Raw genomic sequence first — 56555 nt, 5'->3', positions numbered from 1 at the left:
TTCAGGCTCACGTGGAGGTTGTGCTTGTGGGCCAGGTACACCAGCTGCTCGATGCGGTCGGTGGCTTGCGGGTCCAGGGCACGTACCTGCTCGGGCGTGATGGGCTTGCTGCGGTCGAACTTGACGTAGGAAGGATACGCCATCGGCAGCCGAATGAAGTCGAAGCCCCAATCGGCGATCCACTTCAGTTGCTCTTCCGAAGTACCTCCACGGTTCTGGGTGGGATCGGGCGAGAAGAAGTCCAGCAGGTTGAAGCCCTTCCAGCGCGGCAGCGGATTTTTCAAAGGAGCGGCGGGGCGGGGTACTTGGGCCGCCAAAGTACCTCCCGGCAGGTACCCACCGGCCAGCGTGGCCGCCGCCAAGGTACCTGCTTGTACTAAAAAGGCCCGGCGTGCGGGGTACTTTTCTTCCTCCATGAGTCTCTTCTTTTTATAAAGAGAAACCCGATCAGGGGTACTTTCTACTGCTGTTCGAGGTACCTGACCGTAGAATTTGGCAACGTGCTGGGGCATCTTCTACTCAGTAAAGTACCTTTTATGGCCTCGAATACCGCTTTAATGCAAGGTATATTTTTTACATAATTTCTCTTGGAAGTAGCCCACGAAGGGCGCTCCGTTTCACTATACCGCGGACTTTCCCAAAAAAGGGTCCGTGACCAAAAGAAAAGACCATGAAAAAGCTAGTGATTGTATTTTCGGTGGTCGCCGTCATGAGCTCTTGCCAGCACAGCGCCCGGCAGGAAGCCCGGCTCGAAGCCGCCACCGCCGACTCGTTGGCCCGCGAGGCCGAGATTCAACAAGCCAAGCAGGCGACCATCGACTCCATGCGCATCGCGCAGCTGGAGGAAGAACTGGCGGCCAAGGAACGCGAAGAAGCCAACCGCGCCAACCAACCCGCCACCGTGGTGGTGCAGCAGCGGAAGGGCATGAATAATACCGCCAAAGGCGCGCTGATCGGCGCGGGGGTAGGGGCCGCTACCGGTGCCCTGGTCTCTAAAAAACGCGGACAGGGTGCCCTGATCGGCGGGGCCGTCGGGGCCGGTGGCGGGGCCGCGACCGGTGCCGTGATCGACAACCGCAAAAAGCGAAGAAATTAAGAATAACAAAGGTACCTAGTTTCATCGCTTAGGCTTGTACCAAAAAAGAAGGTCAACGTGTCAGAAGTGCCTGGCAAACGTTGACCTTCCTTTTTATATACCCCACCTGTGCACAAGGTACTTGCGCCACATCCTACTTCCGCCCGTACTTCTTCACCAGGTCATTTCGCAGGTTGTTAAAAACATAGTCGTGTTCCTGGCGGATGCCGAGCTTTTCCAGCGGCTCCCAGTAAAAGCGGGGAGCAAGTACCGAGGTGTAGGTGATGATGCGCGTCAAGGTACAACCTTGGTCGCCCGCCGGGTCGAAGTAGTAAATCGCCTCCTTGAAGCCCAGCCATTTTCGGCCGATTAAGTTGTAATCAATTACATCCATCTTTAATACTTTTCCTTTTTCAAGCGCCGTAATTCGCTCGGTGATCGTACCTCCGCCAAAATCCGCATTGCTCAGCGCGCCCCCGTCGAAGTAGCAAATCCGAAGGCCGCCTACTTCTTCCTTTTCCAGCACGCATTGGGTGGGCACGGGTAAGTCAAAAAGCATGAGGAAGGGCTTCTCGGCATCCAGCGTATCCACGGACTTGATGGCCTCGTACACCGCTTCGGGCGTATACTCAAAAAGTTGCTCGGTTTTTACCTCTATCACTACCTCCTGATTTTTGGTAAGAAAATGCTCGACCGGCGAGGCAACCAAAAAAGGAACCAGCGGCAGAAGCAACAGGGGTACTTTATTCGTCTCCCTGATTTTTCGGTAGCGCCGGGCCAGATGAGCCAGTACATAGCCCAGAAAGATCAGCGGAACGATGATGGGTAGCGTCATCACGATACACAGCAAGCCCGAAAGCCCCGGAATGTACATGCCCACCAGGAAAATGACGGTGGCCAGGAGCGCGCCCAGGAGCGTATATTTTCGATTGGGCATAGCCCCAATCGAAACACCCAGCACAATGGGTAGCAGGATAAACAGCACCCAACCGTAGCTCGCCAGGCCCAGAAACAGAAAAGCAATCCCCGTACCGAGGAAAATGAAGGTGAGAAGGATAGCGAGCCGAAAACTTCGGTCTTTCAGGAGGTGCTTCATGATCGGGCGCGGTTGGTTCTAAAGAAGGTCGTTTTACTCCCTAAGGTACTTTTGGAAGTAAAACGACCTTCTCTAAAAACTACTCATTTAGCGCAGCCTTTCATCAAAAAGCTTCAGGATGCGCTTGTATTCGTCGGTCCAGGAGGAGGCTTCCACAAAGCCGTGGTCTTCCATGGGGTAAGCGGCCAGCTCCCAGTTATCTTTCCCGAGCTCGATGAAGCGCTGCGAAAGCCGTACTACATCCTGAAAATGCACGTTGACGTCCACCATACCGTGGCACATCAGCAGGTGTCCCTTCAGGCCGTTGGCGTGGTAGAGCGGCGAGCTGCGGCGGTAGGCCAGGCTATCGGCCTGGGGCTCGTTGAGGATGTTGGCCGTGTAGGGATGGTTGTAAGCGGCCCAGTCCGTAACGGGCCGCAGCGCCGCCCCCGCCGCAAACACGCCGGGCGTGGTGAACATCCCCATGAGGGTAATGAAGCCGCCGTAGGAGCCGCCATACACGCCGATTTTGTTGGGCTTGATGCCGTACTTACTCACCAGCCACTTGGCCCCGTCTACGTTGTCGGTGAGGTCTTTGCCGCCCATGTGCCGGTAGATGCCCGTGCGCCAGTCGCGCCCGTAGCCCGCGCTGGCGCGGTAGTCGAGGTCCAGGACGGTGTAGCCCTGGTCGGCGAGGAGGTGGTGAAACATGTACTCGCGGAAGTACTGGCTCCACCACTTGTGGGCGTTTTGCAGGTACCCCGCGCCGTGCACAAAGATTACCGCCCGGCCGTTGGCCTTGCGGGGCTCGTACACGCGGGCATACACGTCGGCGCCGTCGGAGGCTTTGAAGGTCACGACCTTGGCCTCGCGCCAGGCGTACGACCGGAATTCTTCGGTGGTCGACTGCGTAATCACCTTGGACTCCGCGGCGGGTTTGTTTTCCTGCACAAAAAGCTCCCAGGGCGTGTTGCTGTTGGAGTAGCGCACGGCCAGCCGCGACTCGTCCGGCGAGAGCACCACGTCGTGCGCGCCTACGGCTTGGGTGAGCCGCTCACGCGCGCCGCCCGTAACGGCCATGCGGTAAAAATGCTGCTCGCCGGGATGTACCTCGTTGGTCGTGAGGTAGAAGTTCTTTTTATCACGGGAAAGCTGCACGCCCAGTACCTCGAATTTCCCCTGGGTAAGCTGGGTTTTCTTCCCGCTTTTCACATCCAGCGTGTACAGGTGCGAGTAGCCGTCGGCTTCGCTCTGGAAGTAAATCGTCTGGTTATTGACCCAGCCGATTTCGCCCGCGCTCACGGCGTAGCTACCAATGCCCGGCCCACCGATCCAGGCTTCGTCGCGCTGCCGGTCCAGCGGGCGCAGCGTCAGGGAGTCGGGGTTCAGGGCCATGATCCAGCGGTCTTTGTTGTCCTGCGAGCGCACCACCACCATGGCACTCTGCCCATCTTCCGACCAGAACGGCCCCGAAATGATCACGTCCCGTACCTTGTTTTTCCAGGCCGAATCCTGCTTGGGGTAGTCTTTGAGGTAGTCGGGCTTGTCGCCGATGCCGGGGATGGTTTTGGTACTGAGCTGGCGCGTGGTATCCTTTTGAATATCATATACCCAAAACTCGTAGCTCGTCAGGGGTGCCCCTACCTTGGTGCGGGCCTGGATGTCTTCCGTAAAGCCCGACTCCGTGACGTAGTTGGGCACGATGGTACTTTTGGCTTTTTTATCGGGCTCGGCCAGGCGGTAGGTCACGAAGCGACCGTCGGGGCTCAGGCGGGCGCCGTTCACGCGCTTTTCACCCAGGTAGATTTCCTTGGGGCGCTTGGGTTTTTCGGCTTCGGCGATTTTCTTGCCCGCGTCCTTTTTCTCCTTGCGCTCTTTAAGTACCTCAAACAACGCCAACTGATCTTCCTTAAGCCACTTTTGGTCATCGCTGGGCTTGGAGTCTTCCTTCTTTTTACCGGCTTTAAAATCCGTCAGCTGCGTCACGAGGCCGGTGCTGAGGTGGATGCTGTAGAGGTTATTATCTTGGTCAAAAATAATACTCTGCTCGTCGCCGCTGAAGGCTGGGCTACCCTCCGTGCCCACGGTGTTGGTGAGCTGTCGTACCTGCTGCGTGCGGGTGTCGAGTAGGTACAGGTCGCCGTTTTGGGTGTAGGCTTTCAGGGTACGCATGCGGTTGTAGGTACCTTGCGCGGGGGGTAGTTGCCGTCGGGTGGCGAAGGGTACTTTGCTGATTTTCTGCTCGCTGAGCGAGTACTGGTACAGCGAGTCGGCGGGGGCTTTGTCGGGATTCCACTGAAAATAAATGGTTTTGGAATCTTCGCCCCACCACACGTTGCTGGGCGAGGTGCCGATCCACGTTTTCGGATCGCGCATGATTTTTTCCACCGTGAGGGGGCCTAGTTTTTGGGCCAGGGTACTTTGGGCCAGCCCAAGGAGCAGCAGCGTAGCGCTGAGGATGTTTTTCATACCAGGAGGGTTGATGAGGTACTTTTCACAAACCCGCAAGATAGGACATATCAGGCTATTTTTTCCAATAATAAAACGGCAACTTGCTCGATGGTTTGCTTGATGATGTCGTCGGGTTCGCCCTCAAAATACATCCGCCGCCCGAAGGGTTCGTCATGAATAAAGCCTTCGACGAACATGGTACCTACCGGCTTTTCGGGCGTTTCGCTGCCCCCGGGCGACGCCAGCCCCGTGACGGCCACAATAATATCGGCCGGAATCAGCTTTTTCAGGCTTTCGGCCAGGTACCTGGTCACTTCGGCCGACTCGGGCGTGCAGTCCTCAAGTACCTTTTTAGGTACCCCCAGCAGGCTTTCCTTCACGCTGGGATCGTAGCAGACAATGCTGCCGCGCACGGTCTTGCCGCAGTCGGGCACGCTGGTGAATTCGTAGATCAAGCGCCCTGTGGTGGCGCTCTCGGCAAAGGCAATCGACAGGTCGTGGTCGCGCAGGTAATGGGATAGCTTTACTACCGATTTGGTTGGCATAGCTCAGTGATTCTATTTTAGAAGTACCCTTGAAGAAACTCCAAGAACTCTTTACTCTTTTTCACTACACTATAAAAAGCTTGCCATCCGGGAAAGTACCCCGGCCGGTACCTATCCTTTTTTTTATTCGCTATCTTTGTGGCCTCTCTCTACCAACTATTTCATGCTCGAAAAAGTACTTCAAAACCTCCGGATCGCTTCCCTCAACGCCATGCAGCAAAGTACCCTCGACGCCCCCGCCGAGCGCGACCTGCTGCTGCTCTCTCCCACCGGCTCGGGCAAAACGCTGGCTTTTTTGCTGCCGGTACTGGAGCGGCTCCGGGCCGGGCAAAAAGGCGTGCAGGCGCTGGTGCTGGTCCCTTCGCGGGAGCTGGCGCTGCAAATCGAGCAGGTGTTTCGGCAGATGGGTACCGGCCATAAAGTCAATTGCTGCTACGGCGGCCACGCCGTCAAGACCGAGCTCCACAACCTCAGCGAGCCTCCCGCGCTGCTGATCGGTACGCCGGGCCGCGTGGCCTTCCACGTCCGCAAACGAACGTTTGATGCCACGACCATCGAAACGCTGGTCCTGGATGAATTTGACAAATCGCTGGAGCTGGGCTTTCAGACCGACATGGCCTTCATTGTGCGGGAGTTGACCCGGCTGCAAAAAAGAATCCTTACCTCCGCGACTAACCTGGCCGAGCTGCCGGACTTTACGGGACTCCGCAACCCGACGATGATCAACTACCTGACCGACGCCCCCAGCCGCCCCGACCTGCGCCTGAAGGCCGTCCGGGCCGAAAGTACCGAGAAAATCGAGGTACTTTTTTCGTTGTTGTGCAAAATAGGTACCCAAGCCACGCTGGTATTCTGCAACCACCGCGACGCCGTGGAGCGGATCAGCGAGCTGCTGCGCTACCACGGCCTGGAGCACGGGATTTTTCACGGCGGCCTGGAGCAGCCCGACCGCGAGCGGGCGCTGATGAAGTTTCGAAACGGCAGCCACCGCCTCCTCATCACCACCGACCTCGCCTCCCGCGGGCTGGATATTCCCGAAATTGAGAACGTGGTGCATTACCAACTACCTACCAGCCAGGAGGCCTTTGTGCACCGCAACGGCCGCACCGCCCGGATGCACGCTTCGGGCACGGCTTACCTCATCCTGACGACCGACGAGGAAGTACCCACTTACCTACCCGAAGTACCCGAGCTGGAGGTACTTCCCGACGAAGACATCCTTCCACCCGCTACCGACTGGGATACGCTGTACCTCTCGGCGGGCAAAAAAGACAAAGTCAATAAAGTAGATATTGTGGGGTTGCTGCTGCAAAAAGGCGGCCTCCAAAAAGACGAGCTGGGCCTCATTGAAGTACAGGACAACGCCTCCTTTGCGGCGGTGCGGCGCTCCCGGATCGAGGAGGTACTTCGCCGCGTCAAGAACGAAAAAATAAAGGGCCAGCGCATCAAGATTGACCTGGCCCGCTAGCATAACTTCTCTAACTACCTTTGTCCCATGAAACGATCCGACATCGACCCCATGCCCGCCTTCTTCGACCGGTACATCAACCTGGTGGAAGACGTGGAGCTGCTCGAAGGCCTAAGTACCTACGCGCCCGCGCAGGTATTTGCCGATACTGACGCCCTCACGGCGCTGGACGAGAAAATCTACGCGCCCGGCAAGTGGACCGTCAAGGATATTTTGCAGCACTGCATCGACAACGAGCGCATCATGACCTACCGCGCGCTGCGCTTTGCCCGCCACGACCAAACGCCCCTGCCGGGCTACGAGGAAGACTTCCTGGCCGCCCACGCCCGCGCCAACCGCCGTACTGTCGCCGACCTGCTCAGTGAGTTTACGGAAGTACGGACCGCCACGCTCTCGCTCTTCCGCAGCTTCGACGACGCCATGCTGCGCCAAAGCGGACAGTCGTTCAAGGGGAGTATTTCGGTGCTGGCGCTGGGTTTTGTGCTGGTAGGTCACCCGCTCCACCACCGTAACATCATCCGGGAGCGCTACTACCCGCTGCTGGCGTAGCCTAGGTACTTGTCTTAAACAATTTACGGTCAGGCGTTGTGGTGGCACTTGAAAACGGTATGCCGCCCTAACGCCAAACCGATCTTATAGACCATTTCTATAGTTGATTTTTAGTTCAGTCAGCCGTGTTATCAGTTTTTGGGCGTGTTGTTTTGCGTTCCTTTTTATGTCAATTTCTGTATAGCCCGCCGCCAATGAAGTGCCATAAAAGTAAATCGGATCAATGTAATTCATTTGTGTGTGGTATGCTGTCTGCTCTAACTGCTTACAGAATTCATACACCCGAAAATGCTGAAAGCCTAATGCAGTATAACTGCTTTCGGATGAACCAACCGTAAAACTCGGTACAAAATTCTTGTTTTTTAATTTGTCGCCTTTTGAGCCATAAGCAAATTGGTATTCAAAAACGACATCGAACCAATGTTTCAGAATGGCAGGCATACTATACCAATAAAAGGGATATTGAAAAACGATTGTCTGATGCCTTAACAAGGCCGCCTGCTCAGCTTTTGCGTTGATTTTGTAATCAGGATACAAGCCGTGAATATTCCTGATCTCCAGATCCAAACCGCTTTTTTTTAATTCTTCCACAATTGTCTTGTTGGCAAAAGACCTGTCAAAATTCGGGTGTGCTAAGATAATTAACGCCATCATTTCATTTTTTTACTAGTAGATTTTAAACTATAATTAGTTTAGTTGCAAAACTATTTTTAGCAGCCTAGATTTGCAATAACTATCAAAATGGATAGGCTTAAAAAAGTAGTAGCATGAAAACAGAATGCGTTGGTGACTACGTAAAGCTAAAGGGCAAAACGTACCCCTGCACCGTAAGCCTGACCATGGATTTGGTGGGCGGAAAGTGGAAAGCGGTTATCTTATATCACTTGAAAGACGAAGCCAAAAGATACAACGAACTTCGTAAAGAAATGCCGTCTGTTACCGAGATGACATTGAGCCTGCAGCTGAAGCAATTGGAGAAAGATGGGTTGGTGTCAAGGAAAGTACATGGCAAAAAACCTCCTATAAAAGTAGTGTATAGCTTAACTGATTTCGGAAAAAGTTTTGTTCCTGTCTTGGAAGCAATTACGCAATGGGGCAATAAGGTAGTTAGCGAAAAAGGAGAGTTTGTTAACGGTCAACTTCCCTGATTGGCGCACCTACCCGTTACGGTGATGGCAACCCCGAATGAAGTGAAAATTTACACCCGCACGATTTTTATAGCAAAAATAACTACCCAAATCCTTAGGGTACGTAACAAGCGGTGGGATTGTGGACACCTCGAATTAAAAGGGAAATCCTACGGGGTACTTTATAAATCGACTCCCCTAGCAATAATACGACCTGATACAACAAGTACCCCGCCCTTTCTTCGGGACGGGGTACTTGTTGGCATTTTATCTTTCTTTACAATACGAGATCAAAGTACCCTACTGCCCGCGCGAGAGCTGCTCCAGGAAGAGGTACCGGGGGCGGGTTGTATCGGTTTCGAGGCGGGTATTTACGTCAATGATCATGATGCCCGAAGCGTCTTTGCCTGGCTTGAGGGCAGGCCAGGCAGGTACCCCCAGGCCGTTCGGGTTGCCCGTTTTGACGAAGTTGAGGTATACCTGCTGAAAAATCGCCGACACCTTGTAGTCTTCGGGTTTCCAGTCGTACACGGTGTTGGTAGCGAGGTTGCCCATGGCGTATTCGATCTCGGCCGAGTGCACGGCTCCCAGCGGGGCGGGCGGACGGTTGGCTGCTGCCGCGGCATCTCCCCGGATCACGCCCCCGGCCAGGCCGGCCACGGCGTCGCCCATTTCGGCCCGCATGGCCGGGCGAGGGTGCGTGTAAAAGTACCGATACACCGGCTGGCCGCTGGTTTGGGCGTGAATATCGCCCCACTTCCAGCTGCTGAAGCCCGTGAAGCGGTCGCCCGCCAAGGCTGTACCCGAGCGAATTACCTCCTCACGGGTGGTAGCCGGGTAGAGTTTCAGAAGCGCTTCGGCGTTGGTACCGTACGCGGTTTGAAGCGCTTTACGGTAGTTTTCCGGAGTAGGTTCTTCTTTACCCAGGATGGAGCGGTAGTTGTTTTCTTCGGAGTTCCACCCGATCAGCAGGGGTACTTTGGCCTGCTCGCCCTTCGCAAAAATCTCGGCGGGCGGTTTGGGAAAAAAGTACCCGTCTACCACCGGGCTAAAGCGAGGTACCCCTTGCTTGGCGGTGGCCTCCAGAATTTCTTCGGCGGGTAGTTTGCGCAGATCGGCCAGCGACTTCGCGCCCAGCAGCGTGGCAAACTTCACCCCATTTTCTTCTCCCTGCGCCAGCGTAGAGGCCGGTAAAGTACCCAGCAGCGAACCACTGGACCCAATGGCCCCGGCCAGCAGCCCTTTGGCGAGCGGCGAAGCCATCTGCGCACTCACCGACACCGACCCGGCCGACTCCCCGGCTACGAAAATCTTAGCGGGATCACCGCCAAAGGCGGCGATATTATCCTTGACCCAGCGCAGGGCGGCCGTTTGGTCCATGAAGCCGTAGTTGCCTGACGCTTTGTTCGGCGACTCCTTCGTGAGCTCCGGGTGCGCCATGAAACCAAATACCGAGAGACGGTGGCTGAGCGTTACGGTGATGATGCCCTGCCGGGCCAGGCTCTCGCCGTCGTAGCGCGGCTCGGAGCCATCGCCGGCCATGAGCCCACCGCCGTAGATGTACACCAGCACGGGCAGTTTTTCGGTGCCGGTTTTGGCGGGCGTCCATACGTTCAGGTACAGGCAGTCTTCGCTCACGCCGTCGGAGCGGAAGTTCATGTCGCCGAAGATTGGGCGCTGCATGGGCCGCGGGCCAAACTTCTCGGCCTTGCGCACGCCCTGCCAGTTTTTGGGCGGTTGGGGGGCTTTCCAGCGGAGGTCGCCTACTGGCGGCTGCGCAAACGGAATGCCCTTAAACGCATACACGCCCGACTCATCCACGCCTTCCAGGGTACCTTGGGCCACTTTAGCGCGCGGCGCTTCGCCTTCTTTTTTGAGTTGGGCCAAAGCCATAAAAGAGGTACTTAGAAATGCTAAAACCAGGATTTTTCTCATAGGTTGTAAATTGTTTTGTCAACATCAAAAATAACAGACGAACTTTTACCTATAAGAGTACCTTGGGGGCCAGTTCTACTTTGAGTAGAGGTACTGGATGCAACTACCGGTCGCTGTGGCCCAGGCTGCGCGTGGGGGCAATGCGGTCGCGGAAGAGCTGTTTGATGGTTTTGGGCTCAGGGAACCCCCCTTCGCGCTTGCGGTCCCAGAGGACATCGGCTTCGCCGAGCGTAATGGTATAGCGGCCCGCTACCTCCGAGGGGCGCAGCGTAATGCCGTGCAGGTCGTCGGCAAAGGTAGTCAGGAGCTCTTGGGCCATCCAGGCTGCACGTAGCAGCCAGCCGCAGCGGGGGCAGTATTCAATGGTTAGCGTAGGTTTCATGGAGTTGGGCGCACTAATGGCGTAACGATGTTTCGGGTCTGCAAGGTAGAAAATTGCCATCAATTGCCAGGAAGAGGCCCCAAGAATTTTAGGGTACCTTTATTAGATTTACGCAGAAAGGTACTTTTGAAAACGATTCCCTCACCAACCATTCCCAACCATGAAACGTTTACTCCCCTTCCTGTTTTTACTCACCCTGACCCACTGCCAGCGCGTGGAGGTTGAAAATCGGGCGGCTCTCCAAGAAATTTATAAAAAATACCAAAACGGAGATATCAGCGAATGCCAGCATAATGGACAATTGGTTTATTCAGCAGGCATCAATGCCTACGACGCCGGGGGAGTTATTTACGATAAAAATGGCAACACTATAGCAGGTTGTAATTACGCCTGGGGATTCGTTGATCCTATATGCAGGGAACTAACAAACTGCGAGGTCATTTACCGCGTCAAGAACCACATCACCGGAGAGCCGCCGGTGAATAAGTACCGGCTGAAGTAATGCCTGAGGTACCTACCGACAAGCCGTGCCGGAAACATGCGTGAGGGTTATTTCGGGGTACCAAATATAAATGGCCAGGCAGATGCGCGGCTCTACGGCAGCGGGCGTGAAGTAAAGTTCCTGGCCGGGCTGGCGCAATGCCTCCGGTACCTGGGTGGTGATCTCGAGGTTGTCGGCCTCGCGCAGGTTTGGGAACAGGTCGTAGATTCGTTCTTTACCGCCCAGGATCAGGATTTTGTGTGGCCCGCCACAGGGCGAATCCGACGGCCCCAGGTACTTCGCCCGGACGCAGTCGGGCCCGAGATCTTTTTGGTTCTGGCAACCCAGCAAAGTACCCAGCAGCCCAAGTACCCAAACGATTTTTCGCATCCGTATTTTCTCCATAGTAGTCAGAAGACTCGCCGCGCGGGGGAAAGGTTGGAAGTGAGGCAAAAAATTGGCCGCCCCACTTCCCTTTTTGTATTACCTGGTCGGTTCTTTGACGAGCTCAGGCGATCAAGTACCTAAAGTACCTTCTGCCACTTTCACCGGTAGTTGGCTCAGGTACCCTTTCGGCGGTGTTACTGCCGGAAGCTCTTCATGATCCAGCCGCCGCCCACTACGTCGTCGCCTTCGTAGAAAACCGCCGCCTGGCCGGGCGCAATGCCGTTGACGGCGTCGTGGAAAAGGACCTTGATTTTATTCTCCTCTTCCTGAATGACCGTGGCCGGGGTACCTTCGTGCTTGTAGCGTACTTTGGTGACGGTCTCCAGGGGTTGCGTCAGCGTGGGGTACTTTTGCAGGTTCAGCTTGCTGACGTACATGCCGTCGCGGAAGAGGTCGGGCATGTCGCCCAGTACTACCTCGTTGGTATCTTTGCGGATCTCCGTCACGAAGACGGGCCGCCCCAGCGCGATGCCCAGGCCCTTGCGTTGGCCCACGGTGTAGAAAGGGTACCCTTCGTGGGTACCTACCACGGTGCCGTCTTCCAGCACGTACTTGCCGCCCGCTACTTCCGCCTCCAGGCCGGGTACGCGGCGGCGCAGGAAGCTCCGGTAGTCGTTGTCGGGCACGAAGCAAATCTCGTAGCTCTCGGCTTTGTTCACCAGATCAATAAATCCCCGCTCGCGGGCCATGTCGCGGATCTCGCTTTTGTGCAGGTGCCCCAGGGGTAGTTTGGTGCGGCGCAGGCTCTCCTGCGACACCCCCCACAGTACGTAGCTTTGGTCTTTCCAGGTATCCACGCCCTTGGACACAAAGTACCTCCCGTCGGCAAACTGCATGTTGGCGTAGTGGCCGGTGGCGATGTGCTCGCAGTCGAGGCGGTCGGCGCGGCGCAGCAGGGCGTCCCACTTGATGTGCGTGTTGCAAAGTACGCAGGGGTTGGGCGTGCGGCCGTCGAGGTACTCGCTCGTGAAATGGTCGATGACGTAGTCGCCAAATTCGTTGCGGATGTCCAGGATGTAATGCGGAAAGCCCAGCTCCACGGCCACGTTGCGGGCGTCGTTGATGGAGTCGAGCGAGCAGCAGCCCGTTTCTTTTTTGGAAGCGCCGCTGCTGGCGTAGTCCCAGGTTTTCATGGTCATGCCGATGACCTCGTAGCCTTCTTCGTGCAGCAGTACTGCCGCCAGCGAGCTGTCAATGCCGCCACTCATGGCGACCAGTATTCGTCCGTGTTTGCTCATGTTCGTAATCCGCGGAGGTTCAAAGCCTCCCGATTCTTTAGTAGTTTGGTATTTTTTTAAGAATGCAAAGGTAGCAAAAAGAACACCGGCCAGCAACCGGGTAGTTCCGGGTGGGGGTAGTTTGGTGCGTTAGCTTAGAGAGGAAACCCTTTTATGCCAACTTCGTAGCTTAATTCCATAACGGGCGTACCCCTGTGTTTTCATCAAAACTGTTTCAGGTACGTCAGTTTGCCAATCACCTGCTCGGCCCGGTTGAGATCGGGGCGTTGGCCGTTGTTGGCTAGCTGCTGCTGGGCGTTGCTGTTATAAACCACGTAGAGAAATGAGAGCGGCTGAAACTCCCACGCCAGCCGCATGTTCCAGACGTCGCGGTTCACGTCGGTATTTTTCTGGTAAAAGCCGATCAGCTGTAGCCGGGGACTGACGGCCAGCCGGATGTTGGGCGTGATAAGCTCGGTGGTGCGGCTCTGCTGCCTAATCCCCAGGCTATTGGCTACGTTTCGGGTGTAATCAAGGGCGAACGAAGCCTGCGGCACCGGTGAGTACCGCACTGAAAGTACGTGCGACCGTAGCTGGCCGTCGTAATACCCACCAAACTCGTTGAACAAGGTGTAGCTGAATTGGCGCGATGCATCCGAGCTAAAGTTGAGGCGGTACCGCGTGTAGGCATAGCGGCCCGGCCCCACTGCAATGCCCAGCGGAGCGAACCCTTCATCCAACCGCTGCCAGGTAGGTACCACAAAGCCCGAGGCCACCCAGCCCTTTACGCCCACTACATACACCGGAAACATCTCCAGCTCGGCCTGCTGAAAGGCCCCGTCGCTGGCCCGGTGGTAGGTATTTATATACAGCCCGGGGTCAAACTGCCGGATGGCTTTGGGCTTCCAGCCGGGCCGGACAATGCGGTAAAATCCGGCGTTGGTATTTAGTAAATTGGACCCATAAATAAAGCCCGTGCCGGGGGTATAGCGTTGGGTAACCAAGGTCTGGTAATAGAAAGCATACCACTGATTTGTGATGAACGTCAACTGGCTCACGGCGGCCAGTCCATCGTCGGTCCCGCTGCGGCCAGTGGACCCGCTCACCATAAAGTTCCAGGCCAGGGCCTGATTAACACGGATAAAACCATCCACCGAGGCCGTGACGTTGGTTTGGGCGGTTTGCCTGCCCAAGGCCTCATCAAACCGGCCCGTCAGCAGCCCGCCAATCCGGTTTTGTGAGCCGAAATTACGGCTATAGCGCCCAACGGCAAAGGTAGCTGCGGGCGTGATATCGGTGGCCCGCTGCCGAACCAGCAGCCCACCGATGTTTTGTTTGAGCGTCCGGCTCACGAGCCGTAGCCCGGCATCGAGCGGAATAGGCGTGCCCGCGTTGGAGAGTCCGATGCGTCGGCTGAAAAACGGCTGGATGGCTCCTTCCTGACCTACCAGAAACAAGCTCGCGTTTTCCAGAAAGAAGGGGCGTCGTTCGGGAAAAAATACGGAAAAGCGGGTTAAGTTTTGTACCTGCCGGTCGGCATCGGCTTGGGCAAAATCCGTGTTAAGGGTCGCATCGAGTACGGTTTGCGGACTTATCGCCCATTTTACTTCGCCTCCTGCCGTGACGCGGGTATTCATCCGCACCGGATCGCCATTCCGAAGGGTACGGTTGAAATCGACCAGCGCGTAGGGCTGCACCCGGATGTTGGGCGACGGCGGGGGCGGTTGCAGGCCCGTCAGCAACCCGGCATAGCTCATCCGGTATACCGTATACGACCTCGGTACCGGCGACCAATACGTTTGCTCATTCAACCGCCGACTAATGCGCACAAAATTGACACCCCAGCTTTGGTTGGTGCTGTCCAGTTTTGGGTAGCGGAGAGTGACCCAGGGAAGCTGCATTTCGGCGTACCAGCCTTCCTTTGTGCGGCTGGTACGTACTTTCCAGTAGCCGTCCCAGTCGCGGTCAAACAGCGCATCGTCCAGGCAGAGCAGGTCACGCTGGGCACCGTAGGGGTTGGTCTGAAATGCCTGGGCATTACGCTGATCACGAAATGGATCAAACGCTACTCCTACGAGGTCATTGGAATAGTAGTCAAAATCCCGGCGCAGATCGGGTACCCGAAGTCCTTTGGGGCCGGTTGAATCGGGGCAGAACGCGCCGATATAAACATTGCGGTCATCAAACAAGACCCGAATCTGTGTATCGTTAATGACCGGCTGGCCTTGTTCGGGCTGCACTTGAAAAAAACCGTTGGCGACGGGAGCTACCTGCCAGTCCGCTTCATCCAGCCGTCCGTTGATCGTCAGCGGCCCCGTGGCCCGTACTGCCCTTATTTCTTTGGGCGGACGAACGGGTAGGAAGATGGTAGCATCCTGGGCCAGGGCCGGTGAGCCCGCCTCTAGTAGTAGAATAAAGCCGATAGCCACCCCGCGGTGATTTACTTTTTGTACCATAATAAAGGTGGCTCATTTCCTCATAGCCTTTCAGAGTAAGCCTTAAGCTGCCAAAGCAGATAATGGAAGGGGTACGTAAAAAATTCACTTCAGCCGCAACCAGCCCATCGCAAATACCAGTCCCGACACCAATAACAGTTTCAGTAAGCCTTGGCTAATGGAAAAAGCAGGAGCTAACGACTGAAATGACCAGGCTGGGAACTGCTCGTAATCCGCTGGCCTTAGCAATTCGTTTTTGAACACTTTGGGCAGAAAGAAGCTATTCCAACGACCGTGGAAATCCCGAACCTGCCGCAGGTAATCGCGATGGTTTGCCGCGGACGTACCCGCCAGGCCGTTGAATAAATCCAGGGCGTTTACGGCGGGAAGTAGCCAAACCATCCGCGACACCGTGGCTTCGCGGGCCGTCATGGCTTGCTCGTAGGCCTCGACCAGGGGAGCGAGCGTCAGATCCAGCTGCTCATTGCGGGCATAGTAAGCCCGCAGGTCCAGCTCCCGAGGGGCCGTATCCGCCGGGAAGTACAGCTCGGGGTGGCGTGCGTAGTAGGGTTTTAGCACTACTGAATCCGCTTGTCGCTGGCTGTATTCGTCGCGCACCAAGTTCTCTAACCGGCTTCGGTCCATCGGTTGGCTAACGGAAAGCCATTGCTGCAGCAGTGCCGGCAAAACCAGGACCACCACCAGCCAGCACCCCAGTAGCGTGAGTGCGTTGAAGGCCGATGTCTTCTGGAACGATACAACGGCAAAAACCACCGCTCCCCAAAATAGGCTGTACCCTACCGCTATCGCCAGGTACTTCAGCAGCATACCAATATTCCGAGCCCCTCCAAGCTCCATTGTGAAAGCCGCCAGCCCCGTAATTCCCACCAAAAATACAAACACAAGCGCAAGCCGAAGCAAGAGCTTGGCCAGGACCACCTGCCGTAGCGTAACGGGTTGTGACCGAAGCAGGGCAAAGGTACCTAGCTCTTTCTCGGACGACAACATATTGTAAGACAAGACAATCATAAACAGCGGCAGCAGGAAGACCACCACAAAAGCCCAGTCGAAATGACCCACTAACATTTTCTGCGGATTACTGATTTCCTGCTGAAACAGCTGCCGGAAGATGGCCCGTCCCTCTACATCCTGGTAGTAGGGGAACAAATCGCGCATACCCAGCGAAAGTGGCGTAAGCGCCGAAGGATCATGCAGGGCGTAGCGATAGCCTCTGGGTACATTGACGTAGTAGGCATTGGTGGCTATAGCCCACTTTTTTTTATGATCAACGGTAGTCGTATCCAGCCCGGCCCAGGCGGCCAGGGAGTCGAGCCGCTCGTGCTCGTCTTGCCGCAGGGTGGCCAGGGTTTCCTGTTGGCGACGGACCAGCGTTGTGCCGTACACCAGTGCGTAAATACCCGATGCGAGGGCAAGTAAGGTCAGTATTTTCAAGGCCCGGCCCCGTTTTAGGATACGCCATTCGTTTTTCAGGATTAGTAAAAAGGAGTGCATAGCCTAGGAGTTAATGGGGACAAAGCGCTTTAAACCAAGTGTAATGCTGATGATTAACATCCCGCTAAACAGCCAAAAGGCCGCGAGGGATAGCCATTTTTTGCTCAAAACCCAGCCTACCGACGGCAGTTGATAAGCAAAGTCAGGAGTCTTGGCCCAAAAATCGCGGCTTACGGTTTTCTCCCAATCGCCGGTCTTCGACGAGATCATCATCTCCTCATTGAGCTGTTTTACCATGGCAAACCGATACGCCTCGGCTTTGTCCTTAAAATCCAGAAAGTGCTCATAATCTGAGCCCGACAAGCCCATCGAGAGGTCTCTCACCGCTAGGTACGGGTTTATAAAGCTGGTCATAGCCGCTAAGCTATTTTGCTGCTGAAACTGCTTCTGCAGCTCCCCGAAGTGCTTTTGGTACACCTTACTGCTATACTCCTCCCCTTGCTGCATCACCATGCCGTCAAAATTGATGGGTAGTTGCGAGACAGAATCCACGCCGTATTGCGCCAGTACCTTCTTTTCCAGTTCTTTGGCACGGGCACTCGCCGGATCATGGCCGTCGATTCCTTTCTCCATATCTTCTTCGAGCTGTTTCTGAAAGGCATACCGGGACGGTACTTTATACAAACTCTCGCCCAGATTGGCCGCTGCCTTGGGCAGAACAATACACGCCAGAATCCAGGTACTTAATAACGTCAGCAAGCTTGCCCGCGAACTGCGGCTCCGGGCCGATACGAACACGCTACCTACTATAAAGAGTCCAAAGTACAGCGCGTAGAGAACGGCGAGCAAGAGCAGCCGGAGCAGCGTGTCGGGGGTGGCCTGAAAACCCGTTTGGGCGAACAGCAGCGTGGCGGCCATCACGAGCGCAGGCACCACCACCAACCCAATGACCAGCGCGTATCCGGTCACTTTTCCCCAAAACACAGCAGGTACCTGCGCTCCCTGACTAAGCAGCATGTTGAGGGTTTTTTCTTCCCGCTCTTGCGTGAAGGCCGCAAAGCAGAGAAAAATAATCAGCAGCGGAATGAGCAGTTGCAGCACAAAGGTCACGGTCATTTCTCCAAACCGAATCAGGAGAGTAGCATCTTCAGCGGCGCTGAATTTTGCGTCGTTCTGCCGGTGCCCCTCCAGATAAACGCTTGAACCCGTGAACGTATCCAGTCCGAAATCCAGAAAACTCAGGTCCGATTTGGGCCGAAAAGCAAAGGTACCGTAATGGGCCGCCGAATGCGGATTTTTCTCCGGTTGGCCCAGCCAGGCCGCCCGCGCCGATTGATTTGCCTGCGCCCGTTTTTCGGCCAGCAGTTGGTAGTTCCGGAAGCCCGTCCAGGTGGCCACCAGCAGAAGCAGCAGCACTAGTAGGCCCGCTACCACAAACCGCCGGTCGCGCAGGGTAGCTGTAAACTCTTTCCGAGCAATGAGCTGGTAGATCATAGCGAATGGGAATCAGACCGTTTGTAGATAAATCGCTTCTAACTCGTTGGCGGTCAGCTCGTGGGTAGGCATGGTTTCGACCAGCCGCCCTTCGCGCATGATACCAATGTGGGTACCTACCTCCTTGGCCCGAAAAATGTCATGCGTCGCCATCAGAATGGCCGTACCTGCTTTACTCAACTCCAGCAGCAGATCCGAAAATTCGTTGGCGGCTTTAGGGTCGAGGCCACTGGTGGGTTCATCCAGCAGCAATACCTTCGCCTGCTTAGCCAGCGCAATGGCGATGCCTACCTTCTGGCGCATCCCTTTCGAGTAGGTACCTAGCCGTTTGGCATGCGCGTCGGTTTGTAAACCGGCCTGCGTAAGTAAGGCGTGCAGCTCATCGGGTGGGTGGCGAAAGCCCGCCAGCGACGCGAAGAAATCGAGGTTCTCGAGCCCGGTCAGGTTGGGGTAGAGCATGACCGTCTCGGGCAGATACGCAAGAAACTTTTTGGTTTCCAGCGGGTGCTCCGCTACGTCCAGGCCGTGGATCATGGCCCGCCCCGAGGTAGGTTTAATGAAGCCCAAAAACAAATTGATCGTCGTCGTTTTGCCCGCTCCGTTTTGACCCAGCAGACAAAAGATCTCGCCTGGGTGTACCGTTAGATTCAAATCCGAGAGCGAAGGCGGGTGGCCGGGCAGGTATTGCTTGGTTAAGTCAACAGCTTGCAGCATGGGTAGTTGGTTTGAAAAGTGTTAAAAAAGGCGATCGTTATAGTCGATACAGGTTGCGTCGGAAGTTCAGCCAGCCCAGCCCGCCGAACAAAAACACAAACAGCAAAGGAGGCAATAGCACGTGGCCCACCCGCAAGGGAGGCCTTTCCGTATAGGTTTCCACCGTATGGCGCTCCCAGCATTCATCGCTGACGGGGTGATTGCTAAAAATCTTGGGGTAGAAATAAAGCCTCAGCCGCTCGTGGAAGCGCGTAGTTTCGTCCAAAAACCGAAGCTGATTGCCCAGACCTGACCGGGCCAGGTCGTTGAGTTGCAACTGGGTGTGTACAGACGGCACTACCCATCCAAGCCGGTGGCTAATCGACTCGCGCTGTTGTAGTTTCTGTCCTAATTCGCCCGACTCATGGGCCGACTCTTCGTCTCCCATTTGCTGCATGGCGTAGTACCACAGCCAGCTGAAGGTTGTGTTTGGAATGGGAAAATGCTTGAATTGAGGGTACCTCGCATAAAACCTTTCCACCGTTGGTTGCTGAGGCATGTCCCATTTCTCATGGTAGCCCTTGCGCTGCTTCACCGTAGTGGCCAGAGCCTCCGGAATGGGATATTGGCTCAGCACGTACTGGTTCAGACCCGCCGGAATAATGAGCAGCAGCACCAGCCAGGCCGTAACCAGCAGCACGGCGTTGGTACTGGACGCCAGGTGCAGCGAGGCCACCCAGAAGCAAATCCCAAACCAAACCAGTACGTAAAGTACCGATGTACCCACAAAAAGGAAAAAGGGGACGTCGAGCGGAATAGCCAGCACACCGACCGCCAGCCCTAGCAGCAGCAGCAATAAGCCCAATACGACCCCTGCCCTCACCACAAACAGTTGGGCAATATACCCCAGCAGGTTTCGGCTCTGCACGGCCACGATGCGCCAGGTACCGTTTTCGCGCTCCTCCGACACCGCACCGTAGGTGAAGGCAATCATCACCAGTGGAAACAGGTAGATGAGCACAAAGCTGAAGTCAATGTTTCCTAAAAGCAAATTGGTGGGATTATGCAGGTCAGCGTCGTATTTCTGGGCTTCCAGGCCGCGGATCGTAACGCGTTGAACGGCCGGATTTACGTCGCGTTGCCCAATGCTTAGTCCTGCCAGGGCCGGCGTTTCGTTGACCAAAGCAAACTGTGCATAGTACAGCAGCAGTCCTATTTCTTTGGGATGAAACTGCACATGCCGCTGGAGGTCAACCTGCTGTGCCTCGACCACTTCCTGGTTATTTTGCCGTTGCCGGTCCAGAAACTGCCGCCCCACCAGCAGGCTTACCAGCCCCGCCGCCAGCAGAAATCCCAGCCCGATTTTTACACCCGTCGATCGAATAAAACGTTGAAATAGGAGCGTCCACATATCAGATGGCGGTTAATCGGTTAGCGGCCCAACGTACCCCATAAACCAGCAGAAGCAACCAGCCGCCAAACGAGGCCAGCGACACCCACTCGCCCCGAAGTACCGGAAAAACCGCTGAGGGTCGGTACACAAAATCAGGTACTTCCTGCCAGTATTTACGGTCAATGGAGTAGGCTTTTTCGGTGGGGCCAAGCTTTTTGTTACTGACGTAGCTAATCTGCAAGTCGTTCATTTTCTGGGCCAAGGCATACCGGTACGTTTCGGCCTGTTGCTGGAAATCGACATACCTTGAGAAGTCGGTACCTGAAAGGGCCATCGACAGGTTTTTCAGGGCCAGGTAGGGGTCCAGAAACGAGACGACCCGCGCAAATTGATTCTGTTGCTCGAACCGGTCTAGCAGGTTGTTGTAGTGACGATTGTAAATATCCGCGCTGATTTTCTCGCCTTCAGCCATTACGTAGCCACTATAGTTGAAAGGCAGCTGTTCCACGGATTCCACCTCATAGGCTCTCAGCAAAGAATCTTTTAAAGCCCGATAGTGCGGATCGTCGGGATTATGGCTATCGCCTTCCTGGCTAATGTCGGCCTGAATGGCGGTCTGAAATTGGGTCTTCGAAGGAAGCCTATATACATAGCTACCTAGCGCCTGCGACGCGCGCGGCAGCACAATGGTGCTCATCAGCCAGATACCGATCAGCGATACCAGCGCAATTTTAGTGGTACGACTGCTGGCCGATACCAGGACCGTCACCACACAAAACAGAACCAGGTACAGTCCGTAAAAAAGTATCAGTAATCCAAAGCGAAGGGCTTCGTCGCCCGTAGGTACGCCAGGCAGAGCAGCCAGCCAAAGACCCGCCGCCAGCAGCAGCAACGGCCCGAAGAGCATCAAGCTCACCGCAAACAGACCCAGGCTTTTGCCCACCAGCACATCAAGCCCACTTATCCCCTGGCTGAGCAGAAGCTTAAGCGTACCGTTTTCGCGATCAGCCGCTACACTCCCTGCTCCCAAAAAGAAAATCAGCAGCGGGAGAAGTACCTGTAGCAACATGGCTAAGCTTATGTCGCCAAACCGCAACAGCCCGGTCGAAAAGCCCGCTTCGGAAAAATTGACGGTGTTTTGCTTGTGTGCTTCGAGGTAAACGGCATTACCCAGAAACCGGTCCATTCCCGTATCGAACAAACTAAGGGGCGAGCGGGGTCGAAAGGCATAGTGCCCGTAGTGGGCCATGCGGTGGGGGTGCTTGTCGGGGTTGTTCAGCCAGTCGCGACGCGCCTCCTGCTGGTAGTGCCGCTGGATTGTCCGCTGCTGCCGGAACGTGGCCCATTCTACCCAGGCGGTGTACACGGCCACAAACCCGACCAGCAGGAACAGTCCAAAGACCGTCCGGCTTCTGAAGATCGTATGCCAAAGGTGGCGGGCCAATAGCCGTGCTTTCTCAAATCGCATGATAAACCGTCATTTCATTGGTACTAAATCGTACTTTTTAAAGGTACCTTTCCTGCCCTTGGCTCCTTTACGGCTCTTATTCCCAAACCGGAAACGGATCGGCAAAGCGCCCCCCTCCTTCCAAGTACCCAAGCTCTTGCTCCGTACAAAGACACGCCTTGAGCTCCGCCGTAATGTGTGCGGGCTCTAGGTCTTGCCCAATGATGACCAATTCATTTTGACGGTCGCCGAAGCGGGGGTGCCAGCGGGATTCAATTTGTTTTTGGTTTTCCAGAAACGCCCCGTGCTGCCTGCGTTTGGCAAGGGGCATGGAGGCCCACCAGACCCCCGCCGCCTCGGCCCGCAAACTACCCCCAGCCTGGCTGAAATTAAGTGCCTCGTCGGGACGGGAAGCCAACCAGAACAAGCCCTTGCTGCGGATGATTCCCGCCGGAAAATTTTCACTTAAGTATTCCCAAAAACGTTCCGGATGAAACGGCCGCGGATCGCGAAAGACAAACGATGAGATGCCGTACTCCTCCGTTTCGGGGGTATGGCCCTGGCCCGACTGGTAGTTTTGCAGTTCTTGAATCCAACCGGCCGACTGCGAAGCTTCTTCAAAATCGAACCGATGCGTGTTCAAGATCTGCCCTGGATCGACCCGGCTAAACTGGCTCTCGATCAGCTGGGCCTTCGGGTTAAGCTTACGCAGAATCGCTTTCAGCTCCCCCACGTGGTAAGCCGACAACAGATCGGTTTTGTTAAGAATCAACACGTCGGCAAACTCAATCTGGTCCGTCAGCAGGTTCACGATCGTGCGCCTGTCGCTGGGGTCATCGTTCAGCTCGCGCTGGTAGACATTGTCTACGGAGCCAAAATCTTTCGGAAAATTAAAGGCATCCACCACCGTAACCATCGTATCCAGCCGGGCAAATCGCGACAGATCAATTCCTTTTTCTTCATCCACAAAGGAGAACGTCTGGGCTACTGGCAAGGGCTCAGAAATACCCGTCGATTCGATGAGCAGGTAGTCAAAACGGTTTTCGTGGGCCAGTTTTTCCACCTCCAGCATCAAATCTTCGCGCAGGGTGCAGCAAATACAGCCGTTACTCAGCTCGACGAGTCGTTCCTCCGTGCGCGACAGGGTATTTTGGCCGTTGATGAGCTGAGCATCCACGTTGACTTCGCTCATGTCATTGACAATCACAGCCACTTTCAGGCCCTGTTTGTTGTGCAGCACGTGGTTGAGTAGCGTGGTTTTTCCGGCGCCCAGAAAGCCGCTAAGTACCGTAACGGGTAGTTTTTTCATAGAAGAGAGGTAGTTTTGAGAGGCATTATGTAGGAACGGAAGGTCTTTTTAATTTGCAACAATGTTGCAAATATAGAAAAGTATTCCTAAATCCAAGAAGACTACTTCCTATTTTGCAACAATATTGCAATTAGCTATTTTGCTCGTGAGGAGTCACCCGCTGACTACCAGCACCTACCCTATCGCTAGTTGATTTTCAACCAGTAGCAAGGAAATAGACTGAACTTTATATACCTTTTTACCAAAATCGGCCCCAGCTATGACCGAACTCGAAAAATACATTCATACCTACTTTGGCGTCGGGCAGGAGGAGGTGGCAAAAATCAGTGGGTACTTTCAACCGGTCCGGCTAAAAAAAGGCGACTACTACCTCAGAACTGGCCGTCGGTCCGACCGCCTGGCTTTTGTGCAGTCGGGCATCGTGCGGGAGTACGTGGTATTGGACGACCGGGAGATCACGAAGTGGATTTCGACGCAGGGGTACTTTCTGGTAGACCTGGCCAGCTTTTTCTTTCACCAGCCCGCCCGCTGGAACCTCCAGGCCCTGACGGACTGTGAGCTTTTTGTAATCGACCAGGCAAAGTACCAGCAAATCGGTCGCGAAGTAGCGCGCTGGCCGCAGCTGGAAAAGCTCTTCATCGCCCGCTGCTTTACGGTACTTGAAGACCGGATCGTGATGCACCTTTCGATGAACGCCGAAGAAAGGTACCGGTACCTGCTCGGCTTCAACAAGGAGCTTTTCAACCAGGTACCGCTCCAGTACCTGGCTTCCCTGCTCGGCATGACGCCCGAAACGCTGAGTCGTTTGCGAAAAAAAGTGCTGGACTAACTTCTTGATTTACATCAAGAGCAGGCGTGGCTGGGAAGCCGACCTTTGTGAGGTACTTACTAAACAACAAGCCCATGCAAGCTCAACCGACCAGTCCGAACCCCTCCGAAGCGCCACAAGTACCCCTGAAAAACATCCATGCGCAGGCACCCGTACGCTGCACCAAAGAAATCCTGATCGACGCCCGCCCCGAAAAAGTATGGGCCGTCCTGACCGGCATCGACCAATGGGCCTCCTGGCAAACGGACATCGCTAACTCCCGGCTGAACGGCCCGCTCCGGCCCGAAAGTACCTTCGATTGGAAAACCGGTGGCACCCGCATTCATTCTACCTTGCACACCGTAACGCCGCACAGGTACTTTGGCTGGACCGGCAAAGCACTGGGTACCAAGGCCATCCATAACTGGACCCTCACGGAGGTTGATGGACAAACGAAGGTACTTGTCGAGGAAAGCATGGAAGGACTACTGGTAAGGCTTTTTAAGCATTCCTTTAACCGAAGCCTGGAGAAAGGCATGCTTCGGTGGCTCGAGCTGTTGAAAGTGGCGAGCGAGAAAAAAGGGTAGAAAGTACTACCTTTGCCCAATGTTTGAAACTATTTCATTTGTTAATTGGCAAAGGCGGAAGAATTGAAGTTAATGGCGCAAGAGCGTCTTGACGAAGCACAACTTCTTTATGTGAATACCTTTTTCAGCGGCGCATACTATCTGTCTGGCTACGCGATAGAGCTTGGTCTGAAAGCAGTGATTTGCAAACGCCTGAACATTGAAATGTTTGATGGCCAAGCACCGGGAAAAGTGGCAAAAACCTTCCAAATTCATGAACTACCTGATTTAATCATCTTGTCGGGACTGCACCAGAATTTAGAAAAATTAAAAAACGAAGATGTCAATTTTGCAAAAACCTGGTCGATTGTATCGGGATGGAGCGAGCAGAGACGTTATGAATATGGCTGTAAGCTCCACACAGCAAAGAAATTTCTTGATTCAGTAGTCTTGTTCATGTCATGGATACAACAGTATTGGTAAATAAACTCAAGCACTTGTTTTTGGAAGCAAGAAACAAAGGCTTACTTGTTGATGGTATTGGGCTGGCTCCTGCCTATGGCGGAATGGTAAGCCACTCCTACGTATTAGGAGTAAGTGCACCTTCCCTAGCCACCAAAGACCCTTACGATAAGATGGATATTATCCTGGATCTACTTTTTGACAAACTACCCGAAAACGAACGCAAAATGATTGATCGCGTGCGGGTATACGACACCCTTTCTGAGCTTAAACAACACGCCAACAGTGATTTTGATAATTATGGCAGTGATTGGCAGGAAAGAACTATGACCAAAAATGTGGAACTATTTGAGATGGCTCAATAAGAAAGTACCTTACTCTTCTAATGTGTAAAGCCGCCTTGCAAAGGGCGGCTTTACTTGTACTGCTTTCTATGCTGTTCGAACCCCGAGCCACCAAGGTTGTGTGGTTTTCTTGCACAAAACCGTTCGTTTCTGGTAGCTTTGCGTCGTCAACTAGTTTTCTTCATGCTAAGTACTACCGTTAAAATAAGTAACGTCACCAACCTCTCCGACGCCCGCTACTGCGCCGGTATGGGCGTCGCGCTGCTCGGCTTTTCCATCGACCCCGCCGACGCCAGCTACGTAGCGGCCAATAAATTTGAAGAGATTCGCTCGTGGGTAGCCGGGGTGCAAATGGTAGCCGAAACGACCCAAACCGACCCGAAACGCATCCTGGATACCCTGGCGGGCTACGCGGTGGATGCGCTACAGGTACAGGAGCCCAACGTACTTTCGTATTTGAAAAGTGAACTGGCGCTGCCGCTGCTGCTTCGCGTCAACGTAGATACGTACGCCGCCGACGAGCTCGATGCCCTCATGAGCCGCTACGCCGCCTACGTCGAGTACTTCCTGCTCGAAAGCGACCACAACGCCCCCCTCACCGCCGACTGGCTACACTCCCTCGGCCAGCTCACCACCGACTACCCCGTGCTGGTAGGCTTTGGCCTGGACGAGGTACCCACGGTAGAATCGCTGCGCCAGCAGGTACCCGCCAGCGGCCTGGCCCTGCGCGGTAGCGCCGAAATCCGGCCTGGCTACAAAGACTTCGGTACCTTGATGGACATCCTGGAAGCGCTGGAAGAAGAGTAGGTTCGGGGCATGGGACCCAAAGGGTACTTTCCCAAAAGTACCTCACCAGGCACCCTTTCTCCGGCGGAGAAAGGGCCGGGGATAGAGGCATTTTAACCCCAACGCCCCTTGCCCCGAACCCTCTGCCCCATATGCTACGCCACCGACAGCCGTGCCAGGCGCTCTTTTTCCAGGAGGGTGTCGAAGGTAAGCGTGAAGCCGTGCTTGCCCGGCGGCGTAGCGGCCGGAGCCAGTCCAAAGCGCAGCGCCAGCAAGATCGAGCTGAGATCGTAGCGGAGCTCGATGCGCCGGGTCTGGTGGTCGGCGTAGGTTTGGAGCGTGGCGCATTCGTAACAGGCCAGCTCCCGGGCCAGCGGCGACACCTCCGTGGGCTGCTCGTGCAGGTACCTCACAAAGGCCTGCGCTGCCTTCAGCGTGAAGCCGGGAGACACCTGACTTCCCCAAAAATCCTTTAAAAACTCCGCCAGCACTCCTTCGCCCCATTCGGCCGTCAGGTAGTTGCAGGTAAAAAAGAAGGCCTCCCGAAGTACCTGGGCCCCTTGGCTCGCGGGGGTACTTTGAGGCTGCGGGCGCTCCCGTTCCGCTGGATTATTATCCAGCTCAATCCCTACCGGTCGGGCCGTGGCGTAGGGTACTACAGTAGCACCGAGGCGCGTGCGGGAGAGGTCGGTGAAAAAGGTTTTTACTTCCCGAATACCCTGCGCTACGGCCAAAGGAAGTACCGAGGAGTGGGAAAAGGGTGAGGTAGTGGCGGCGGCTGTCATACTTTATTTCAATGGCTACATGTAAAAGGTACTTCAAATGTCCTCCGTTTTTAGTTAAAGCGCTAGGGGGATTTTACTGGATTGTATAAAACAGGGGTTTATACGTGTAAAAGGTGGATTTAGTCGTAAAACCTCCCCGGCCCGCCTCTTCCCGCTTTAACCCGCCCAGAAACCATTCAAGCCCCTTGAAAACCAATTATCCCATTTTCTTGCACTATCTTGTATAACCAACTACCTTTGAATAACAAATACTTGATCGCAGTACCAATAACCTAACAAATTACCATGGAAAAGAAATTGCGCCGAATCCCCAGTGAAGCCGTGCTGGGCGGGGTAGCTGCCGGAATAGCCGACTACCTGGTCATTGATAAAACCATTGTTCGTGTCTTGTGGGTAGTACTCCTGTTCCTGCCCATACCGCCCAGCTTTTTTTGGACGGGTGTGCTGTACCTGATCCTGTGGGCCGCGCTACCCGAAGGAGAGCCTACCGTACCCGGCCCCGACGCGCCCATTCCTCCGGCCGGCGATCCCGCCTATACGCCATCAGGTACCTACACCGAGCCGCGGGATACCTACCGGAGCCACCCCTTTAGTATGAACCCCAGTGACCCTCACTCGGGCCGTACCGTAAAAATACTCGGCGGAGCGCTGGTGCTGGTGGGGATCATCATGCTGGTGGACGAGCTGCCCATCTGGTACCAGCTGCGGCACTACTTCTGGCCGGTGGCGCTCATTGTGTTGGGAGCCTTCCTGATCCTGCGGCAGCGCGACAAAGAGCAGAGCGAGCCCATCGTGACGCCCCCGCCGGTAGATCCTTTCGCGCCGCTGGACCCCGATCCGATGCCCACGCCTCCGGCCGATGCGCCCAGCTCCGGCCCTACCTGGCCCGTTGATCCCGAAAGCCCGGACGACAAGGACCGCGGCCCGGACGACGAAGGTACTTACCGCGTCAACTAACCTCCCGACAAGTACCTTACCGGTACCTATTTTATATCTAAAAACCCTTAAACTAGCCAAGCCATGAACTTTCGCAATGTATTCTGGGGCGTGATGCTCATCCTGATCGGCTCCTTTTTCCTGATCCAGGAACTGACCGACTTCGACTTCGGACGGTACTTCTGGCCCATTATCCTCATCACGGCGGGGCTACTGCTGCTCGTACGCCAGCAGATCGGCTCTGACCGCAACCCAAACGCTAACTTTTAACCTAACACAAACATGAAACGCTCAAACGGAATTTTCTGGGGCGGCCTGCTCGTACTCTTCGGGGTATTTTGGCTCCTTCGCAACATGGGCTTGCTGGATATCGATTGGTACGAATTCTTTCGCTTCTGGCCCGTACTGCTCATTCTGGCCGGTTTCAGCCTGCTGCTTTCGGGCTCCCGCCGCGGCGGAGTAGGCGGAGGCGTGGCGGGTATCCTCATCGCGCTGGCCGTGCTGGGGGCCATCACGCACCGCACCGACCGCGCCTTCGATCGGCACCGCAACGACTGGAACTTCAAGTGGGACGGCAACGACGACGACCGCTACTATCACAACGACGACGATGACGACAGCCGCAGCAGCAAGCGCCGAAGTAAGCGGGGAGGTACCTTACAAAACAACCACTATGAGTACGAAATGGAAGGTGAACTGGCGGAAGCAAGCCTGAATTTTGAAGGCGGGGCCGGTAGCTTCAAGCTCAAAGGTACCACCGACAAGCTTTTTGAAGCCAAAACGCGCTCGTCGTTGGGCGGCTTTATTTCCAATATCCGAAACAACAAGTTGGAAAATTCGGCGGCCATTGATTTCAAAATGGAAGAAAACAAGGTGGAGATCAAGGACGGTAACCTGAAAAACGAAGTGAACATGAGCCTCAACGAGAAGCCTCGTTGGAACGTAGACCTGGCCATCGGGGCCGGAAAAGCGGATTTTGATTTTAGCAAACACCAAATCAAATCGCTCAAAGTAAGTACCGGCGTGGCCGACGTAGACCTGCGCTTCGGCGGCCTCGCCGACGCCACCGACGTGAAGATCGAGTCGGGCGTGGCCTCGGTCAGCATTGAAGTACCCACGTCGGTAGGCTGTGAGGTACGGGTAGACGGTGCCCTGAACGTGACCAACCTCGACGACCTCAAAAGCATGGGCGACGGCCGGTACCAAACGCCGGGCTTCGACCAGGCCACCAAAAAAATCACCATCCGCTACGAGGCCGGGATGTCAAAACTAAAAATACGGAGGTACTAAGGTACCCGCTCCTTTTGCCAAAGGCAGGCTAATCGCTACGGACTCAGTCTGCCTTTCTGGTTTTTGGGTCATAGTGTGCAGTTACTAAGTAGTGCTTGATAGCCCGGCCCAAGGTACCTACTTTTGGGAGCGCACTGAGGTACCTGCCCGCAGGTACCTCAGTGCCCATGAACCATTCCCTATTAACCCGCAACAAATGCCATGAAAAAACTATTTTTTCTTACCTTTTTACTGGGTACTTTGGCCACCAGCTACGCCCAAACGTCCAAAAACTACATCCAGGGTACCCTTAACGGGGCAGAATGGACCGCCGAGGCCAAGCGCATGAAGATCCCGGTCAACCGCTTCAGGTACCTGGCGCTGGCGGGCTTCAAAGTCAATCCTGACGAGTCGCTCTGGATTCGGCTGTACTACTTCGACGACGACCTCAAGCCGGGTACTTACCCCGTGGTGAGCGCCAAGGGCCTCGAAGACGCCTACCGCAAAAATAGCAAACCCACGCCCTTTGCCCTGGTAGACTACACCAGCGAAACCCAGAAACTGGGCCACGCGTTTCACGATGGCGAATCCCTGAGCGGTACCATCACGATCACGTCCGTGACCGACACCTTCATTGAAGGTACCTTTGAGGCCAAAATGACGGGTACCTACTACGAAAAGCGCGCCCTGGCTACCCTGAGTGGCTCCGGCCTGCGTGCCAACCTCGAGCGCAAGGTACTTACCTCGGCCGGGGGCGGCATGCTCACCACCGGCGACCCGCACGACCACGACAATACCCGCAAGTCTAAAGAAACGGATTCGATGGAGGTAGTGAACGGGAAATTCCGCGTAGATTGGACTCCGGAAGAAAATAAAAAATAATTGATTACTGCTCTGTTTGTTAGAAAGTACCCGGCCTGGTCGCCGGGTACTTTTTTGTATTTAGGCAAGAAAAGGTACTTTTTATTCTGTATTTAGGTAAAAAAAGGATACTTCTATTGGAAAATAGCCCTACCTTAGACATTTGTTTTAGCAACCGTTTATATACTAATCGAAAACCTACATGAAACGTCGTATCCTCTACTTTACGACCGCATGGCTTAGCCTGCTGGCTACTACCCAGGCCCAAGACGCCATGACGTACCAAACCCCACCGCCCGAGCTGGCCGCCCTCGTCAACGCTCCACCTACCCCTTCCGTGAGTGTCGATGGCCAAGGCCAATGGATGCTCCTGATGGAGCGCTCGGCCCAGCCCACCATCGCGGAGCTTTCGCAACCCGAGCTTCGCCTGGGTGGCATGCGCATCAACCCCGCCACCAACGGCCCCAGCCGCGCCAGCTACGCCGTGGGGCTTTCGTTGAAAAACCTCAAAACGGGCGAAGAAAAAAGCATTCAGGGCCTGCCCGCAAAGCCGCAGCTCTCGTACATGCGCTGGTCGCCGGACGACCAAAAGGTGGCCTTCACGCACACCACCGACGACCACCTGGAGCTCTACGTACTCGACGTAGCCACCGCCACGGCCCGCAAGGTTACTAACACGGCCCTTAACGCCACCTTTGGTACACCCTTCGAGTGGGTGTCTGACAGCCAGTCGCTCGTGGCGCGGCTCATTCCGGCCAACCGGGGCGCGGCTCCGCAGCCCAGTCGCACGCCCATCGGGCCCACCGTACAACAAAACCTAGGCAAGGCGGGCATGGCCCCTACCTACCAGGATTTGCTCAAAAACCCCACGGACGAGACCGCCTTTGACTACTACTTCACGTCGCAGATCACCCAGGTAGGGCTGGACGGCCGCACGCAGGCCATCGGCCAGCCGGGCATCGTCCGGACGGCCTCGCCCTCACCGGACGGCAAGTACGTGCTCGTGGAGATGCTGCACCGGCCTTTTTCGTACCTGGTACCGGCCTACTATTTCCCCACCAAAACCGACGTGTACGCCATGGGGGGTACTTTGGTGAAAACCTTCCAGGATAAGCCCCTGGTTGAAAACGTACCCTGGGGCCGTGACGCCGTGCCCGCCGGAAACCGCGGCTACGACTGGCGCGCCGACGCCCCTGCTACCCTCTACTGGGTAGAAGCCAAAGACGGTGGCGATGCCAAAAAGAAAGTGGCGATTCGGGATGTGGTGTACGCGCAGGCGGCTCCCTTCAGCGAAGAACCCAAGCAGCTTTTTGCAACCGAACTGCGCTTCGGCGGCGTGTACTGGGGCAACGACCAAACGGCGCTCTTCAGCGAGCGCTGGTGGGCCAGCCGCCGGGTCGTCACCAAGCTCGTAAACCCCGCCAACCCGGCTAGTCCTACGGTACTTTTCGACCGTTCTTCGGAAGACGGCTACAACAATCCCGGCTCACCCGAGCTCACCAAAAACGCCTACGGCCAGTACGTGCTCGACCTCACCGCCAAGCGTGAGATTTTCCTCACCGGTGAGGGGGCGTCCCCCGAAGGCGACCGTCCCTTCGTAGACCTCCTGGATTTGAATACTAAAACTACCAAGCGGCTGTGGCGCTCCGAGGCTCCTTACTACGAGCAGCCGGTGGCGATTTTGGACAAAGAAAAAATGCTGATCCTGACTACCCGCGAAACGCCCGAGGAAAATCCCAACTACTTCATTCGGAACCTGAAACCCAAAAAGAAAGAAAACCCGCTGAAGCAGGTAACGACCTTTGCGCACCCCTATCCGCAGCTCAAAGACGTGCAGAAGCAGGTACTTCGCTACCAGCGCAACGACGGCGTGGAGCTCACCGCTACGCTGTACCTGCCCGTGGGTTACAAGAAAGAAGACGGCCCGCTGCCAACCTTCCTGTGGGCCTACCCGCGTGAGTTCAAAGACAAAGACGCCGCCGGACAGGTAGCGGGCTCGCCCTACCGCTTCAACCGCATTAGCTACTGGGGTGCGGCGGCCTTCGTGACGCGCGGCTACGCCATTCTGGACAACGCCGCCATTCCCATCGTGGGCGAAGGTACCAACGAGCCCAACGACACCTACGTGGAGCAGCTCGTGGCCAGCGCCAAGGCGGCCATCGACGAGGGCGTACGCCTGGGCGTGGTAGATAGCACCCGCGTGGGCGTGGGCGGGCACTCGTACGGTGCCTTCATGACTGCCAACCTACTTACGCACAGCACGTTGTTCAAGGCGGGCATAGCCCGGAGCGGTGCCTACAACCGTACGCTTACACCTTTCGGCTTCCAGAACGAGCAGCGTACCTACTGGCAGGCGGCCCCGGTGTATAACACCATGTCGCCCTTCATGAACGCCGATAAAATGAAAACCCCGCTGCTGCTCATCCACGGCGAAGCCGACAACAACACGGGTACTTTCCCCATCCAGAGCGAGCGGTACTACAGCGCGCTCAAAGGCATGGGTGCTACCACCCGGCTGGTGCTGCTGCCCTACGAGAGCCACGGCTACACCTCTCAGGAGTCGCTCTTGCACATGCTTTGGGAAATGGACAACTGGCTAAGTACCTACGTCAAGGGACAGAAGCAGTAGTCTTGATTTGCAATACTAAAAAGAGCCGCCGCGGATCGTCACGATCTGCGGCGGCTCTTTCTATAGGGGTACTGAGGCTAGTTAAGGTACCTAATCTTTCGTTGCCGTAAAGGTACCCTCGATGCGTTCGGGATTGGCGCTGCCCGGCCCCAGCAGTTCTCCGCTGTAGGTACCTTCCAGCTCGGTAGCGCTCCGGAAGGTGGCCTCCACGTCCACGGGCTCTACCCGAAAATTAAGCTTCTCGTCCCGGATGGTGGCGTAGCCCTCAGAATTAGTTCCCGACTGGTTGGTGGTCAGGGTACTTCCTCCAAAATTATAGCGAATATTGACACTATAAGCCGTGAGGCGCGCCTCTCCGGCTACGTTACTGATCGTAAACCGCAGCGAGTCCCCCACGGTGGTTACGCCCCGCCACACGCCCACGTAGGGTGAGGGCGGCGAGGGAGTACCTTCGTCATCTTTGCAGCTTACCGCCACGGCGGCCACAATAAGTACCAAAAGGCCCGTAATTCTTAAGTTTTTCATGGTCATAGCGTTTTGTATCAGGTATATAAATAGGTTTGTAGTAAACTATTATTCCAGCATTCTTGGCAAGGTACTTGGCTGGTTTAAAACATTTAGGGGCAAATTACGTAAACTTGCTAAAAATTCGCTCGTTTATGTTTTCCCTCCGTTTGCTTTCTGTGCTGGTTTTGTTCCTGACAAGTACCTGTCTGTCGGGCTGTCAGGGGCAGTCGTCCTCCGGCTCAAGTACCCCCAAGCCTCCCCCAACTACCCCGTCGAAACGCACCGCCACGGCCCGGCTGGAAGTACCCGCCGCACCGCCGCAAGGTACCTTGCCCGAGCTGGAGCGGCAGATGATCCAGCAGGGACTGGTGAATATCCAGGATGTTGACAGTACCATTCTGGTGGAGCTCAAGTACTCCACTACCGACAATTTTGTGGGGAAAGATGTCTACGGCGACCTGACCCGCGCCTACCTCCAGCCCGACATGGCCCGTAAGCTGGCCCGCGCCAGCCAGTACTTGCGCGAAAGTACCCCCGGCTACCGCCTGCTGGTGTACGACGCCGCCCGGCCCAACTCCGTGCAGTATATTCTCTGGGACGCCCTCGACGACCTCAAGATCCCGACCCGCTCCAAACCTCAATACGTAGCCGACCCCAAGGTGGGCTCCATCCATAATTTCGGCTGCGCCGTAGACCTCACCGTGGCCGACGAGCGCGGCCAACCGCTCGACATGGGCACCAAGTACGACTACTTCGGTCCGCTGGCCTACCCGCGCTCCGAGCAAGAAATGCTCCGGCAGGGCAAGCTCACGGCCCAGCAGATAGCCAACCGCCAGGTACTTCGCCGGGCCATGACACGCGCGGGCTTTGCCGTCAACCCCACCGAGTGGTGGCACTTTGACGGCATGTCGCGGCAGCAAGCCAAGGCCCGTTATGGGATCATTAAGTAAGAAGGAAGTTTGACTACCTCTGGGCTTTAGCCCAGGGCTACTAGAATTGTAGTTTTTTGAGGAAAATACTTTTTCCCGGATTTATTGGGAAGGCGCAAGCAAGCTCTTAGAATACACTGATGAAACCATTCTACTCATAAATATCTTTCCGGTGCCCAACAGCGACAACGTCAACAATTAACTCATTATCAAAAATTTCGTAGATAATGTGGCCTAGGATTTTCTTCTAAGCTTGAAATAGCTTCTATAATGGGGGCTACAATATGACCAGGGAGCTTATCAAGTTGCTTTTCCGCCTTTTTGGATAAAGTAATGATATACCTAGGCATTCCTTGTTTTTCTTCTGCTTACATACTCAGAAAACAGAATGCGCTCACCAGTATCTTCCTTTTTGGCTTCATCATAAAGGCGCACATCTTCCAGCTCCTCCAATTCTTCCATGAGTGATTCAAACTCCTGCACAGAAAGAACTACCAATGAATTATTACCATTAGCATCCTTAATATATTGTGGGTGTATGGTTAACATAACAACTATAAATTCTTTTTTCAAAAATAGCATTTCAAAACCAAAGTATCAACCCAGCTGTGCAGGAAGACCAACGGTTCCGCATACAGGTACTTGGGCGAGCCAAGGCGCGTTATGGCATGATCAAGTAAGGTACCTAAAGCCGCTCCAACTCCAGCAGGCAGTGCTGCTCCAGGGTACTTGAGCGCGTGGCGGGGTTCAGGAATTTACCGGTGAGGCGCGTCACGTGGTAGTCGTCGATACAATGCTGACTTTTTACGCGTGCTCCTTGCGGAACGTAGGCGGGCGTATATTCCGCGGGAGTAATAACCCAAATCGTTTTTTTCTTGTAAAGTTCCTCTACAACCTCCTCCCTATCTAGCGGAGGAAGAAGGGTCCCGGCGTCCAGCTCCAGATTATAATAAACCGGCGAAGGAGCGGTAAAGTACAGGTGATCCATCGGTACCTGATGTTTCTCCACCAGCCGGGCTAACTGCCGCCCCCCCTGGTAGGTATCCAGGGCGGGGTACACGTGCCCATTCAGCATCAGATTGACCAGTAAAGTACCCCAAGCCGAGAACAGCAACGCCCGCCGCAGGGGTACTTTGACCAAAAAAATCAGGCGGAAAAGCAGCAGGCCCAACACTACAAAAGTACCTCCCAGCCAGGCGGGTAGCTGGCTGCCAAATACCCAAAAAACCAGCCCGTAAGCTACCCCTAGCATCAGCACCGTGATGATCCACTGCGTCACCGTCACAAACCGAAGCTGCGCGGGATGTGGCCGCTCCCAGGTACCCACCAACCAACCCGCCAGCCACACGGCCATGAGCGGAAAAAGGACGTTGAGGTAATGGGGTAGTTTGAAGGACGACAACGAAAAAAGTACCAGACAGGCCAACGCGCCGCCACCCGTAAACCACTCCGGCAGGGGTACCTGACGAACGCGGTACACGCGCGTGGCCCAGGACGCGTACAGCAGCAACGACCACGGCAGCGCCGCCCACAGCAGCGTATGGAAGAAAAAGAACGGATCACCGGCCCCGGCCTTGCCGAAGCGCCCGCCCGACATCCGCTCGAAGTTTTGCTCCCACAGCATAAACCACACGCCCGACACCTCCCTACGCCCGGCAATGACCTGCTCGGGATGAAGGTCAAATTGCAGGTAAAAACACCAAAGTACCGGCAGGATCGCCACCGCAAACGCCGCTAGCCCCCCAAGTACCTTGACGCTCCACAGCCGCTCCCAGGCCCGGCGGTGAAGTACCTCGATCAGCAACGCCACACCCACCACGCCGACGCCCACCATGCCCTTGGTATCGAAGGCCAGGCCCGCCAAAAAGCCGCCCAGGAGAATAGAGCGCCAGGTACCTTGCTGTAGGTACTCGTAGAATTGCCAGGCCGCCAGCGCCACCAGTCCCGTCAGCAGGGCGTCCATCCGGACGTCGTGGTTGCCCAGCATAAAAGCCTGCGTCGTGGCCAGGATCACCGCCGCCAGCAGGCCCGTCTCGCGGTTATAGGCCGCTTTGCCCAGGCGGTAGGTGGCGTAAATCCCCAGCAGCGCCACCAGCACCGAAGGCAGCCGGTAGGCCCAGGCCGACACACCAAAAAGCTTATAGGAAGCCGCCGCCAGCCAGAAGGTAAGGTGGGGCTTGTCGAGGTAGGGCATAAAATGGTCGTAGAGCTCTACGTAGTTGCCGGTTTGGTGCATCCGCAATGCCACTAGAGCGTTAAAAGCCGGGTCGGAATCCAGAATGGGCAGAAAAAGCCCCAGGCCATAGACCAAAAGTACCCCCAACCCCACGAAAAGGTAGTCGGTACGGTGTAGTAATTTCATTGTTAAGCAGGTACTTTTCCGGGGGCGAAGGTACGGCGAACCACTATCTTCAGCAACTGGAAACCCTAGGTCTGTGTCCCCACAGACCTGCCCTGCTGAATAGGTCTGTGGGGACACAGACCTAGGGTTAGTTTTTGGCCAACGCTTCCATCGCTTGTACCACCGCTTCGTAGTAGGTTTTATGCGTCCCTTCGTCAAACTTTCTTAGCTCTACCAGAAGGACAGGTAGGTAGCGGAATTTCCGGCCGTTTTCGTAGTAAGCCTGTAAGGTTTTAGCGCCTTCGTCATCGCCCAGCTTCTCCGAAATAATGATTTCCCCAGCCCGCACAAAATGTTCGTACACGCAGGCTTTCCAGGTTATGTAGCCCTGGTCGGACATGGCCGACTTCAGCGGTTCAAATCGTTTTTCGGTTTTCAAAAAGAGCTCGGCGGGTAGTTGGTCCACCACCGGATTTACAAACGAATGGCCGAATTCATGCACGCTGAGTTCTCGAAGCCTTTGCTCATTTTCAAACCCCATTACTACTTCATTGGGTCTCTGGAAGTACTGTCGATCAAACGCGCCAAATACGTTGAAAACGTTCGTTCCGCCACCGGACGTGTACCTCAAGCCAAACCCCATGCCTTTCGGGATGGTGAGGCTAGGTACCAGCGTATAGCGCGCAAAGGATGTTTTATAAAAAGCCTCCATCGTACCGATAAAATCATTTTTGGGCAGCGTCTTCGCTACTTCGGCGAGGGATTGCGCATAGTATACCTGGTGCTCTGCCAGGTACTTATCAAAATCAATTTCTTTATAAAATTCATTCAGTCCCTCAAGAAAAAGAACGGCCAGTTCCTTCGCTTCCCGGGGGTCTTTCTTCTGCGAAAAGTTAATAAAGTACCGCTCTTCAATCGAATCAGTCAGTCGGGCATTGGGGAAATCCTCTACTTGCAGCAGTAGGTTAATCAGGTAGTCTAACCACAGATGGTCCGCTACGGTAAAGGATTTCTCCAGGTTTTTGCTCGACGCAAACGACTTGTACTTTTGGTAGAGGTAGTAGCCGTAGGCGTGCCGCTCTTTCTTAGGTACTTGCTGGCCGTTTATCTCAACCGTCTTGGTTTCGATATCGACTCCTTCAAAGCCAATAAAGTACCCTAGGCCCAGTAGTTCGACGTTTTTATTCATCGCGATCCGCAGCTTTTCGTTACTGGGTGCCCCGTTCGCCCTGCAAAAGCTAATCTGACCTACCAGCAGCAGAAGTAGTATTTTTTTCATGCAGGTATTTTTTTGAATGTTTCACTTTCCATTAACAGTAGGGCCAGACACTTGCCTGGCCCTACTGGTTGAATTATTGCAAAGAACTAATCCCGCGAGATGCTGCTTCCGCCCGACAGCCGCTGCTCGATGGACGGGCTACCTTTGTAGCGTACGTTGCTGGCTCCGCTGGCGTCTACTTTCAGGAAGCGCGTCACCCACACCCGCGCCCGGCTCGCGCCGGAAAGCCCCAAATCCGACTCCTCCACCCGGTAATCAAAGCCCAGGAGCTGGGAAGCGCCCGTCAGATTGCCATCGAGGTACTTGCCGTCGCCCCGCAGCGTCAGTTCCGACGCCCCCGACAGATCCATGTTCAGCTGCTCGGCCGAGCCCGTGAAGCTGGCCTTGGAAGCCCCCGACAGGCGGACGTCAAGTACCCGTGCGTTTTCGAAGCCCTCTATCGTTGACTCCGTGGCCCCCGAGAAATTTACGCCCCGCAGCGCGGGCAACGTTACGTCGATGTCCATGCGTTGGCGGCGATTGCGCCAGCTGTTGCGGTAGCGGATCACCAGGTTGCCGTTGCGCTCGGTAAAGACATCCAGGTCGTCGAGGTCGTTGAGCTCGCCCGTAGCCGACAGCCGAAAGGTATTTCCCTGCCGCACGTGGATCCGAAAGGCGTCGCCCATTTCGAGCTGGTCAAAATTGGTTACGTTAAAATCGCGGGTACTTACACCCCGGGGCGGAATGGCGTTGTCGCCGGAATTGATGTAAATACACGACTGCATGCTCAGTAGCAAACCCACAACAAAAAGACGAAGTACGACGATGGGATGAATTTTTTTCATGGCTAATAGATGATCTGGTACTGGTTAGAATTAAAAAATACTACTCGGGGCGGGATCGTGGCTCGCCCCTTTCCTTCTTGACAACCCGGAAAAGCTTCCCCCCTACGTCCCCTTATTTTTTTTCTGGGCGTAGGGGTACTTGGTGGCCGGGTTGTCAAGGAAGAAATGAAATTCAAACGTGGTAGCGACCGTTCCTACAATTCGCGAAGCTGTTAACGAAAGAGATTCTGTATTTTTGTGGGCAAAAAAACTCCCGCACCGCGTGTCTCTAAGCGATACAGAAATCGTAAGCGCCATCCGGCAAGGCCACGAGCCTTCCTTCGAGCAGATGTTTCGTACCTACTACGAGCGTCTGTGTCACTACGCGCATTCGCTCCTGAAAGACCAGGACGACGCCGAAGAGATGGTGCAAACGGTGTTTCTGAACCTGTGGGAAAAGCGCGAAGAGCTGGAGATCACGCTCTCGCTGAAAGCCTATCTCTACCGGGCCGTGCATAACCATTGCCTCAACCGCCTGAAGCACTATAAAGTACGGGAAGCCCACCGCGAATACACCGTCTACTACCAGCCCGTCGGCTACGAGCCCGTAGCCGACGCCCTCAATGGCTACGAGCTGGAGGAGCGGATCGAGCAGGCCGTGAGCCGCCTGCCGGAGCAGTGCCAGCTGGTGTTCCGGATGAGTCGGTTTGAGGAACTGAAGTACCAGGAAATCGCCGACCGGCTGCGGATTTCGGTCAAGACCGTCGAGAACCAGATCGGGAAAGCGCTGCGCGTGCTCCGCAGCGAACTCGCCGACTACCTGCCGTCGTTGCTATGGATAGGTACCTGTATGTTGTTAATCCGTTATGCTGAGCTGTACGCAGGATGAGTGCTTCTAACCTACATCTGTCCGACGAACTATTGGCCCGCTACCTGGCCAATACCGCCACCGCCGACGAAATCGAGCGGGTGCGGCTCTGGCTGGAAGCCTCGCCCGAGCGCGCCGATGAGCTGGCGGGCTACCGCAAACTCTGGGAAAGCAACGGCAGCCTGCGTCCGGATCGTCTCCGGGTAGATACCGACGCTGCCTGGCAAAACGTTCGGTCTCGGATGCACAAGCCCCAGGTACCTGAGGTCATTCAGCGCCCCTTGCACCCAGCGGCGGCTTCCGAAAAACCGCTTCCTACCCGGCGGCTCGCACCAGGCTACTGGGCGGCGGCCGTCGTGGCGCTGCTGGTGGTGAGCTTTAGCTGGTTGTTGCTGAACCGCACGCAGCCCACGCAACTCGTTACCATCACGACCCACGATAACACTTTTGAGAAGGTACTTCCCGACGGCACGAAGGTATTTCTCAACTACCACTCCACCCTCACCTACTCCGATGGCCTGCCCGGGGATACGCGCGCCGTGTCGCTGCGGGGCGAGGCTTTTTTCGACGTGCAACCCGACGCCACGCACCCCTTCGTGATCGACGCCAACGGAACGGAAGTGCGGGTACTGGGTACTTCGTTTAACGTAAAAGCCTACGACGAAGCCGTGCGGGTAGACGTAAAAACGGGCCGCGTGGAAGTTGCCAAAGCCTCGCGCAAGGCCGTACTGGCACCGGGGGAAGGCGTAGCCGTCGAGGCCGATACGGTACTTCGCCCCCTCCTGGCCGACCCCAACATAGGCGCCTACCGCACGCAGGTTTTTGATTTTCAGGCCACGCCCCTGGCCGACATCGTGGCTTCCCTGCGCGACGGCTACCACGCCGACGTTCGCCTGGGCAACGCGCAGCTGGCCCACTGCCGGTTTACGTGGCGCTTCGAGCGCGAGTCGCTGGACGTGGTACTTTCGGTCATTGCCGAAGCCCTGGACCTGCGCGTTCAGCAGGAGGGTACCACCTACCGGCTGGAAGGTACCGCCTGCCAGTCGAGCTTATAAATACATGATCTGCCTACTTTGAAGCGTTTTTTCTCATATCCAATAATTAGCCTGACGGTATGGAGCTGCCTGCTCGTCGTGGAGGCGGCGGCGCAGCCGCTGCTGGAAAAGAAGATCAGCCTGCGGGTCAGCAACGAGCGGCTCGACGAGGTACTTCGGCAAATTGGCGAGAAGGGCGGCTTCAGCTTTGCGTATAGTCCCGACGCCATCGACGTACAAAGCCGGGTGTCGGTCAATGCCTCCAACCAGGCCGTCCGCACCATCCTGACCGATTTGTTCAAAGGGACCGTGGCGTTTAAGGAAAAACGCAAGTACATTATCCTAAAAAAAGTAGCCGTGGCCGAGACTAGCCCGCCCGAAAGTTTCCTGCTCAACGGCTACATTCTGGACTACAAAACGGGTGATCCGCTCACCAACGCCAGTGTTTACGAGCCAACTACCCTGGCTTCGACCGTCAGCAATCAGTACGGCTACTACAAGATCCGGCTGCCCACTGCCCCGACACAACTACAACTGGAAATCCGAAAAGAAGGGTACCTGGCCCGTACGGTAGACGTACGGAGCCGCCGCGACAACACCCTGTTGACCCTCGAGCTCACGGCCGATACGCTGATGGCGCTCACCCCAACTACCCCGCGTACCCTGGCCCGGCGCGACTCCGCCAAAAGTACCCTGGAGTACCCCCAGGTTGTTTTGGCGCCCGTGCCTCCGCCCGCTACCAAAGTACCTGTACCGCAAAAGTACCCGGATACGACGCAGCAACAAAAAAACTACGCTCCACGTACCTTTCAGGAGCATTTGCTCAAAGTACGGGACGGCCTCGTGTACGCTTTTTCCTCTACCCGCCAGGCCATTCACACCGAAAACATCACCGACACCCTTTACCGTACTTTCCAGGCTTCCATCATTCCGTTTATAGGTACCAATCAACAGCTGAGCGGCAACGTCATCAATACCTTTTCGCTGAATCTCGTGGCGGGTTACTCGCTGGGGGTCGATGCGCTGGAGGTAGGTTTGGGCCTCAACATGGTCCGCTGGAACGTACGAGGCGCGCAGTTGGCGGGGCTTGGTAATGTAGTAGGTCGCGATGTCGACGGGGCGCAGCTGGCGGGCTTTGGCAATATCACCATTGGGAGCCTCAACGGCATGCAGGCGGCGGGTACTTTCAACATTACGGCCGAAGACGTAACGGGCGTCCAGATCGCTTCCGCGGGCAATGCCGCAGGCCGGAACCTCCGCGGCTGGCAGGTTTCCGGCGGGCTCAATTATGCCCGTACCGTACTCAGCGGCCACCAGCTTGGGTTTATCAACTACGCTGACTCGTCGGCCACGACGCCCTTTGGGTACTTGAGTTTTATCAGAAAAAACGGCTACCGACGCTTCGAAATTTCTACCGACGAGCTGCATTATTTCAGTACCACCTTCAAAACCGGCGTACCGGCTTTTTACAATATTTTTATCCTCAGCTTCAATGCCTTTGCTCCGGGCAAACCCCTGGGTAGTCTGGGCTACGGCCTGGGTACCGCCCGGCTCCTGGGCCGCCCCCGGCCCCGCAGCTGGATGCTCAACGCCGACCTCACCGGCAGCCGCCTGGCCATCCAGCGCCGCTTCCTCCGGCAGGAGCGGGTTCATCACTACCGGCTGGCGGTGGCTTTGGAAAAGAAACTAACTTCACGGATGGCGCTGTCGCTCGGGCCTACCTTCAATCTGCTGCGTAGCCCGTACCGGGGGCTCGTCGCCTCGGAGCAGCCCTGGATCGAGCCCCTCTGGGTGGGCCAGCCCAGCGGCTCCCGCCGTACCTATTTCTGGCTCGGTGCTCAGCTAAGCCTGCGGTGGTGTAATAAGACGTTTTAAAAATCTGCTCTCCTCCAAGTACCTTTCTACTGGCTACCCAGCTGAAGCAGACCGCTCGCTACCATGTTCAGCGCACCGTCTGCTTCTATACGCAGTGATTTAGCCATTCCGCTATTTTCTAGCTCAATGATGTGTCCCGGCGAAACGACTACCTCGTCGCAGAAGGTAGGTACCCGCCCGCACGACCACAGTCCGACGTTGTTCCAGTTGCCCGAAGCCAGGCTTTCGCAAGCCCCCACGCCCACCCGGATATCGTCGAGCCGGAGCTGATCCCGCGCCCCCGAGGTACCGGTGCCCGTATGGTAATAGCGCCAGAAAAGCTGCACGTAGGGCTGATCCAGGGCCTGAGCAGGTAGCGGAATAGACGTGAAAGTCTGGCTGTGACCGGCCGTGGCATTTCGCACATACTCTACCGGCTGGTTGTCTACTCCTAGCACATCGCTGAATTCACCCGAGTCGCCCACGCGGTATTGCAGCCTAATGGCGTGCGGGCGTACGTTAGGTGTGAGGGTACCGCCCGTCCAGGAAACCTCCACCTTGGTAAGTCCCAGCGTATTAAGCGCCAGGAGCGCGCCACCTACTTTACCCATCGGATAGCCTTCGTTGACGGCAGTAGGATCACTGCTGGTGGTATTGATAAAGGCGACGCCGTTCTCTCCCAACCCATTGACACGGCTCCTGCTCAGGTAGTTGTAGGGTCCGCTCGTGAACCCTTCTAGGGTAGCTCCGAACGTTGGGTCGGGTTGGTTCATGTACACAAAGGCCATCGACTCGGGAAAAGTACCCGCCGGATTGGCCGACTCCCACGCCAAAAATTCGTAGGCACAGGCGTAGCTGAGTTCATAGGGCGCTGGATTGTATAAGTAGTCGGGGTCAATTTCAAAGAAAGCCTGGTAGGTAGCACTAGCCGTCAAATGCACCACCAGTACCGAATCACTAAAGGAAGTAGCTTCGCTTTGCCAATGCGTAAAGCGATAGCCCGGTTTAGCTTTGGCCCGGATCGTCACGGGCACGCCCTGGAAGTAGGTACCTTGCCAGGGGTACGGCTGCTCGGCCACGCCCGGTGTAGTACCTACAATCGCTATGGTATTGACCTGCACGTAGCCACGCTGCGCGTGCGATACATCGACGGTCAGGGTGTGCGTAGCTGCCAGGCTAAACTTACTCCGGATGTGCTGCCGCACGTTGCCCGGCCGCTGCTCCGCAAAGTTAATCATCACGTTCACGTTGTTATCCCAGGTAGTCATATTCGTGATGGCTTTCCAGCGCGCAATGTGCTCGGGCATTTCGGGTGCCAGGTTTTGTTTATACTCGTTGATCATCCCTACGACCCGGCTGGGCAGGTAGGTCGTATTGAGCATGTCGGCGAAGCGGTTGATGAAATTAGTTCTGAATTCCGCGTTTTCGAGCAGTCGGCGTAGCAGGAAGGTCCGGGCCGGGGCAGCTGGGGCATTTATATCGCTATTGGTAGCAAAGGCCAGGGTATTGTGCGTTGGGCCATTAAAGCCGCCAAAGCCATAATCTACGTCGAACATCATCCAGCGCCAGCGTCCGTCGTGCCCGTACGGAGCGTTTGGCATGTACTGCGGCGTGCGAAGCCGCCAGCAACGGATGTTGTTTTCGGGCCAATCGGTGTTGGCGGCGTAAATTTCCGCCAGCTGGTAGTCGATGAAGTTGTCCATATCCATCCGCGTTTTTACGTTTTCGTAGTTCGCCTGGTTGGACGGACCGTTAGCGATCAGGTAGTTGATCATGGCGTTGTAGTGCACTGCATCCCCTTCATCTACTTCGTAATGATTCTCGATCATATCCAGATTATCGGGATCAACGCCATACTTGGCACTGGGGTAGTACTTGTCGAAGCGCTCCCGGACATTATGAATCCCCCAGTATTCACCGTTGACCAGCAATATACTGGGACAATACGCCTGCCTGTCGAAGCGTAAGTGACTGACCATCCCCTGAATTACCGCATCCCTAAACATGGTACTTCCCCAGTCATTACCCGAGTTACGCAGGATCAGCCGTTTGTGATTGGTATAAGGCAACGAAGGAAAAAAAGGGTAGGTAAAGAAGGTACTGCTGTACAGCCGAAGGCTCTTTTGGGCGAGTCCGCGCGTATGCCCGCCGTTGATCCGTACATCCACTACCTGGCTCAGCGCGGCTCCCGTCGATAACGTATCAAATACCTCCATATTAGCCGGATACTCCCATTGGTCTCCCGTGCGGGTAAAATTACCCGGAAAGCCCGGTCCGTTGACCGACACGGACGGATTACCCGCCCGCCAGTTGTCGAACGTAACGCCCGCGTTATAAATCCCCTCCTGGTACCCAAAAAGGTAGTTTTCGGGCATGGCTAACGAGATAACCGGAAACCGGAAACGCTGATTGCCTTCGGGGGTAACCAGGTAGGTTCGCGTTACGACGGAGCTTGGGAGTGTCCCCGGCTTTACTACCTTCGCCCGTACCACGGTACCTTTAAACACCGGCTCCGACGGAAAGTAGGGTGGATTGTAGCTGTACGTGGAAGAATAGTTAGAAACCCGGTTGGCGTTGAGCGTCCGGTCCATGATCGGGATGGGTGCCGTATAAGTATGGGTTTGTAAAGTGGCATTCAGGATTGGCCCCGGTGTTTGTCCCTGTACTTCTACATAACGATTGCGGTAGGTAAACGTCGTGCTGGGGTTATTTTCGTTGGGCTCGGAGCCATCCGTAGTATAGTAGATTGTGGCGTCCGGATCACTACTTGTGAGGGTTAGCGTAAAAGCACCGGGGTAGTAGCCCGAAGCGTGGGAAAAAGTAGGAGGGTCCAGGAACGCGCTAAAGCTGGGGGCGTTGTTGTTAGTCGCAGCGGGGGTAGCTGAGGTGAAATACACCCAATTGGCCGATCCGCTGGGCTTGCGTCCGTAGGAGATATTGGCCGCCAGGGCTGGAAACGCCACGGCATCCAGCTGGGTTATCCCATCGGGTGCAAAAATCCCGAACTCCTCCCCGCTAGCCGACAGCGCAAAGGCCAGATGCCGCGCCCCGCGCGAGGGGTCATTGCTCGCCCAAAGTAGCAGGTACCCTCCCGCCGGAACCACCAGACTTGCACTTACGGGTAGTTGGTACTTCGTAGGATTACTGAGCTGGTCCGTGACGTAGTATCCCGAAATATCAACATTGGCAGCCGTGGGGTTATAAAGTTCGACCCAGTCGGCGTAATCACCGGTACCATCGGCGACGGTGGAAGAATTGGAAGACATGATTTCGTTGATAAAGAGCGTTTGCCCCACGGCCAGCGGAGCAAAAAGACTCAAAACCAAGGAAAGCAGGAAGCGGTGTATAGGTAGTTTCATAGATCAACAGCATACAGATGGACACTTAGTAATCTCCTATGAATAAAGTACTAAGATAGCCTCTTATATGTTATTCACCCACTACCATTTACTGAATGGCTGCTGCCCTACCCTTAAAACCCAATCTTCCCCACGCGCTTCTCGCGCCGCTGCTCGCTGGCAAACTCACGCAGCTCCTGCAACTCCCGCTCAAAACCGCCCGACAGGATCGGAAAGCGACACCAGGTACGGGGATCCAGGTTGAGGTCGTCGAGGTGGAAGGAAGGTGCGTAGCGCTCGCGCTTCCACTGGTTGCGACTCCAGAGCTTGAAAAACCGCTCCGTCCACATAAGTACCTCGGCGGGTCCGTAACGCCCTTCGTAGCGCGCCAACAGGTGGCGGTAGCAGTCCAGCGGCGATTTTTTATCCCGAATCGCGATTTCTTCCAGTGAATCCAGGAAGTCGTACGGCATCAGGTCGTCTTCGTCGGTTTGTTTTTGATCCTGCGGGCGCAGCTCGGCGGTGGGCTGCAGGCTGTTCACTTTTTTCAAACCTTCTATTTTGATGTGTCTCCCTTTTACCTCACAACCTACCGTTTCGAGCCAGCGGAGCCACTGCCGCAGGTAGTGCTTGTCGATACCCGCCAGCGGACTGATACTCCCGGCCGTGTCGCCGTCCATGGTGGCGTAGCCCACGGCCACCTCGGAGCGGTTGGAGGTAGAGAGCAGCAAGTGGTTGGCGAGGTTGGTCAGCATCCACACGCTGGGAGCCCGCACCCGCGCCTGGATGTTTTGCAACGCAATATCGTCTTGCTCCCAGCTGAGCTTCCGGTCTATTTGCTGCTCGATGAGGCTGGTGTAGGTCTCGACCAGGCCGTTGATGTTTATATTGTAAAAGGTAGAACCCATCGACTCCGCCAGTGAGCGCGCCGAGTCGAGCGTGTCTTGCGAGCTGTTCTCGGTACCTTGGTAAATATTGTGAATAATTTCTTTGGCAATGTCTTCCTCGGTTTGGGCTTCTTGAATCTTGGCAATGTGCGCCAGCTTCTGCTTCAGGCGCTCCAGGCCAATACTCTCGTCGGCCAGGCGGATCATGAGGCCGCAGAGGGCGGTACAGGCCGAGGAGTCGGCTCCGCCGGAAAGCGAGATCGTAAAACCCTGCGAGCGGCTTTTGCGCAGGTAGTCGAAAAGCGCCAGGCTCACGGCCCGGGCAAATTCCTCCTCCTTCAGCGCACCGCCGCGTTCAAAAGCCTCCAGCTCGGCTACCTGCGGCGGCACCGGCACTACCTCCGGAAAGTCAAACGGCGCGGCCGTGCGCCAGACCTTATCCTGCGGGGGCCGCGACAGGTTCTGGATTTGCGTCAGGCGCGTAAGTTCGGTGTCGATCACGGCGGCGGTGATGAGGTAGTCTTCGTAGCTGAAGCGCGGGCTCGACACCAGCAGCTCGCCGTTGGTAGCAATCATGGCGTCACCATCGTAGATGGCCCGTCCGGCTTCGTTGCCCAGCAAATTGGTATAAATGTAGCTGCACCCAAAGGAGCGCGAGGCGTCGATCACGAAGCGCTCGCGGGTCATGAATTTATGGAAAGCAAAGTGGCTGGCGCTGGGATTGAGCAAAATATCCACGCCGCGCTCGTAGTGCCGCCGACCGGGCCGGTTGGCAATCCAGGCGTCTTCACAAATCTCGAAGGCGATCCGCACGCCCGACAGGTCAAAGATAATATCGCCCAGGGGGTAGGTCACGCGGTTGATCTCCAGGCTATCCACGACCCCCGGCGGCCAGGCGTGAAACCAGCGCGACTCGTAGTGAATGCCGTTGTTGGCCAGGTTTTGTTTGGCATAAAAACCCAAGATGCGCTTGTTGGCTATGACACAGGCCGTGTTGTAGAGGCGGTTGTGCTGCCGGATCGGCAGGCCCACGGTTACAACAATGTCGGAAGTGTACTCCACGATTTCGTGCAGGCAGCGCAGGGCTTGCTCGTGCAGGTCGTGGGCAAAGAAGTAGTCTTCGCAGCCGTAGCCCGTAATGCAGAGCTCGGGCAGGCACAGCAGCGACACCTCCTGCCGACGCGCCTCCTCGATGGCCCCGATGATATTCTTCGTATTCGTTTCCCAGGCCATGGGGATTTGGTTCACCACCCCGGCGGCCGCTTTTATCAGTGGCATAAGCGTTGATTCGTCGTTAAAAAAATGGGTAGTGTTGGCTCAATGGATCCCTGCTAACTACCTCCATCAAGCTTTGTATTTTTCTATTGTAAGGTACCTGTGACTCCTCCCAACTACCTTTTTCAATCATTTCTCATTCAATCATTTCTCAAACTACCTTTTGTACGTGACCAGAGGTAGTTTGTAGCAACAAGGTACCTTCAAAAGGTACTTTGGGGAAAGGTACCTGAAACAGCTCTACTTCTCCACCAACGCCGCCGCTTCGTCGTCCAGCAGGAGCTGCGCGTGGGGGTGCAGGTGCAACACACTGGCCGGAAACGCCTCGGAGACAGTACCCGCCAGCAGCCGTTGCACCACGGGGGCCTTGGCCGCTCCGCTGGCCAGCAGTACCGCCTGGCGAGCTTCCAGGATGGTACGCAGGCCCAGCGTGACGCCCTGGGTCAGGGTAGTGGGCTCCTTAAAGTACTTTTGTCCGGTTTGGATGGTAGTTTCGTGCAGGGTACTTAGGTGCGCGGCGGCATCAAAAGAAGTACCCGGCTCGTTGAGCGCCAGGTGGCCGTTCATTCCTACGCCCAACACGATAAGATCCAGGCCATCCAGCAACGCCAGCGCCCGGTTGATGCGCTCGCACTCGGCGGGCAGGTCAGGTACCTGTGCGTTGAAGTACACGATCTGGTCGTCGCGAAAGCCCACGGGCCGCAGAAAATCCCGATCCAGGTACGCCCGGCAACTACCTTCGTCCTCCGGCCCCATGCCTACCCATTCGTCAAGCCCGATGAAGGTACTTTGGAAAAAATCGACCTCGCCCCGCTGGTGCCGCTCTGCCAGCTCCTGAAACATCCCCAGCGGGGTACTTCCCGAAGGCAAACAGAATACCAGCGTGGGTTTGAGCAACAGTGCCTCAGCCACCAGGTCGGCGGCAGCCTGCGACAGCGCCTCGTAGGTAGGGAAAATGCGCGTAATCAGGTTACTTTCCATGAAAAGAGAATCAGCAAGGGTAGTTGTAAAATGATCTTAATCGGCGTACAGCAGGTACTTTTTCCGCAGCTCTTTGTACTGCACCAGACCGGGCTCGTAGGCCCGCCGGATTTCTTCCTCGGTGCGGCCCGCTACCAGCATAGTACGAATAAGATCCGTGCCAGCGAGTTTATCAAAGTACGATTCGCTGGTAAAAAAATTTGATTTATCGGGCGCTTTCTGGTAAAAGTCCAGCAGGTACTTGAGCGAGAACCGCAGCTGATACGCATCGACCCGCCGCAGGTCTTCGCCGTAGCAGCGCTTGCCTTCGTTGGGCGGCTTGTGGGCACCGGGCTTCTCGACGGGCGTAAAGGTGTAGGTACCAAAGGCCGGGTCGGGCGCGCCGATCACCTGAAACTGCGTGTCGGTGCCGCGTCCCACGCTCACGATGGTGGGCTCGAACAGGCAAATGGACGGGTACAACAGCACCGACTGCTGGTTGGGCAAATTGGGCGAGGGCTTCACGGGCAGTACGTAGGGCGTCTGGTGGGTGTAGCCCGTGCAGGGAATCACCGTGAGGTCGCAGCGTTTTTTGCCCGCTAGCCAGCCTTCGCCGTTGATCATCAGGGCCAGCTCGCCCGACGTAAGCCCATGTACCACGGGCACGGGATTCATGCCCACGAAGGACGCAAACTTGCGGTCGAGCACGGGGCCGTCGATGAAGTGGCCGTTGGGATTGGGGCGGTCCAGCACCAGGCAGGTTTTGCCGTTTTCGGCGCAGGCTTCCATCAGCAGGTGCATGGTACTGGGGTAGGTGTAGTAGCGCACGCCTACGTCCTGGATGTCGAAGATCAGCACATCGAGCCCGGCCAGTTGCTGGGGTGTTGCTTTTTTATTGGTACCATAAAGTGACACGATGGGAAGGCCCGTGCGGGTATCCACGCCGTCTTTGATGGTCGCGCCGTCAGCCTCCATGCCCCGGAAGCCGTGCTCGGGCGCAAAGATTGTTTTTACATTCACCCCCAGGCTTTTGAGGCTGTCGGCCAGGTGGGTACCGTTCGGGAAGATCGTGGTGTGGTTAACTACCAGCCCCACGCGCTTGCCCTTCAGCAGCGGCAGGTATTCGCCGGTGCGCTCCAGGCCCAGCTTCAGAGGTTGCTGGACAGGTACCTGGGGCGTTTCAGTAGTCTTGGTACCGGGTACCTCCGTACCCGGTACGGAGGTACCCGCCCGGCAGCCCCAGCTAAGGACCAGCAGCAGGTATACGAAAGATTTGAGCACGATCATCGTTTTTTACCAAAATAACGTTTTCAAAATGAGCTTTACAACATTCCCTGCCGAAAGAAGTACCTTCGCCGGGCGTATTGGAGCAGGAAACTGGCCGGAAGTACCTTGCTCAGGTACCTGGGCAAGGTACTTCCGGCCACACTTCCGCGGCGCAGAAGCTCGTTAATCTAAACAATGATCCTTATATTGCCTGCCCTAAGTACCTGGTAACCCCGGCCCGGTACCGGGGCGATCCGAAGTGATTCTTTATTTCAAAAACACCGTTTGCCTTGCGATTTTCGTCGTTTTTAGCCCGCCGCATCCGTCACAACGAACTAGGTTCTTTCTCCGCTACCGTCAGCCGGATCGGCGTGGCCAGTATTGCCATTGGCATTGCGGTAGGTATCGTGGCTTTTGCAGTACTTTTTGGTTTTAAAAATACCATTCAGGAAAAAATATTCCTGTTTGGCGCGCACCTGCGCGTCAGCGCGCTGGGCCTGGGAAGTACCTACGAAGAAGGGCCCCTGCCACGGCGCTCACCCCTGTCCGATGATCTGCCTCACATGCCCGAAATACGCCATTGGCAAGCGGTCGCCCACAAATCCGGCATTCTGAAAACGCCCGACGAGCTTAAGGGGATCATGCTTAAGGGCGTCGGAGCCGACTACGACTGGGCGCTTTTTCAGGAAAGTCTGGTGGAAGGACGGCTGATTCAGTGGGCCACGCCCGACCGTGCGGCGGCTACTGCCGATTCAGCTACTTTAACTACCCCCGACTACTCCTCGGAGATCATCATCAGCCGCCGGATCGCCAACCAGCTCCGGCTCAAGACCGGCGACGACGTGCTGATGTACTTCGTCCAGAACCCGCCCCGCGCCCGCAAGCTCACGGTGGTGGGTATCTACGAAACCGAAATGGAGGAGTTTGATACTAACCTCGTTATTGGCGACCTGGCGCTGGTGCAGCGCATCAACGGCTGGGGGGCCGACACCGTGGGCTCGTACGAAATCTACCTGCGCGACTTCCAGCAGCTCGAACCCGTGGCGGCGGATGTATTCTACCGCATGTCGCCGGACATGTACCTTCAGAAAGTCACCGAAACCTTCCGGCCCGTCTTCGACTGGCTCTTAATGCTCGACCGCAACACGGCCGTTTTCCTGACGCTCATTCTGTTCGTGGCTTGCTTCAACATGATCTCCATCCTGCTGGTGATGATCATGGAGCGGACGCCGCTGGTGGGTCTGCTCAAAACCCTCGGGAGCCCCGATGCCCAGATCCGCCGGATCTTCCTGCGCGTGGGCCTGCACATGGTCACGCGCGGCCTGCTGTTGGGCAATGGCATCGGGCTGCTGCTGTGCTGGCTACAGTACCAGTTTAGGCTCATCCCGCTCGACCCCGTCAACTACTTCATGGATTCCGTCCCCATCGTGTTCGACTGGGGTACTTTCGTGCTCGTCAACGTCATCACGCTGGGTGTGGTAGCGCTGGTCCTGCTCATCCCGACCTACGTTATCACGCGCATTCAGCCCATCCGGGCGCTCTTGTTCAAGAAGTAAATTTATGTAATTTCAAAATTGAGTTTATGTAATTTCAAAATTGGCCGAAAAATATCCGCTCACTCCCAATTTGCTAGCTAAGCTAGCTAACCCCGATTTTCAAATCGGCGGTTGTTTCTGACTTGCGTTTGAAACGCAAAAAGAGCCCGTCGCCGATCATAGATCGGGACGAGCTGTAGATTTACGCAGGACGAGAAGATCAAAAGCGTACGCACTACTTCGTGCAGGCCTGGCGCTCGCTGGTGTAAATAGAATTAGCGGGCTAAATCAGCTCATCCTGATTTGCCCCCCTATTCTTCCCGCTTTCGCAACTCTACGGCAATACCCAAGCGATAAGGGCGCGACTGCCAATGTCCTCCTACCAAGCTTCGTTGGGTAAGGCTATATTCGGCAAAAGGCCCAACGGCCAAGTCCAGATTTTTTCCCAGGTTGACATTTTTTGTGGAGCTGATATTGACCCATATCATCGCTAAGCGAGTGGGCAAAACGCTGGTAAATTCAATGCCGACTCTTGTCTCTAATTTTCGTAGGGGGGTATGACTCATAGGTAGTAGGGTTCTGACGCCTCCCCCCAGTAAATGCAGGCGCTCATCAATGACATGCGGAAGGCCAACACGCCGAAAACTGTACTGATTTTCAGGGGTATAATTTACTTCAATCCGACCCGATCCGATTTCATAGTAGTTCCAATTGCGCAGGTAGCCGTAGTTGAGCAATAGCCGGAGATGGCCTTTTTCCAAGCCGGCACTGACTTTGTAGCCCATCGACTTGGAACTAAAAGCAGGAGCAAACTGGACGTTTTGAAACGGCATTTCGAACGTGGAATGGAGGTTGATCAACTGGAAGCTCTCCAGGCTGGCGATACTGAAAACCGGGTTGAACTTGGGCCGGTGCGGCCGTAGCTGTTCTTCCTGAGTTGGCGCTGAGGCTGAGGTAGGTACCTGAATATCCGGGAGTGTGTATTGAAGGAAGTGGAGCTTTCTGCTAGATAAAAGACTAAGCTCCTTTTTATGAGTACTTATTCCAACGGCAGAGCTATCAGTAGCCAAGCCAGACTCAACACTACTCTCCACCCGGGATGCTGCTTCTATCCGGTATTGGGCATTACTATCCGGACGATTTTCTACTAGCTGAATTTTAGCAGAAGAATCAAGATGATAGACAGACTTCTCATTGGCTTTTGCGGACCGAAGATGGTTTATTCTCTCCTTTCTAACTTCTGCTTTTTGGTGGGGATTTATCAACTCTTTTTGAGCCTCGGAATGGCTTAGTATGGGCGGCAAACTACCTTGCTCAGGCGCTACAACAGGCCGTGTACCTGCGTCGTTGGCGGGTCTGCTAGGGTTGTTTTTTTCGGAAACGCGGGTCTTGGCCGCCACTGGCTCCGAAGACTGTGATCCTTGAAGAAAATAACCTACCGTTAGCCCACTGAGCACCAATATAACCACCACAAGAGTACCCCAACGTACAGCGTAGTGGGTCGTATTGACAGCCGCTAATATCTTTTTGGAAAGCTCCTCTTCTACGGGTGCTTCCAAGTCGTCAAATCGCTTCCTAAGCTTTTCCTGAAACGCCTGATCAATCTTCTTTTGAGATGAATCCATATTGCCCAATTCCTTTTTCCTGTAATTTTTTAATCAACAAGGCCCTGCCCCTCATCAATTGTGATTTAGAGGTCCCTTCCACGATACCAAGCATGGAAGCGATTTGTGCATGCGTGTAGCCGTCAATGAAGTACAGATTCACTACGGTTCTATAGCCGTCTGGTAGTTCACTGATTATCGCCAGCAATTCTCCCATCTCAATCTGCTCCAGTACTTCAAGGGTTTCCTCGGAAGGCTGCACCGGCTCGATCTCATCAATGGGTGTTTGTAGCAAATCCCTTTTGGTGGTTGAGCGGTAGTAGTTGATCGCCGTGCGTATCACGGTAGATTTGACCCAGTAATCAGCCGAATCAGGCGATTTCAGCTGATTGATATGCTGAAAAATTTTGATAAAGGCCTCCTGAAAAATATCGTCAGCTTCCGACTCCGTACGGGCATATCGGAGGCATACGCCTCTTAATTTGCGTTTGTACCGGTCATAAAAAGCACTCTGGGCTTTGGGCTCACTTCGCTGACAGGCCTCGACGAGCTCCGTCAGCGAAGTGAACTTTTGCTTTTGAAAAAAAATCATTAGGTACGTTTCGGGTAATTACCTAGGAGCAGAATTCTGGTTTGCTTAAAAGGGTGACAATCTATTAGTAGAACCCCATGTAACTTCTCACTAGTACATTTCCCGCTTGATCCAAGGTAATAAACCAGACCTGCGTACCGTACATGGTTCCCGTATTTTTCTGAATGCAGAGGTCGTAGCTGGTCACCCCGTCATAGGTCCTTTTATAATTGCGGGCAAATTGCCCTTCAAAGACAAAATCTTTGTATTCGGGCGTATTAGCCAGGTAGTGCCTGATGCTCTCCGGCAGGGCCTGTACGCCATTGAGCAGGGTCGGCTGCTCTGAACCACCAATAAGCGTATGCTGATTATTGAATAGCAGCGTAAAAAAGGTATTATTCTGGGACACCATTACCTGATACATATTCTCATCCTGGTCGTTCTTAAAGATCGTACCGGTACTAAAACCAAGACCTTTCTGAGAAAGATAATTCCGGATCGGGTTCGGCATATCTTCCTCCGCAAGGGATGTAACCCTCGACTTTGCCGACAGCATTTCTAGCGTATAGGTCGCTTGACCTGACAACATCGTAATACCCCACTGAAAGCGATGCGTTTTACCTTGCCAGTTGTAATCAGCCACTAATCTTTGTCCGTAGTTACCTTCCCTATACCAGGAGTATTCTTCTTCACGGTAATTGGAAAAGCTACCACCTTTAATGACTGAAGGATTTAGCAGATTGACCAGACTGTCTGGTGGCAGATCCGCCGCCAAACGATACGAGGATATAATAGTATTCTTATTGACCGCCGCATTGACTTTTTTTTCGGTTGTTTGAAGATCCACCCCCCAAATTTTGTCGGCCACGATTTCAGTAAAGACCATATTTGACGGATTCGTATAATTTTGTTTTACCAGCTGGACCACTTCTGCCGGAACATTGGCTGCTTGCGGGTTTGAATCTTTCACCCTATTACAAGCCCCAAGAAGGGTTGCCATACACACAATTATTACTCTCGACTTCATGCTAGACTTCAGTTAAAATGTTAGTTCTCCAATGAAGTACTGATCCTGCACTTCATGTTTTAAAGTAGCGCTACAATCCTAAGACAGCTCTCCTTAGCATTGGTTGCATAGGTATCGCAAATTGCTTTAGAATATAATTCATGAAAGCCCCGCCTGACGATTTACAGGCTGTAAGAGGGTTAGTACAGGCATGGTATAAAAGACATTCAAAGTAAATACAGGATCAAACTCATATTAAGCCCCGTACGGTTAGTAGCCCATCATACCTAGCTAACCCCGATTTTTAATCGGCGGTTGAGTCTGATTTGCGTTTAAAACGCAAAAAAGCCCGTCGCCGATCATAGATTGGGAAGAGCTGTAGAGAGGAGGTATCCAACCTGTAGAAGTCCTCCCATGCCCCAAATACAGGTATTCCCGTAGCCAGAATACAGGCGTTCCGCGATTGTGTGGGGCGGGTACTTGGGCCAACTTTGCAGTGGTCAAAGTAGCAAACGTGTTTCAGGCATGCAAACCCAGGAAGAGTTGATTTTCAAGATCGTGATGGGCGTCGTTTCCGTAGGCATGACGGCGCTGGGAGGGTACCTGCTCTACCAGGGCATTCGCATCCTTGTTTTTCACCGGGCGCTCCGGCGGCGGGGCCGCCCCGTAACGGGCCGGGTGAGTGGCCTCAAAACGTGGCAAAGCCCCTACGGGGCTCAGGTACTTACGCCCACCATTACGTACCAGGTGCAGGGCCGTACGTACCAGCTCACGCCCAAGGATTTTACGTACCGTACCTTTTGGGTAGGCCAGCAAGTACCCCTCAGGTACCTACCCGAAAACCCCGCTAAAAGTACCTGGCACCAAACGCCCTCGTTGGGCCTGCGGTGGGTCTTTCTGGGCTTTCTGTGCGCGGTGCTGGCGGTAAGTACCCTGTGGGAGGTACTTATGATTTTTGGCGGGTAGGTACTGTTCCTTTAACCAAAAAAGTACGTACTTCGGGCCTTCAAAAATTCATTTTCTATTCAGTAGCAAAACATGATCGCAGTAAATGAATACTTCGGAGGCTCGGTGATGTCGCTAGGCTACACCACGGCGGCGGGGAAGTCGTCGGTTGGCGTGATCAACGAGGGCGAATTTGAGTTTGGTACTTCGCAGCACGAAACCATGACCCTCGTGGAAGGCCAGCTGGAGGTACTTTTGCCGGAGGCGGAAGCCTGGCAAACGTACGGACCCGGAGAGGCGTTTGAAGTACCCGCCGGGGCTTCTTTCCAGGTAAAAGCCACGGCTCCCGTAGCGTACCTGTGCCAGTACCGCTAAGTACCTTTGGTGGTGTTCTCTGGTGGTGAGAACACCACCAAATCCCAAATGGTTGGGAGGAACGGTTTGCAATTTGTTGGTGAGAAAGGTCTGCAAAGACGCAAAGAGGTTGGTGAGAACGGCCTGCGATTTGTTGGTGAGAACACCAACAAAGGCCCGAACCCTCACGCGCCAGTTTGGCACCCTGTCCGACAAAGGAAAAGCGAAAGCGGGTCGGTAGGTACCCCTGTACATTAGAATAAGTACCTCAAGCACTTTCCTTTGTACAAATCCTATCTAGATATGAACATGAGACGCTTTGGGTTAACGCTGCTTGTCTATTTGTCTTTTTCGTGGGCACTTCTGGCCCAGCCAAGCCGGGTACCTGTGGTCCGGTATGGCGTTCCGCTGGACTCCCTTGTGCTGAGCGATCCGTTTATCCTGGCCGACGCAAAAACCAACCGGTACTACCTGACCGGTACGGGCGGCCTGCTGTGGAAAAGCAAAGACCTCAAGCACTGGGATGGCCCCTACGCCGTAGCCCAAACTGACCCTAATTCCTGGATGGGGCCCCAACCGATGATTTGGGCGGCCGAAATTCATCCCTACCAGGGCAAGTACTACTATTTTGCGACCTTTACCAACCGGGCCGTCAAGATTGATACCGTCCAGGGCAACGTGATCGAGCGCCGGGCTTGCCACGTATTGGTGAGTGACCAGCCGGATGGCCCTTACGTACCCATGCAGGCCCCTACCTACCTGCCCGCCCACATGCCTA

53 protein-coding genes (2 of these 53 running past the window's edge) are annotated in these 56555 nt (G+C 55.2%); 24 read left to right on the top strand and 29 right to left on the bottom strand.

Annotation, left to right across the window (positions count from 1 at the left end; translation table 11 throughout):
* On the bottom strand, positions 1 to 416 hold the 5' end (the start) of the coding sequence (locus HNQ92_RS21535; protein ID WP_184177185.1) for a glycoside hydrolase family 5 protein. It extends 766 nt beyond the left edge of the window; 416 of the gene's 1182 nt are visible here — the first part of the coding sequence; the start codon lies at positions 414 to 416; its stop codon lies beyond the left edge, outside the window.
* A 254-nt stretch (positions 417 to 670) separates the two neighbouring features.
* Here HNQ92_RS21535 and HNQ92_RS21530 point away from each other — a divergent pair, with 254 nt between their 5' ends.
* Positions 671 to 1096, top strand: coding sequence for a YMGG-like glycine zipper-containing protein (locus tag HNQ92_RS21530; protein WP_184177183.1), 426 nt, complete (start codon positions 671 to 673; stop codon positions 1094 to 1096).
* 133 nt (positions 1097 to 1229) lie between these two features.
* Here HNQ92_RS21530 and HNQ92_RS21525 read toward each other — a convergent pair whose 3' ends face one another.
* The 3 genes from HNQ92_RS21525 to HNQ92_RS21515 all read right to left on the bottom strand — a co-directional run bounded on the left by HNQ92_RS21525 (position 1230) and on the right by HNQ92_RS21515 (position 5146).
* Positions 1230 to 2171, bottom strand: coding sequence for a polyketide cyclase (locus HNQ92_RS21525; RefSeq protein ID WP_184177181.1), 942 nt, complete (start codon positions 2169 to 2171; stop codon positions 1230 to 1232).
* A gap of 87 nt (positions 2172 to 2258) precedes the next feature.
* A complete protein-coding gene (locus HNQ92_RS21520) occupies positions 2259 to 4619 on the bottom strand; it encodes a prolyl oligopeptidase family serine peptidase (protein WP_184177179.1) in 2361 nt (786 codons plus the stop codon).
* A 50-nt stretch (positions 4620 to 4669) separates the two neighbouring features.
* Positions 4670 to 5146: a CinA family protein gene (locus HNQ92_RS21515; RefSeq protein WP_184177177.1), complete on the bottom strand. Its 477-nt coding sequence runs from the start codon at positions 5144 to 5146 to the stop codon at positions 4670 to 4672.
* A 163-nt stretch (positions 5147 to 5309) separates the two neighbouring features.
* Here HNQ92_RS21515 and HNQ92_RS21510 point away from each other — a divergent pair, with 163 nt between their 5' ends.
* Positions 5310 to 6614, top strand: coding sequence for a DEAD/DEAH box helicase (locus HNQ92_RS21510; protein ID WP_184177169.1), 1305 nt, complete (start codon positions 5310 to 5312; stop codon positions 6612 to 6614).
* Positions 6615 to 6641: 27 nt separating this feature from the next.
* Complete coding sequence (locus HNQ92_RS21505) at positions 6642 to 7163, top strand: DinB family protein (RefSeq protein ID WP_184177167.1); 522 nt, start codon at positions 6642 to 6644, stop codon at positions 7161 to 7163.
* A gap of 84 nt (positions 7164 to 7247) precedes the next feature.
* Here the strand turns inward: HNQ92_RS21505 and HNQ92_RS21500 are convergent, their stop codons facing one another.
* Positions 7248 to 7817: an NAD(P)H-dependent oxidoreductase gene (locus HNQ92_RS21500; RefSeq protein ID WP_246440579.1), complete on the bottom strand. Its 570-nt coding sequence runs from the start codon at positions 7815 to 7817 to the stop codon at positions 7248 to 7250.
* Positions 7818 to 7930: 113 nt separating this feature from the next.
* Between HNQ92_RS21500 and HNQ92_RS21495 the strand changes: the two genes are divergently transcribed.
* Positions 7931 to 8311, top strand: coding sequence for a winged helix-turn-helix transcriptional regulator (locus HNQ92_RS21495; protein ID WP_184177165.1), 381 nt, complete (start codon positions 7931 to 7933; stop codon positions 8309 to 8311).
* A gap of 279 nt (positions 8312 to 8590) precedes the next feature.
* On the opposite strand, the gene HNQ92_RS21490 is transcribed toward HNQ92_RS21495, so the two are convergent.
* Both HNQ92_RS21490 and HNQ92_RS21485 read right to left on the bottom strand, forming a co-directional pair.
* A complete protein-coding gene (locus HNQ92_RS21490) occupies positions 8591 to 10225 on the bottom strand; it encodes a carboxylesterase/lipase family protein (RefSeq protein WP_184177163.1) in 1635 nt (544 codons plus the stop codon).
* A 103-nt stretch (positions 10226 to 10328) separates the two neighbouring features.
* Complete coding sequence (locus HNQ92_RS21485) at positions 10329 to 10607, bottom strand: Rdx family protein (protein ID WP_184177161.1); 279 nt, start codon at positions 10605 to 10607, stop codon at positions 10329 to 10331.
* A gap of 160 nt (positions 10608 to 10767) precedes the next feature.
* Here HNQ92_RS21485 and HNQ92_RS21480 point away from each other — a divergent pair, with 160 nt between their 5' ends.
* Positions 10768 to 11109 carry a hypothetical protein gene (locus HNQ92_RS21480; protein WP_184177159.1) on the top strand — a complete coding sequence of 114 codons (342 nt, stop codon included), beginning with the start codon at positions 10768 to 10770 and terminating at the stop codon, positions 11107 to 11109.
* Positions 11110 to 11121: 12 nt separating this feature from the next.
* Here the strand turns inward: HNQ92_RS21480 and HNQ92_RS21475 are convergent, their stop codons facing one another.
* The 9 genes from HNQ92_RS21475 to HNQ92_RS21435 form a co-directional block, all read right to left on the bottom strand.
* Positions 11122 to 11478 carry a hypothetical protein gene (locus HNQ92_RS21475; RefSeq protein WP_184177157.1) on the bottom strand — a complete coding sequence of 119 codons (357 nt, stop codon included), beginning with the start codon at positions 11476 to 11478 and terminating at the stop codon, positions 11122 to 11124.
* 191 nt (positions 11479 to 11669) lie between these two features.
* Positions 11670 to 12773, bottom strand: a complete 1104-nt coding sequence (gene mnmA, locus HNQ92_RS21470; protein ID WP_184177155.1) for a tRNA 2-thiouridine(34) synthase MnmA — start codon at positions 12771 to 12773, stop codon at positions 11670 to 11672.
* 203 nt (positions 12774 to 12976) lie between these two features.
* Positions 12977 to 15208: a carbohydrate binding family 9 domain-containing protein gene (locus tag HNQ92_RS21465; RefSeq protein ID WP_184177153.1), complete on the bottom strand. Its 2232-nt coding sequence runs from the start codon at positions 15206 to 15208 to the stop codon at positions 12977 to 12979.
* A gap of 84 nt (positions 15209 to 15292) precedes the next feature.
* Complete coding sequence (locus HNQ92_RS21460) at positions 15293 to 16699, bottom strand: DUF3526 domain-containing protein (protein ID WP_184177151.1); 1407 nt, start codon at positions 16697 to 16699, stop codon at positions 15293 to 15295.
* Between the two features lie 3 nt (positions 16700 to 16702).
* Positions 16703 to 18133, bottom strand: a complete 1431-nt coding sequence (locus HNQ92_RS21455; RefSeq protein WP_184177149.1) for a DUF3526 domain-containing protein — start codon at positions 18131 to 18133, stop codon at positions 16703 to 16705.
* Positions 18134 to 18145: 12 nt separating this feature from the next.
* Positions 18146 to 18847 carry an ABC transporter ATP-binding protein gene (locus HNQ92_RS21450; RefSeq protein WP_184177147.1) on the bottom strand — a complete coding sequence of 234 codons (702 nt, stop codon included), beginning with the start codon at positions 18845 to 18847 and terminating at the stop codon, positions 18146 to 18148.
* Positions 18848 to 18884: 37 nt separating this feature from the next.
* Positions 18885 to 20237, bottom strand: a complete 1353-nt coding sequence (locus HNQ92_RS21445; protein WP_184177145.1) for a DUF3526 domain-containing protein — start codon at positions 20235 to 20237, stop codon at positions 18885 to 18887.
* A gap of 1 nt (position 20238) precedes the next feature.
* Positions 20239 to 21687 (bottom strand): ABC transporter permease, encoded by a 1449-nt coding sequence (locus tag HNQ92_RS21440; protein ID WP_184177143.1) that lies wholly within the window; start codon positions 21685 to 21687, stop codon positions 20239 to 20241.
* A 76-nt stretch (positions 21688 to 21763) separates the two neighbouring features.
* The gene (locus tag HNQ92_RS21435; protein ID WP_184177141.1) at positions 21764 to 22975 is read right to left on the bottom strand and encodes a GTP-binding protein; all 1212 of its coding nucleotides are present in this window, start codon (positions 22973 to 22975) and stop codon (positions 21764 to 21766) included.
* A gap of 259 nt (positions 22976 to 23234) precedes the next feature.
* On the opposite strand from HNQ92_RS21435, the gene HNQ92_RS21430 reads away from it, so the two are divergent.
* The 5 genes from HNQ92_RS21430 (at position 23235) to HNQ92_RS21410 (ending at position 25962) form a co-directional block, all read left to right on the top strand.
* Positions 23235 to 23804 (top strand): Crp/Fnr family transcriptional regulator, encoded by a 570-nt coding sequence (locus HNQ92_RS21430; protein WP_184177139.1) that lies wholly within the window; start codon positions 23235 to 23237, stop codon positions 23802 to 23804.
* 74 nt (positions 23805 to 23878) lie between these two features.
* Complete coding sequence (locus HNQ92_RS21425; protein WP_184177136.1) at positions 23879 to 24370, top strand: SRPBCC family protein; 492 nt, start codon at positions 23879 to 23881, stop codon at positions 24368 to 24370.
* Positions 24371 to 24415: 45 nt separating this feature from the next.
* On the top strand, positions 24416 to 24832 hold the full coding sequence (locus HNQ92_RS21420) for a HEPN domain-containing protein (protein WP_184177134.1): 417 nt from the start codon (positions 24416 to 24418) through the stop codon (positions 24830 to 24832).
* Entirely contained in the window at positions 24811 to 25176 is a 366-nt protein-coding gene (locus HNQ92_RS21415) for a hypothetical protein (RefSeq protein ID WP_184177132.1), read from the top strand. The genes HNQ92_RS21420 and HNQ92_RS21415 overlap by 22 nt, the downstream gene beginning before the upstream one ends.
* A 162-nt stretch (positions 25177 to 25338) precedes the next feature.
* Positions 25339 to 25962 (top strand): hypothetical protein, encoded by a 624-nt coding sequence (locus HNQ92_RS21410; protein ID WP_184177130.1) that lies wholly within the window; start codon positions 25339 to 25341, stop codon positions 25960 to 25962.
* A 134-nt stretch (positions 25963 to 26096) separates the two neighbouring features.
* Here the strand turns inward: HNQ92_RS21410 and HNQ92_RS21405 are convergent, their stop codons facing one another.
* Positions 26097 to 26726: a hypothetical protein gene (locus HNQ92_RS21405; protein WP_184177128.1), complete on the bottom strand. Its 630-nt coding sequence runs from the start codon at positions 26724 to 26726 to the stop codon at positions 26097 to 26099.
* A gap of 285 nt (positions 26727 to 27011) precedes the next feature.
* On the opposite strand from HNQ92_RS21405, the gene HNQ92_RS21400 reads away from it, so the two are divergent.
* From HNQ92_RS21400 to HNQ92_RS21380, 5 genes are all read left to right on the top strand, one after another.
* Complete coding sequence (locus tag HNQ92_RS21400) at positions 27012 to 27683, top strand: PspC domain-containing protein (protein ID WP_184177126.1); 672 nt, start codon at positions 27012 to 27014, stop codon at positions 27681 to 27683.
* A 63-nt stretch (positions 27684 to 27746) separates the two neighbouring features.
* Entirely contained in the window at positions 27747 to 27932 is a 186-nt protein-coding gene (locus tag HNQ92_RS21395; RefSeq protein ID WP_184177124.1) for a LiaI-LiaF-like domain-containing protein, read from the top strand.
* 12 nt (positions 27933 to 27944) lie between these two features.
* Entirely contained in the window at positions 27945 to 28952 is a 1008-nt protein-coding gene (locus tag HNQ92_RS21390) for a LiaI-LiaF-like domain-containing protein (protein WP_184177122.1), read from the top strand.
* Between the two features lie 201 nt (positions 28953 to 29153).
* Positions 29154 to 29813, top strand: a complete 660-nt coding sequence (locus HNQ92_RS21385; protein ID WP_184177120.1) for a hypothetical protein — start codon at positions 29154 to 29156, stop codon at positions 29811 to 29813.
* 181 nt (positions 29814 to 29994) lie between these two features.
* Positions 29995 to 32421 (top strand): S9 family peptidase, encoded by a 2427-nt coding sequence (locus tag HNQ92_RS21380; RefSeq protein WP_184177118.1) that lies wholly within the window; start codon positions 29995 to 29997, stop codon positions 32419 to 32421.
* A gap of 90 nt (positions 32422 to 32511) precedes the next feature.
* Here the strand turns inward: HNQ92_RS21380 and HNQ92_RS21375 are convergent, their stop codons facing one another.
* Complete coding sequence (locus tag HNQ92_RS21375; RefSeq protein WP_184177116.1) at positions 32512 to 32946, bottom strand: hypothetical protein; 435 nt, start codon at positions 32944 to 32946, stop codon at positions 32512 to 32514.
* A gap of 134 nt (positions 32947 to 33080) precedes the next feature.
* On the opposite strand from HNQ92_RS21375, the gene HNQ92_RS21370 reads away from it, so the two are divergent.
* Positions 33081 to 33878 carry a M15 family metallopeptidase gene (locus HNQ92_RS21370; RefSeq protein WP_246440577.1) on the top strand — a complete coding sequence of 266 codons (798 nt, stop codon included), beginning with the start codon at positions 33081 to 33083 and terminating at the stop codon, positions 33876 to 33878.
* 321 nt (positions 33879 to 34199) lie between these two features.
* Here HNQ92_RS21370 and HNQ92_RS21365 read toward each other — a convergent pair whose 3' ends face one another.
* The 4 genes from HNQ92_RS21365 to HNQ92_RS21350 form a co-directional block, all read right to left on the bottom strand.
* Positions 34200 to 34430 carry a hypothetical protein gene (locus tag HNQ92_RS21365; protein WP_221307514.1) on the bottom strand — a complete coding sequence of 77 codons (231 nt, stop codon included), beginning with the start codon at positions 34428 to 34430 and terminating at the stop codon, positions 34200 to 34202.
* 112 nt (positions 34431 to 34542) lie between these two features.
* Positions 34543 to 36219: an ArnT family glycosyltransferase gene (locus HNQ92_RS21360; protein WP_184177114.1), complete on the bottom strand. Its 1677-nt coding sequence runs from the start codon at positions 36217 to 36219 to the stop codon at positions 34543 to 34545.
* Between the two features lie 127 nt (positions 36220 to 36346).
* Positions 36347 to 37477, bottom strand: a complete 1131-nt coding sequence (locus tag HNQ92_RS21355; RefSeq protein WP_184177112.1) for a DUF4932 domain-containing protein — start codon at positions 37475 to 37477, stop codon at positions 36347 to 36349.
* Between the two features lie 86 nt (positions 37478 to 37563).
* Positions 37564 to 38301: a head GIN domain-containing protein gene (locus HNQ92_RS21350; RefSeq protein ID WP_246440575.1), complete on the bottom strand. Its 738-nt coding sequence runs from the start codon at positions 38299 to 38301 to the stop codon at positions 37564 to 37566.
* A 262-nt stretch (positions 38302 to 38563) separates the two neighbouring features.
* On the opposite strand from HNQ92_RS21350, the gene HNQ92_RS21345 reads away from it, so the two are divergent.
* Genes HNQ92_RS21345 through HNQ92_RS21335 form a run of 3 tightly spaced genes read left to right on the top strand, consistent with a single transcriptional unit; the run spans position 38564 to position 42057 of the window.
* Positions 38564 to 39169, top strand: coding sequence for an RNA polymerase sigma-70 factor (locus tag HNQ92_RS21345; RefSeq protein ID WP_184177094.1), 606 nt, complete (start codon positions 38564 to 38566; stop codon positions 39167 to 39169).
* On the top strand, positions 39166 to 40203 hold the full coding sequence (locus tag HNQ92_RS21340) for a FecR family protein (RefSeq protein WP_184177092.1): 1038 nt from the start codon (positions 39166 to 39168) through the stop codon (positions 40201 to 40203). The genes HNQ92_RS21345 and HNQ92_RS21340 overlap by 4 nt, the downstream gene beginning before the upstream one ends.
* A gap of 18 nt (positions 40204 to 40221) precedes the next feature.
* Positions 40222 to 42057 carry an STN and carboxypeptidase regulatory-like domain-containing protein gene (locus HNQ92_RS21335; RefSeq protein WP_184177090.1) on the top strand — a complete coding sequence of 612 codons (1836 nt, stop codon included), beginning with the start codon at positions 40222 to 40224 and terminating at the stop codon, positions 42055 to 42057.
* A gap of 26 nt (positions 42058 to 42083) precedes the next feature.
* Here the strand turns inward: HNQ92_RS21335 and HNQ92_RS21330 are convergent, their stop codons facing one another.
* The 4 genes from HNQ92_RS21330 to HNQ92_RS21315 form a co-directional block, all read right to left on the bottom strand.
* Positions 42084 to 45395, bottom strand: coding sequence for a CotH kinase family protein (locus tag HNQ92_RS21330; protein ID WP_184177088.1), 3312 nt, complete (start codon positions 45393 to 45395; stop codon positions 42084 to 42086).
* A gap of 113 nt (positions 45396 to 45508) precedes the next feature.
* The gene (nadE, locus tag HNQ92_RS21325) at positions 45509 to 47539 is read right to left on the bottom strand and encodes an NAD(+) synthase (protein WP_184177080.1); all 2031 of its coding nucleotides are present in this window, start codon (positions 47537 to 47539) and stop codon (positions 45509 to 45511) included.
* Between the two features lie 237 nt (positions 47540 to 47776).
* Complete coding sequence (locus HNQ92_RS21320) at positions 47777 to 48517, bottom strand: glucosamine-6-phosphate deaminase (RefSeq protein WP_184177078.1); 741 nt, start codon at positions 48515 to 48517, stop codon at positions 47777 to 47779.
* A 36-nt stretch (positions 48518 to 48553) separates the two neighbouring features.
* Entirely contained in the window at positions 48554 to 49783 is a 1230-nt protein-coding gene (locus HNQ92_RS21315; RefSeq protein WP_184177076.1) for an exo-beta-N-acetylmuramidase NamZ family protein, read from the bottom strand.
* A gap of 28 nt (positions 49784 to 49811) precedes the next feature.
* Between HNQ92_RS21315 and HNQ92_RS28530 the strand changes: the two genes are divergently transcribed.
* Together HNQ92_RS28530 and HNQ92_RS21305 are read left to right on the top strand one after the other, a co-directional pair.
* On the top strand, positions 49812 to 49949 hold the full coding sequence (locus HNQ92_RS28530; protein WP_221307512.1) for a hypothetical protein: 138 nt from the start codon (positions 49812 to 49814) through the stop codon (positions 49947 to 49949).
* Positions 49950 to 50052: 103 nt separating this feature from the next.
* Complete coding sequence (locus tag HNQ92_RS21305; RefSeq protein ID WP_184177072.1) at positions 50053 to 51318, top strand: ABC transporter permease; 1266 nt, start codon at positions 50053 to 50055, stop codon at positions 51316 to 51318.
* A 290-nt stretch (positions 51319 to 51608) separates the two neighbouring features.
* Here HNQ92_RS21305 and HNQ92_RS21300 read toward each other — a convergent pair whose 3' ends face one another.
* The 3 genes from HNQ92_RS21300 to HNQ92_RS21290 form a co-directional block, all read right to left on the bottom strand.
* A complete protein-coding gene (locus tag HNQ92_RS21300) occupies positions 51609 to 52922 on the bottom strand; it encodes a hypothetical protein (RefSeq protein ID WP_184177070.1) in 1314 nt (437 codons plus the stop codon).
* Positions 52897 to 53493: an RNA polymerase sigma factor gene (locus HNQ92_RS21295; RefSeq protein WP_184177068.1), complete on the bottom strand. Its 597-nt coding sequence runs from the start codon at positions 53491 to 53493 to the stop codon at positions 52897 to 52899. The genes HNQ92_RS21300 and HNQ92_RS21295 overlap by 26 nt, the downstream gene beginning before the upstream one ends.
* Positions 53494 to 53557: 64 nt before the next feature.
* The gene (locus HNQ92_RS21290; protein WP_184177066.1) at positions 53558 to 54472 is read right to left on the bottom strand and encodes a hypothetical protein; all 915 of its coding nucleotides are present in this window, start codon (positions 54470 to 54472) and stop codon (positions 53558 to 53560) included.
* Between the two features lie 531 nt (positions 54473 to 55003).
* Between HNQ92_RS21290 and HNQ92_RS21285 the strand changes: the two genes are divergently transcribed.
* The 3 genes from HNQ92_RS21285 to HNQ92_RS28730 all read left to right on the top strand — a co-directional run.
* Positions 55004 to 55444, top strand: coding sequence for a DUF3592 domain-containing protein (locus HNQ92_RS21285; RefSeq protein ID WP_184177064.1), 441 nt, complete (start codon positions 55004 to 55006; stop codon positions 55442 to 55444).
* A 72-nt stretch (positions 55445 to 55516) separates the two neighbouring features.
* Positions 55517 to 55798, top strand: a complete 282-nt coding sequence (ppnP, locus tag HNQ92_RS21280) for a pyrimidine/purine nucleoside phosphorylase (RefSeq protein WP_184177062.1) — start codon at positions 55517 to 55519, stop codon at positions 55796 to 55798.
* Positions 55799 to 56080: 282 nt separating this feature from the next.
* Positions 56081 to 56555: the 5' portion of a family 43 glycosylhydrolase gene (locus HNQ92_RS28730; protein ID WP_246440572.1), read on the top strand. The gene runs 170 nt beyond the window's last position; only the first 475 of its 645 coding nucleotides appear in the window; the start codon lies at positions 56081 to 56083; its stop codon lies off the right edge, out of view.

Origin of the sequence: Rhabdobacter roseus (assembly GCF_014202275.1) — a bacterium.
Lineage (GTDB): Bacteria > Bacteroidota > Bacteroidia > Cytophagales > Spirosomataceae > Rhabdobacter > Rhabdobacter roseus.
This window is presented reverse-complemented; position numbering and strand designations above follow the sequence as displayed.

Coding starts and splice junctions, on each gene's coding strand:
- HNQ92_RS21530 (WP_184177183.1), top strand. CDS start 671: ATGAAAAAGCTAGTGATTGTATTTTCGGTGGTCGCCGTCATGAGCTCT.
- HNQ92_RS21525 (WP_184177181.1), bottom strand. CDS start 2,171: ATGAAGCACCTCCTGAAAGACCGAAGTTTTCGGCTCGCTATCCTTCTC.
- HNQ92_RS21520 (WP_184177179.1), bottom strand. CDS start 4,619: ATGAAAAACATCCTCAGCGCTACGCTGCTGCTCCTTGGGCTGGCCCAA.
- HNQ92_RS21515 (WP_184177177.1), bottom strand. CDS start 5,146: ATGCCAACCAAATCGGTAGTAAAGCTATCCCATTACCTGCGCGACCAC.
- HNQ92_RS21510 (WP_184177169.1), top strand. CDS start 5,310: ATGCTCGAAAAAGTACTTCAAAACCTCCGGATCGCTTCCCTCAACGCC.
- HNQ92_RS21505 (WP_184177167.1), top strand. CDS start 6,642: ATGAAACGATCCGACATCGACCCCATGCCCGCCTTCTTCGACCGGTAC.
- HNQ92_RS21500 (WP_246440579.1), bottom strand. CDS start 7,817: ATGATGGCGTTAATTATCTTAGCACACCCGAATTTTGACAGGTCTTTT.
- HNQ92_RS21495 (WP_184177165.1), top strand. CDS start 7,931: ATGAAAACAGAATGCGTTGGTGACTACGTAAAGCTAAAGGGCAAAACG.
- HNQ92_RS21490 (WP_184177163.1), bottom strand. CDS start 10,225: ATGAGAAAAATCCTGGTTTTAGCATTTCTAAGTACCTCTTTTATGGCT.
- HNQ92_RS21485 (WP_184177161.1), bottom strand. CDS start 10,607: ATGAAACCTACGCTAACCATTGAATACTGCCCCCGCTGCGGCTGGCTG.
- HNQ92_RS21480 (WP_184177159.1), top strand. CDS start 10,768: ATGAAACGTTTACTCCCCTTCCTGTTTTTACTCACCCTGACCCACTGC.
- HNQ92_RS21475 (WP_184177157.1), bottom strand. CDS start 11,478: ATGCGAAAAATCGTTTGGGTACTTGGGCTGCTGGGTACTTTGCTGGGT.
- mnmA (WP_184177155.1), bottom strand. CDS start 12,773: ATGAGCAAACACGGACGAATACTGGTCGCCATGAGTGGCGGCATTGAC.
- HNQ92_RS21465 (WP_184177153.1), bottom strand. CDS start 15,208: ATGGTACAAAAAGTAAATCACCGCGGGGTGGCTATCGGCTTTATTCTA.
- HNQ92_RS21460 (WP_184177151.1), bottom strand. CDS start 16,699: ATGCACTCCTTTTTACTAATCCTGAAAAACGAATGGCGTATCCTAAAA.
- HNQ92_RS21455 (WP_184177149.1), bottom strand. CDS start 18,133: ATGATCTACCAGCTCATTGCTCGGAAAGAGTTTACAGCTACCCTGCGC.
- HNQ92_RS21450 (WP_184177147.1), bottom strand. CDS start 18,847: ATGCTGCAAGCTGTTGACTTAACCAAGCAATACCTGCCCGGCCACCCG.
- HNQ92_RS21445 (WP_184177145.1), bottom strand. CDS start 20,237: ATGTGGACGCTCCTATTTCAACGTTTTATTCGATCGACGGGTGTAAAA.
- HNQ92_RS21440 (WP_184177143.1), bottom strand. CDS start 21,687: ATGCGATTTGAGAAAGCACGGCTATTGGCCCGCCACCTTTGGCATACG.
- HNQ92_RS21435 (WP_184177141.1), bottom strand. CDS start 22,975: ATGAAAAAACTACCCGTTACGGTACTTAGCGGCTTTCTGGGCGCCGGA.
- HNQ92_RS21430 (WP_184177139.1), top strand. CDS start 23,235: ATGACCGAACTCGAAAAATACATTCATACCTACTTTGGCGTCGGGCAG.
- HNQ92_RS21425 (WP_184177136.1), top strand. CDS start 23,879: ATGCAAGCTCAACCGACCAGTCCGAACCCCTCCGAAGCGCCACAAGTA.
- HNQ92_RS21415 (WP_184177132.1), top strand. CDS start 24,811: ATGGATACAACAGTATTGGTAAATAAACTCAAGCACTTGTTTTTGGAA.
- HNQ92_RS21410 (WP_184177130.1), top strand. CDS start 25,339: ATGCTAAGTACTACCGTTAAAATAAGTAACGTCACCAACCTCTCCGAC.
- HNQ92_RS21405 (WP_184177128.1), bottom strand. CDS start 26,726: ATGACAGCCGCCGCCACTACCTCACCCTTTTCCCACTCCTCGGTACTT.
- HNQ92_RS21400 (WP_184177126.1), top strand. CDS start 27,012: ATGGAAAAGAAATTGCGCCGAATCCCCAGTGAAGCCGTGCTGGGCGGG.
- HNQ92_RS21395 (WP_184177124.1), top strand. CDS start 27,747: ATGAACTTTCGCAATGTATTCTGGGGCGTGATGCTCATCCTGATCGGC.
- HNQ92_RS21390 (WP_184177122.1), top strand. CDS start 27,945: ATGAAACGCTCAAACGGAATTTTCTGGGGCGGCCTGCTCGTACTCTTC.
- HNQ92_RS21385 (WP_184177120.1), top strand. CDS start 29,154: ATGAAAAAACTATTTTTTCTTACCTTTTTACTGGGTACTTTGGCCACC.
- HNQ92_RS21380 (WP_184177118.1), top strand. CDS start 29,995: ATGAAACGTCGTATCCTCTACTTTACGACCGCATGGCTTAGCCTGCTG.
- HNQ92_RS21375 (WP_184177116.1), bottom strand. CDS start 32,946: ATGAAAAACTTAAGAATTACGGGCCTTTTGGTACTTATTGTGGCCGCC.
- HNQ92_RS21370 (WP_246440577.1), top strand. CDS start 33,081: ATGTTTTCCCTCCGTTTGCTTTCTGTGCTGGTTTTGTTCCTGACAAGT.
- HNQ92_RS21360 (WP_184177114.1), bottom strand. CDS start 36,219: ATGAAATTACTACACCGTACCGACTACCTTTTCGTGGGGTTGGGGGTA.
- HNQ92_RS21355 (WP_184177112.1), bottom strand. CDS start 37,477: ATGAAAAAAATACTACTTCTGCTGCTGGTAGGTCAGATTAGCTTTTGC.
- HNQ92_RS21350 (WP_246440575.1), bottom strand. CDS start 38,301: ATGAAAAAAATTCATCCCATCGTCGTACTTCGTCTTTTTGTTGTGGGT.
- HNQ92_RS21340 (WP_184177092.1), top strand. CDS start 39,166: ATGAGTGCTTCTAACCTACATCTGTCCGACGAACTATTGGCCCGCTAC.
- HNQ92_RS21330 (WP_184177088.1), bottom strand. CDS start 45,395: ATGAAACTACCTATACACCGCTTCCTGCTTTCCTTGGTTTTGAGTCTT.
- nadE (WP_184177080.1), bottom strand. CDS start 47,539: ATGCCACTGATAAAAGCGGCCGCCGGGGTGGTGAACCAAATCCCCATG.
- HNQ92_RS21320 (WP_184177078.1), bottom strand. CDS start 48,517: ATGGAAAGTAACCTGATTACGCGCATTTTCCCTACCTACGAGGCGCTG.
- HNQ92_RS21315 (WP_184177076.1), bottom strand. CDS start 49,783: ATGATCGTGCTCAAATCTTTCGTATACCTGCTGCTGGTCCTTAGCTGG.
- HNQ92_RS28530 (WP_221307512.1), top strand. CDS start 49,812: ATGAGCTTTACAACATTCCCTGCCGAAAGAAGTACCTTCGCCGGGCGT.
- HNQ92_RS21300 (WP_184177070.1), bottom strand. CDS start 52,922: ATGGATTCATCTCAAAAGAAGATTGATCAGGCGTTTCAGGAAAAGCTT.
- HNQ92_RS21295 (WP_184177068.1), bottom strand. CDS start 53,493: ATGATTTTTTTTCAAAAGCAAAAGTTCACTTCGCTGACGGAGCTCGTC.
- HNQ92_RS21290 (WP_184177066.1), bottom strand. CDS start 54,472: ATGGCAACCCTTCTTGGGGCTTGTAATAGGGTGAAAGATTCAAACCCG.
- HNQ92_RS21285 (WP_184177064.1), top strand. CDS start 55,004: ATGCAAACCCAGGAAGAGTTGATTTTCAAGATCGTGATGGGCGTCGTT.
- ppnP (WP_184177062.1), top strand. CDS start 55,517: ATGATCGCAGTAAATGAATACTTCGGAGGCTCGGTGATGTCGCTAGGC.